The following is a 57,671-nucleotide window of genomic DNA, read 5'->3' as shown; positions in this document are numbered from 1 at the left end:
CATCACCCTTACCTCTTATTGTTATATATTTAGGCTCAAAATCATGCTCAACATCAACGCCCATCTGTGACTTGGGAAGATCTCTTACATGACCATTACTGGCTGCTACATCATAACCAGTGCCCAAAAACTTCTTGATAGCCTTCACCTTGGTAGGTGACTCAACTATAAGAAGTGAGTTTTTCTTGTTGCTAGTTGTCTTTGTTGCCATACTAAACGGAAAGTCCCCTTCATAAATATTTGCTTAAACATCAATTCTTATTAATATACAACTTTAAAGATTAAGTCAAGTGCTCAATTAAGAACACTTGACTTAAGTCTATCTTATAAACAAAATTTTATCGAATATTAGTTATTTTTAGGAAGCCAAGCAGTTTCCTTAGGTGTCTTCTTGACAAATGGTCTTGCAACAGCCTGCTTTAAGCCATTTGGAAGAATGTATTTAAGCTTATCTTCTGCTTTTCTCATCGTTGAGCAGTCTGGGTTGTCCCTTGTAAGCTTGATAGCATCAAATTCACAACGTGTTGTGCAAAGTCCGCATCCTACGCACTTGTTAGGATCAACTATTGATGCACCACATGAAAGACAACGTGATGTTTCCTTCTTGACCTGTTCTTCTGTAAAGACAAGCTTATTGTCGCGGAATGAAAGCTTACCATCAGTATTCTTGACACCAGGCTGCTGACGTCCAACGTGGTCATAATCCTTAACAAAAATATCATCCTTATTAAGTTCGATAAAGAAGTTAGGATCACGGCCAATTGTAAGTGAAGAATGAGGCTGAACAAATCTATGGATGGATTCAGCGCCCTCTCTACCACATGCAATAGCATCAATAGCAAATCTTGGTCCGTAGAACATATCTCCACCTACGAAGATATCTGGAACTGTAGTCTGGAATGTTACGCTGTCTGCAACTGGAGCAGGGCCTCTAAATTCAACCTTCTCATCCTTAAGAAGATCTCCCCATACAGTTGCCTGACCAACTGAAAGGATAACATTAGAACATGCAATCTCCATAGTCTCGTTCTCATCATACTTAGGATCAAAACGGCCCTCTGCATTCTTGACCTGAGTACACTTCTTAAATACGATACCCTTTACCTTGCCGTTCTCTGTAAGGATTTCCTTAGGACCCCATCCGCCTCTAAGCTCGATGCCTTCAGATTCAGCAACTTCGATTTCTTCTGGAAGAGCTGGCATAATATCACGAGTCTCAAGAGAAACCTGTGTTACCTTAGGTGATCCGCAGCGGATTGCTGTACGGCTAACGTCGATAGCAACGTTACCACCACCGATAACAACTGTATCTCCACTTAACTTGTAGCTCTCATCATCAATTACAGCATGAAGGATATCAACGCCCTTGATAACGCCCTCAGCGTCCTCTCCAGGAACATTTACGCCACGTCCGCCCTGACAACCGATTGCAATGTAAAATGCCTTATATCCATCTGCACGAAGCTGAGAAAGAGTAATGTCCTTACCAACCTCAACTCCAAGACGAATATCAACGCCAAGCTCTCTAAGAACATCAACCTCAGCCTCGATAACATCCTTTTCCATTACGAAAGAAGGAATACCATAGGTAACCATTCCGCCTGGCTTTTTGTTCTTATCAAACAATGTAGGCTTATATCCCTTAAGTGCAAGGTAGTAAGCACAGGAAATACCTGCAGGACCTGCACCAATAATAGCTACCTTCTCATCAAAGCCACCGCCAATCTTAGGAATTACCTTTTCTGGGATATAACGTGTAGCGGACTGAAGATCACGCATAGCTACAAATTTCTTAACTTCATCGATAGCAATTGCCTTATCGATAGTACCTCTTGTACATGCATCCTCACAGCGTCTGTTACATACATGTCCGCAGACAGCAGGAAGTGGGTTGTACTTCTTGATAAGAGCAAGAGCTTCTTCATATCTGCCCTGTGCTGCCATCTTGAGGTATCCCTGTACAGGAATATGAGCAGGACAAGCTGTCTTACATGGAGCTGTACCAGTCTTGTGAGTATTGATACGGTTAATATCACGATAGTCCTCAGTCCACATCTCTGGAGACCACTTCTTCTCTGTAGGAAGAGGCATCTTAGGATAAACAACCTCAGAGCCATCCTTCTTGCAGAGCTTCTGACCAAGTGTTGCTGCTCCGGCAGGACAAACCTCAACGCATCGTCCGCAAGCTACGCAGTTCTCTTTGTCAACATGTGCCACATATGCTGAACGTGACATATTAGGAGTATTAAAGAGCTGTGAAGTACGAAGAGCGTAACATACATTTACATTACAGTTACAAATAGCAAATATCTTGTGCTCACCATCAATATTTGTAATCTGGTGAACAAATCCGTTATCCTCTGCCTGTTTGAAAATTTCAAGGGCTTCTTCCTTAGTAATATAGCGGCCATCCTTCTGTGTTTCAACAACATAGTCAGCCATATCACCAACTGCGATACACCAGCCTTCTGGATCATCAGCACAGCCCTGCTCGAAAGTCTTTCTTGATCTTCTGCAGGAACAAGGAGATGCTGCATACTTGCCTTCGTAATAGTCAAGCCAGTAAGAAATCTTTTCAAGGTTGATAGCTTCTCCCTGCATGTTTATAGCCTTTTCAACTGGGATAACATGCATACCTACACCAGCGCCGCCCATTGGCACCATATGTGTAAGTCCTTCAAGAGGAATACGGCTCATTCTCTCAAAGAAAGCACCTGCTTCCGGGTGAGCCTCAAGAACCTGGTGGTTCATGTTTCCAAACTCCGCAGAACCAGGAACATACATAGGAAGCACATACTGCTTCTCATGCTTGTCGTTCTCATAGTTCCACTCTATAACGCCATTAAAAGACATCTCGTCGAGCTGCTTCTGAAGTTCTTCCCTTGTATATTCAGGGCAAAGAGCAGCAATCTCTTCAAATGTCTTAGGTTTACGCTTTTCAAGTTTCAGTGCGATCTCACACTGAGCATCTGTAATAAGGTTATAAAGGCCCCAATATTCAGGGCTTTCCTTGGTAATCTTTTCAATGCCAAGTTTAATATTCTTTCTGTCCGTAACTACCTTGGAAAATCTTGCAAGTGGTTCACGGAAAGGAGCATTCATATCTACAGAGTCAGGAATAACGCCTGCTCTTGGATCCTTCCTGTTACGATTAGGATCCAGGGAATATGGAGTCATCAGATCATTCATATCAAAATTATTCTTATCCATCTCTCTACCATCTTTCTTAAAAAAGTTTACGTTGCCGCTATCTCTTTGATCATAAATTCATTGCCCCTTAAGAGATAGGTATGTTCACTGCCACAATTGGGGCATATCTTGCCATGTGCCACGGTTTCATATTCAGATTTACAATCCTCACAATAAGTCACAGCAGGAAGTGTCTCAATAATAAGTTCAGCTCCATTCATAAGCTCAGTCTTGGCTGCCGCCCATTTCCAAGCATCTGTTAAAAGAGATGGCACAACGCCTGAAACTTCTCCAAGCTGAAGTGTAACTGAATGTATCTTGGATATCTCATTCTCTTTGCCCACCTCTGTGAGGTCATCAATAATTCGGAAAACAACACCTAATTCATGCATATTTATATCTTTTCCTTTAGTAAGAAAACGCCAAGCGATAGCTTTTTTATGTTTATCGCCTGGCATCTTCTAGTCGCCTGTTATTTTATTATTTCATCAATCTGCTGTGAGAGCCAATCTGTCCACTCAGATATTCCCTCCCCAGTTTTAGCACAAATAGGGATTATCTTAGCGTTAGGATTACGCATAAGGATATATTCCTTACATTTCTCCAGATCAAAATCAAAATAAGGCATAACATCAATTTTATTTATAAGTACAACATCGCAAATAGAAAACATTAGCGGGTACTTAAGAGGTTTATCATGTCCCTCAGGAACTGATAAGATCATCGCATTCTTGATGCTACCTGTATCAAACTCTGCAGGACAAACCAGATTACCAACATTTTCAAGGATAGCGAAATCAACATCCTCTACTCCGAGTTCGTGAATTCCCTGTCTTGTCATATCTGCATCCAAGTGGCACATACCACCTGTGTGAAGCTGTATAGCCTTAACCCCTGTAGAAGCAATTGTCTTGGCATCTACATCCGAGTCAATATCAGCTTCCATAACACCTATTCTGTACTTGTCCTTAAGGGCCTCAATCGTACGTGTAAGTGTTGTTGTCTTGCCTGATCCAGGTGAAGACATAAGATTCAAAAGAAATGTCTTGGAATCTCTAAGCTCTTGTCTGAGCTTATCAGCATCCTTGTCATTACTTTCAAATATACTTCTTTTTACTTCGATGATCCTAACATTATCCATTTTTATTCAGCACGCTCCATTGCAAGTTTAAAGTCCTTGGTATCAGCAAATACTTCATTAGCATAAGGATTCTTGCCAAGCTTAACTGATCTCTTGATGATCTCAGCTATGCAGATAACATTGATTGCAATAGCAAGAATTGCAACAAATCCCTGCATTCTAGGATCTGCTGTGATACCCATTGCTGCAATTGCTTCATTAGCAGCTGCAGTCTTACCCTGGCCATTATTATAAAGCTCAATAGCCTTAGCGTAAAGGTCCATTGTTGTGATTCCGTTTGCTGTTGCTCCGCCATAAACTGAAGGAAGAGCTGCTGCAAATTTTGAACTAAGCTGGAATGCAGGAACAACCTGTGCCCACATACACCAGATAGCAAGAGTATTAGCACGGTTCTGGATCCATGCGCCCTTGTTCCAGAAAGCATTAGCAAATGTAGGAGCAAGTAAAAGGGCAACACCGCAATACCATGAATGTGTAGGAAGGTTGAGATATGTGTACTCAAAGTTCCATACATCATAAGCAATGATGAACCAAACAGTCATATCAGGCCAAAGCATATCTGCGTGGTTCTTGTCTTTTGAAGTATAAAGGTGAACACATCCTGTCATACAGAAGATGTTGATCATACCAGCGATAGCATTAACAACATTCCACCATCCACCATAGATGAATACACCCTCGTTAGATGCCCACCAAGCACCTGTAAGGTTACCAGTGATTGAATAAGCTGCAAGAGCTGACTCCATATCAGATACATTAGCAATCATGATATTTGCTGCAACGATGAGCCATGGGAACCAGGCAAACCATTTTTCTTTACCAATACCCCATTTGTACTTGATCATCATGAAGCCAACGCAGCCGATATCAGCAGCGTAGAGTTTGAAGTAGTGGAACCAACCGTCCATATAAGCAACAGTAGGGTTCTGTGCACCACCAAACATACCAAGATGTGCCAGAATGAAATAAACAGTAAGAATACATGGAATAACTACGAATACGAGCATTCCACCAGCCTTTGTTCTACGACCGATCTCGTTCATAAGAATAAGGCCACAGAAAACCAACACCCAGCCAATTAACTGCATAGCAGCATGATCGCTATAAAGTTGGAATAGCATAAAAACCTCCTTGCAATGTTGAAAAATATAGTTTGGTACAACATTGTCATATTTTTGACATTAGTATAGCATATTGCACAATTCTTTACAATATAACACGAAGTAAAGTATGCAATGTGGGGCACTATATAATTAATAAATAGTTTCCTTATTTTTAATCTTTTCTTTAATATTTGGGAATTCTTATGCAATTATCTTGTTTGCAATTAGTTGTTAAATTCATCATATATTTTCGCAATTTTGTACTGAATTATCAACTAATCAAACAAAACTTTTTTCCTTTCTATCATTTCATCAATATTATCCATATAAAGTTTGATATCTTTGACATTATCGCATCTTTCGATTCTGCCGTTGCCATAAACCCTCTTGGTTACTGTGCCTGCGCCAAGAGCTACTATGGATTGGACTTCTTCATTGATTAAAATATTATAAATTCCGGCTTTTGCTGGTCTCGCATAGCCAGTATTTTCGAAATTGCCGCTAATGTTCTTTTGTCTATATAGATAATAAGGCTCAAGTCCAAGATCGCCTGCTCCCTTTTGAGCTATCTTCATCATTTCCTCTGTATTGTTGATGGATTCCATTATCGGGACCTTGAGTTCACCCTTTAGCTCTTTTTCATGGATAACTTCTGCAAGTCTTGAACCTCTCTTTATTGCCAGAGAATGAACTGTAAGGTCATCAGGATCAAGCTTTTTGATTTCATCTATAGTGTATCTGACATCCTCTGCAGTTTCCCCGGGAAGTCCCAGAATGATGTCCATATTGATGTTATCAAAGCCCTCTTCTCTTGCCATATTAAAAGAGTCAATAAGCTGCGCAACAGTATGCCTTCGGCCAATAAGCTTTAATGTCTCATCTCTCATAGTCTGGGGATTGACTGAAATCCTTGTTACTCCCATCTTTTTCATGGCTTTTAGCTTGTCTCTGGTAATAGAATCAGGCCTTCCAGATTCCACGGTAAATTCCTTAACGTGAGAACAATCAAGTTTTTCTCTCACATAACCAATAAGCCTCTCTATCTGATGAGGTTCAAGTGTAGTTGGAGTGCCACCACCAATATAAATTGTATCAAGAGTTTTTTCCTTGAAGTTTTCTGCCACGTAGTCAATCTCTTTTTCCAGACAGGAAATATAGTCGTCCACCACCTTGCTATAAGCTCCAATAGGGTACGAAGTAAATGAACAATATAGACATGTGGTTGGGCAGAAAGGAATTCCAATATAAAGGCTATAGCCATTTTCATAGTCTATTTCCTTCAGAATATCTTTTTCTCTTCTGGCTATGCTGATACTAAGTGCAATCTTCTCATCACTAACAAAATATGTATTTTTCATGTAGTCATAGATTTCACTGTCAGACTTGCCCTTATCTATCAGATTCATGGCAATCCTAGTGGGTCTAATGCCGGTAAGATTGCCCCAGGGAAGTTCTTTTCCGGTAGCCTTTACCAAAGCCTTATAGATTGCCTTCTTTAGAGCATTTTTGCTGGTATCAAAAGTACTACTATCACCACTTGTAGAAATATTTTCGTTCTTGGAAGTGCTAAGATAGTCAATAAATTCAGCACTCTCTACAGCCTTAGGATCAATCAGGATCTTGACCTGTACTAACCCTTTGATGTACTCAGTTGTCTCTTCCTTTATAACAATATTAACTGTGGCATAAGCATCTTCAAAACCGCTCTCTTTTTCAGAAGTCTCAGTTGTCACATTTTCGCTTATTATGACTTTGACGTCTTCATTACCATGAAAAGCTTTAAAAAGCGAATGGATATCATATTGGTACTTATCAACGTTTAAAAAAATCTTTTTCATAAAATGTTCCTCGTAAATATATGATCGAATCAAAAGCAGCAAGTCTCTTACACAATAAAAAGTATAGGGACAATGATACACAATCATTGTCCCCTCACTATATATCAGTCATCTCATAAGCTAAAACTAAAAGCTAACTACCAGCCCAGTACAAATGGGTTGTATTCCTTCTCATGCTCGATTGTTGTGATTTCCCCATGTCCGGGATAAACACAAGTAGCATCTGGGAGAGTAAATAACTTGTCATTTATAGAGCGCAAAAGTTCACTTGTGGAGCTTGTAGGGAAATCTGTTCTGCCAACAGATTCTTCAAAAAGAGTATCTCCCGCAATAACAAAGCCTCCCTCTTCACAATAATAGCAGCAGCCTCCAGAGGTATGGCCCGGTGTGAATAATACTTTAAATGAAAGACCTGCAGCCTCCACAATATCTCCATCTCTATAGGTTATATCAGGATCTATCTTAAGATGCATTCCGTAATCGCCTGAAAGGTTAAGATATGGGTCCTTGCACATGGCAATTTCCTTTTCATGGCAGCCTATCTTGGCTCCTGAAAGCTTTCTGAGTGCCTCTGCTCCGCCAATATGATCAAAATGACCATGAGTAAGAAGAATAAGGTCTATAGCAAAACCTTTTTCTGTAAGAGTGTTAAAAATATAATCACCCTTATCTGCTGGATCAAATAGTACCCCATGCTTCTTGCCGTCATCAAAAGAAGCGCCCTCATCAAAGACAAAGAAGCAATTTGTTGCTACCATGCCCAAAGTCATACAAGCTATCTGAATGTTACGTTTTCCCATTAGTCTATATGTCCTTTTAACCTGTTGTTCTCTCAATGTCGATGACACTATCGATCTGTCTTATCTTATCAACAATCTCACGAAGCTGATCTCTTGAAGATACCTGGAATGATGTTTCCATTGTAGCCAGTCCCTGCTTGCTGGTTCTGGTGTTCATCGAAATGATATCAATATCCTTTTCAGAAAGAGTTCTGGAAATATCGGCAAGAAGTCCACTTCTGTTATTAGCAAAAATCTTGATAGTAGCCGCATATTTGCCACCAGATCCAGGAGTATCTGACTGCCACTTAGCCTCTATAAGTCTTGTTCTGTCTTCTTCCTGCATCTTGATAACGTTGACGCAGTCCTTTCTATGAATAGAGACACCACGACCTCTTGTGACAAATCCGCAAATATCATCACCTGGTACTGGATTACAGCACTTAGAGAATCTTACAGCCACGTCATGTACGCCCTTAACAATGATTGCATTGTCAGAACTTGAGATCTGCGGTGTCACATTGGACTCAGCAACAGCTGCAAGGACTTCCTCATCAGTGATATTTCGCTTATGTTCCTTATCACCAAGTTCCAGCATCTTATTAATGATCTGTCCCTCGCGAAGTCCTCCATGTCCTACAGCAGCTAAAATAGCGCTCCATTCACGGAAGCCGTATTTTCTTGTAATTATATCCTGATACTCAGGCTTGGTTATAGCAAAAAGATCTATTCCCTTACTCTTACAATATTCTATAAGAAGTTCACGGCCTCTAGCTATATTCTCTTCCTTGAGTTCATTTCTAAACCACTGATTGATCTTGTTCTTGGTGGAAGTAGCCTTGGCAATTGCAAGCCAGTCACGGCTAGGTCCCCTCGAATTCTGACTGGTAACAATCTCTATTCTGTCGCCATTTTGGATCTTGTAATCAATAGGAACAAGTTTACCATTGACCTTGGCTCCTATCATCTTATTACCAACAGCAGAATGAACACTATAAGCAAAATCGATAGGTGTTGAACCTGCAGGAAGGTTCTTGACTTCTCCTGTAGGTGTAAAACAGTAAACATCATCAGAAAACAGGTTCAGATCGCTCTTTAAAAGGTTCATGAATTCCTGGTTGTCAGACATGTCTTGCTGCCACTCAAGGATCTGGCGAAGCCATATGAGCTTCTCTTCCTCGCTAGTTTCAGCCTTCTTGCCATCAGATGCTTCTTTGTACTTCCAGTGAGCAGCAATACCGTATTCAGCAGCCTTATGCATGTCATAAGTTCTGATCTGAATCTCAAAAGGCTGCCCGGTCTGACCAATAAGCGTCGTATGCAGAGACTGATACATATTGGGCTTGGGCATTGCTATGTAATCCTTAAATCTTCCTGGGATAGGCTTGTACATTTCATGGATCACGCCAAGAGCAGCATAGCAATCCTTGACAGTTGATACAATTATCCTGATAGCAAAAAGATCATAGATCTGATCCAGAGTCTTATTCTGATTGCGCATCTTCTTGTAAATACTGAAGAAATGCTTGACTCTGCCATTTACTTCGCCATCAATTCCAGCGGCAAAAATAGCCTTACGAACATTCTCGCAAATGTCCTCAACATATTTTTCTCTTTCACTTTTTCTGATGGAAACTTTATCAACCAGATCATAGTAAACATCTGGCTTGAGATACTTCAAAGATAGGTCATCAAGTTCAACCTTGATCCTGCTGATACCAAGTCTACCAGCAATTGGAGAATAAATATCCAGAGTTTCCTGGGCAATCCTCTGTTGTTTCTCAGGAGGCATATGTCCAAGAGTTCTCATATTGTGCAATCTATCGGCCAGCTTGATCAGGATGACCCTGATATCCTTGGCCATAGCCAGAAACATCTTACGCAGGTTCTGAGCCTGCATATCTATCTGTTCCTGTGTCTTATTGGTATTATCTGTAGAAAGCTGCAATGCAGTCAGTTTTGTAACACCATCTACCAAAAGAGCTACATCAGCGCCGAAGTCAGCTTCTATCTCTTCCTTGGTACAGATAGTGTCTTCAACGACATCATGAAGAAGCCCTGCTGCTATGGTCTCTTTATCCATTTCCAGATCAGCAAGAATAATAGCCACGCATAGTGGGTGAATGATGTAAGGCTCACCTGATTTGCGTAGCTGGTCTTTATGGGCCTCAGCAGCCTGATTATAAGCCTTCTCAATAAGGGAAATATCATCAGATGGATGATATTTCCTAACTCTTAAGATCAGGCCCTCATATAGGGAATCAGGTGACTGAAACTCTTCAATGGCTTCAATTTTTCCATCGTCGAAATTCTGGGGCATCTAATTACTTCCCTTCATAGCTGATAGCAGCATCTAGTCTGTAATTCTTAATTCTCTCTCTTCCGTTAAGTCCCTTAAGCTCCATGAGAACTGCAACTCCAGCAACCTCACCGCCAAGCTTCTCAACAAGTTTGATCATAGCTTCAATTGTGCCACCTGTAGCCATAAGGTCATCTACAAGAAGTACCTTCTGTCCTGGCTTGATTGCATCCTTGTGAAGTTCAAGGACAGCCTTGCCGTACTCAAGGTCATACTCAACCTCGATTGTCTCGCAAGGAAGCTTACCCTTCTTACGTACAGGAACGAGTGCCTTTCCTCTGTTATAGGCAATAGGAGCACTGAAGATAAATCCTCTTGATTCAGCTCCTAAAACAACATCAAAGTCAAGGTCCTTGACCATGTTCTCCATTGTTTCAATTGCCAGGTGGAATCCATCTGGGTCCTGAAGAACAGATGTGATGTCTCTGAACATGATGCCTTTCTCTGGGAAATCAGGTATTGTTCTTACGTAATCTTTAAGTTCTTTCATTTTAATAATTCCTCTCTTATATGAAAAAATCATATTTACATTCTAATTATGAAATATAGTGAAATAATGATTCACTCTATAGTATAACACAAAAAGAAAAAGCTGGAAAAGGGACTTGAACCCTCGACCTACTGATTACGAATCAGTTGCGCTACCAACTGCGCCATTCCAGCTTGTGTCAAAACACGAATTTAATTATACATTCGCTGAAAACAATTTACAATGCAAATTTTTAGTGGCCACAAAAAATTATGGCCACTAAATATAGAATTTATAGAATTATTTATCTTTTTTCTTGGTCTGAGCCTTTTTGGTTGCAGCTTTTTTTACAGGAGCCTTGGCTGTAGAACCTTTTTTAGCTGAAGTAGTGCTCTTCTTTGCTGCCTTTTTGCCATTCTCAAGGCCTTTAACAGCTTCATCAGTAACTATACTAAAGATTCTCTCTTCTTCAATTTTTTCATATTTTTCTTCGATAGCCTTTTCCTGCTGAGCAAGTTCTTTTTCATATTTGAGCTTAAGCTCCTCAAGAAGTCTTTGCTCTTCCTGAGACTGTCTTTCTTTTAATGCTGCAAGCGCCTCTTCTCTTTCCTTTTCTTTCTTTAATTCTTCTTCCTCCTTGATAGCGCGGATTTTCTTCTCCTGCTCTGTGTAAGGAGTATAGCTGAATATTGAAAGAGAAACCGGAGCAATCCTGACCTGTATGCAATAGCTTCTACCATCAATATCTTTTCTTCTGGCCTCTATTCTGCCAGAATTAAGTATGCCACTTCCGCCATAGGATACATCATCGCTATTAAAGATTTCACTATATCTTCCATCCTCAGGCACACCTATCTCAAAATCTCTTTCTACGCCTGCCATATTGGCAACTACCAAAAGAGTTTCCTTGTCATTACTGCTCTTTCTTGCAAAAGAAACCATACACTGGTCAGAAGCCATATCATTTATCCACTCAAAACCGCTATCTGAGCTATCAAGCTGATGAAGCGCATCATGACTATAATATAGCTTATTAAGTTTGCTCAATAGATTCTCTACAAATACAGACTGGTCAACAGTCAGAGCATCCGGCTCCATATATAGATGCTTGCGGCCAGGATGAACCATCATATAGGAAAGTGCAAGCCTTAAATTAGCCATCTTTTGTGAGGAATCACCCGGCATCAGATAATACAGGCCTTCCATTCCCTTCTCAACATCTTCATGGGTGATTGCCAGCACAAATCTCTCAGTATAGCTATAGATTATGCTAAAGGTAAGTTCATCATGATGTCCACCTCTAAAGAGTGGATCATTCTCCATATAAGAAAGAAAATCCCTGGTCCAGCCATTGTTCCATTTAAAATCAAAGCCAAGGCCACCTTCGTCCACGTCCTCAGTAAGCTGAGGCCAGCAGGCTGTCTCTTTGGTAATAGTTATAACGCCTGGATTGTTTTTATGAATTATCTGATTGAGCTGCTTTAAAAACTCGAGAGCCTCTAAGTTCTCATTACCTCCATAAATATTCGGGAGCCACTCTCCAGGTTTTCTGTCATAATCAAGATAAAGGATCCTTGAAATATCAGAAGTCCTGATACCATCTACATGGAAATTCTCAATCCAGTAAAGGGCATTTGAAATAAGGAAATTGGTAACTTCTTTTCTTCCATAGTCAAATACAAGGTCCCCAGCCTTTGGAGATACACCAATCCTTGGATCTTCATACTCAAACAAAGCTCTTCCATCAAAATCGCTCAGTCCACAGGAAGACTTAGGGAAGAAGGTTGGAACCCAGTCAAGAACAACTCTGATTCCTGCATTATGACAGGCATTAACAAAGTTCATAAAATCATTAACATTGCCACTGTTATCATCAAGAGCAAAGAAATTCATGACGTGGTAGAAATGTCCCGGAATATGCTTCATTATAGGCATAAGCTCAATTGTATTAAAGCCATGGTTCTGAACATATTCAAGAATATCCGCAGTGACAACCTTCATCGAATTCTTGTCACCATGTCTGCCGACAAAAGCTTCCAGAGATATTTCACAGATTGAAAGAGCATCCTCATCAAGATCAAACTTAGTTCTTTCAGCAAGCCATTTCTCATCTGTCCAGCTGATCTGCTTAAGGTTTCTTATCACAGAAACCATACCATTTTCGCCCTTTGATTCAAAGGCAAATGGATCTGGTCTCTTATAAATTAGTCCGCTTCTAGTCTTGATTTCAAACTGGTAGCCATCGAGCTCTTTGGCTCCTGGAACAAATATCTCAAAAATACCGATAGGATCAAGCCTATGCATCTGGCAAACTCTTCCATCCCAGTTGTTGAAATCGCCAATAACACTAACTCTTGCAGCTGATGGTGCCCAAACTGCGAACTCAGTGCCATCTACGCCCCCTCTGGTCATAGGATGTGCTCCAAGCTTTTCATATATATGATAGTGAATGCCGCTGGCAAACTTGATAAAATCTTCTCTATCCATAAGTGGTCCAAAGGCATAAGGATCAACTTTTTCAGTCTCTATGCCTTCAGAATCCTTTATGATAAAGCGATACTTTATTTTTTCTACGTAAGGAATGATCACTGCAAAGAAGCCTGCTTCATCAGCAAGTTCCATCTCATATTCCTTTTTTGTATTTTCTACCCTGACCTTTATAGAATCAGCATCAGGATAAAAAGCCTGAATCAGGTAGCTGTTCCCCACCTTATGAGCCCCTAGGATTCTGTGAGGATTATCACCATCTGAGTAAATAATCTCCTCTATTTCGGGCCAGTTCATCATTTTATACAGTTTGTTGTTCACTGCATTCCCCTCCAAAATGAAAATTTTTCAAACTTCTCTTATATGATACCACGTATTGTATGAATAAATAACCCACTAAGTAGCTTAGGTTCAAACCAGGTGGACTTAGGTGGCATCAAGAGTCCCTCATCTGCAACAGCAAATAATTCGCTTATAGACGTAGGATAAAGAGAAAAAGCTATCTTCATATCCTCCCTGCATCTGCGTTCAAGTTCTTCTAAGCCTCTTATACCTCCTACAAAATCTATTCTCTTATCTGTTCTTGGATCCCCTATCCCAAGAATTGGTGAAAGAACTTCATTCTGCAGGATAGAAACATCAAGCCCCTGCACAGGATCAGTATTTTTAATACTATCTTTGGCGTTTAATCTGTACCACTTTTCATCAATAAATAGCCCAAATTCGCCCTTCTTTTGCGGTTTGACTTTATTATCAGACTCCTTAATATCAAACTTTTCAGATAATTTTTCCAGGAATTCATCTGAAGAAAGGCCGTTAAGATCCTTGACTACGCGATTATAGTCCATGATCATAAGCTCATCATCAGGGAAAAGAACTGACAAAAAATAATCCGATTGAAGTTTTCCCTTTACCTTGCCCTCCAGTTCCTTTCTTTTCATAAGGCCAACCTTAACAGCTGATGCGCAGCGGTGATGGCCATCTGCAATATAGATAGAATCTATATTCGTAAACACTCTACAGATTGTCTCTGTCTCCTCAAGGTCATCAATGATAAATATTCGATTTCTGACCCCATCCTCAGATACAAAGTCGTATACTGGCTCATCCACCTCTTTTACCTTTTCTACAAGATCTGAAATAAGGCGATTTTTCCTATAGCACAAAAATATTGGGCCTGTCTGTGCCTCGCAGGTATAAACATGGTTTATCCTGTCCTTTTCCTTGTCCTGCCTCGTGTTTTCATGCTTTTTTATTACATTATTCATATAATCATCGATAGAAGCGCAGGCAACAATTCCTGTCTGTGTCCTTCCATTCATGGTTTGTTCGTATATATAGTAGCAAGGCTTCTCATCCTGGATAAAAACCCCTTCCTGAATCTTTTCATCAAGCATCTGCCTTGCCTTGTCATATACTTCCTGAGCATACATATCCTGTTCTATTGGAAATTGTGTCTCCGGTCTATCGATAGCAAGAAAAGAATCTGGTTCTCTCTGCACCTTCTCATATGCTTCGCTCCTACTAAATACATCATAGGGAAGCGACGCCACTATTTTTGCCATTTCCTTACCTGGTCTGTATGCTTTAAAGGGTTTTATATCTGCCATATTTCCTCCAACAATCGACCTAAGGGGAATCGCTTGCAGCGGACTACTTAGGTCTGTTAATTTACGTAATAAACGGGCGGGAAATGTTTCCCACCCGCCTATTATAGCATAAACAGCATGTTTCAGACGTCTTTTCGAACGATTCTGACTCTGATGACGTCATCAATTTTTTCAATCTTACTTACTATTGCATCCTCTATCTCATCCTCAAGGTCAATAAGAGTATATGCATAGTCTCCTCTTGATTTGTTGGACATATCCTTGATGTTATATCCTGCATTTCCAAGGAAAGTAGTAAACTGACTGATCATATTTGCCACGTTTTTGTGGAATATAGCAAGACGAGGTCCCATGCATACTCCCATATCGCAGTTTGGAAGATTGACAGAATTATTGATATTTCCATTTTCAAGATAATCTTTGAGTTCCAATACAGCCTTAACTGCGCAGTTATCCTCAGATTCCTCTGTACTTGCTCCAAGATGTGGAATTACAATACAGCCATCATGCCCTGCAGTAACAGGGTTTGGGAAATCCGTTACATATTTACGGATCTTACCTGAATTGATGCCTGCAAGAATATCAACCTCATTGCACAGAATGTCTCTCGCAAGATTTATGATGATAACGCCCTTTTTCATCTTGGCAATTGCATTTGCATCAACCATTCCTTTGGTGGAATCAAGCGCAGGCACGTGGATTGTGATGATATCACATTTTGAATAGATGTCATCTACATTTGTTACGTGCTTGACATCAGAAGAAAGTCTCCATGCAGCATCGATTGAAAGGTATGGATCATAACCGTAAACTTCCATACCAAGCTGTCTCGCAGCGTTTGCAACTCTAACTCCTATAGCGCCAAGTCCAATGATACCAAGCTTCTTACCAAAAATTTCTGTTCCGGCAAACTTCTTTTTGCTCTTCTCTGTAAGCTTGGCAATATCTGGGTCTCCGGCATTAGCCTTGACCCACTCAGTTCCACCGATGATGTCACGGCTTGCAATGAGCATTGCTGCAAGCACCATCTCTTTTACACCGTTTGCATTTGCTCCAGGAGTGTTAAAAACTACAATTCCTCTCTTGGCGCAGACGTCCAGCGGAATATTGTTAACTCCAGCTCCTGCCCTTGCTATTGCAAGAAGTTTATTAGAAAAGTCCATCTCAAGCATATTTGCGCTTCTAACAAGGATTCCTTCAGCATCATCAACGTTGTCAACTGCTTCATACTGATCAGTGAAATTATTAAGACCAATCTTGGCGATTGGGTTCATGCATTTATATTTGTACATTTCCTTAGCCCCCTTATTTCTTGTCTAATTGTCAATTTAGTATCAGTTCTCTCTTTCAAACTTATCCATGAACTGAACAAGCTTCTCTACACCTTCCTGTGGCATTGCATTGTAGATACTTGCTCTCATTCCGCCAACAGTTCTGTGGCCCTTAAGGCTTACAAAACCTGCCTTTGTAGCCTCTGCAATAAACTTAGCATTTAGTTCTTCAGAATCTGTAATGAATGGAACATTCATAAGTGATCTGTCCTCTTTTCTTACAGTTCCCTTGAACATCTTGCTCTGATCAAGGTAATCATAGAGAATTTTGGCCTTAGCTTCATTTCTCTTCTTCATCTCCGACAGGCCGCCTTGCTGTTTAAGCCACTTAAATACAAGTCCGCACATGTAAATACTCCAGCAGTTAGGAGTGTTGTACAAAGATCCGTTGTCAGCCTGAGTCTTCCACTTCAGCATTGTTGGTGTATAAGATGGAACATCATCTGTAATAAGGTCTTCTCTGATAATACTGATAACAAGGCCCGCAGGTCCAACGTTTTTCTGAACCCCGCCATAGATAACGCCATACTTAGTTACATCTACCGGTTCAGACAAAAAACATGATGATACATCCGAAACAAGGATATGTCCCTTTGTGTTAGGAAGGGTCTTGAATTTAGTTCCGTAAATTGTGTTATTCTCGCAGATATAGACATAATCTGCATCTTCTGGGATATCCAAATCAGAACAATCTGGAATATATGAAAAGGTCTTGTCTGCACTGGAAGCAACCTCAATTGCCTCGCCGTACTTCTGAGCCTCCTGATATGCCTTCTTGGCCCACTGACCAGTGATTATATAAGCTGCCTTTTTATTCTTCATAAGATTCAGAGGAATAGCTGCAAACTGCTGACTTGCACCGCCTTGTAAAAAGAGAACCTTGTAATTATCAGGGATATTCATAAGCTCTCTAATGTCAGCTTCTGCTGTCTGAATTACGTTATCAAAAGTCTTGGATCTATGGCTCATCTCATTAATAGACATGCCGCATCCGTTGTAATCAAGCATTTCTGCCGCGGCCTGTTTCAATACTTCTTCTGGTAAAACTGCTGGTCCTGCTGAAAAATTGTAAACTCTAGACATTTCTAACTCCTCCTGTTATTACGTTTTATCGAATAAATACTTTTCTCGTTTAAATCGATAAATTTTCCTTTGAAACTACTTTAAAGTGTGAAAGTAAAAATGTCAAGAATGTTATTCAATAATTAATGTTATTAAATTTTTTTATTTCAAAAAAATACCGAAATGGAAAGATTCTAAATCTTAACATTTCGGTATTTTTAAGCCTCTAAAAATTAGTAATGAAGCACAACTGGAGTTCCTACTTCACAGACTTCCCACAGCTTTTCAACGCTTTCTAGCGGGCAATTTATACATCCGTGAGATCCATCTTTTTTGTATATTTCTTCTCCAAATTTTTTGCGCCAGGTTGCATCATGAATGCCAACTCCTTTATTAACTCCCAGCCAATAATTTACATAGGAAACATAATCTACCCCAACAAGATTTGTATGATAGCGTTTATTATAAACTTCAAAAAATCCTGTCGGTGTTCCTCTTCCCCTGTTAATATTTCCTGTAACAACAGGCATATCCATGGAAAGTTCTCCATTTACGTAATAATACAGATGCTGTTGTCCCATGTCTACTTCAATAAAGGTCTTTCCAAGCTTATCAGAAGCAAAGTCCCACTTAAGATTCTCTACTTTTGATAAATCTTTGTGGCTTTCCTTATCGTACGAAGAGTCTGTAAATAGAGCTTTTAAATTCTCAAACTCTGCTTCAGCATCAATTAAAACGCCACCGCTTTTCTTGTTTTCGTTATATAAGATAACATCAGAGCCGCCATTTAGATAATTTTGTATTAAGAAAGACGTATCATATTTATCCGAAAGGCCCTCAGCATAGGCTAATAGCCTGTCAACAACAATGATAGGGTTTCCGTTATCATCTACCATAAAACCATTATATTCAAAGATTCTTCCAGCAAGATAATATCTGCCACATAGCTCTCCATTAACAATATATATATCATCCTCAAGAGCCTTAGCTGTTGGTAAGCCTTTATCATCCGTTACATCATCAAATTCCTCTGCATCAAACTCTGCTGCTGTTAAAATAAAGCTACTGATATCCTTTTTTGATAGTTCAACCTTACTACCCTGAAAATCACGAGTATAAGACTTATCCTGAAGTTCTTTGATTTTTTCAAAAAACTGACCAGTCTGCTTCTCTTGTTCTGTTTCCGTGTATTTTACATAACAGCCTCCACCTACATAAGTCTTGGCTGTAGATAAATCTACCACCTTTGAAAGATTTAAAAGGCCATTGTAGGTAACGCCTTTTATTTCATCCATATTGGGCTTAATACAGCCCTTGGGTTCAAATTCATAACCATTTTCCCCAAGTGTAATCTTAGCACCACCACCATCATCTGTATCTTTTAATACATCCCAGTCATCAATGGCCTTATCTACTTTTGTCTCATCATACTTGCAAAAAGAAAGCTCTTTTACATGGGTTGGTCTAAATAGGAATTTCCCCCAATAGATTCCTCCCCTAGTTTTCTGAAGCCTCACTAAATTCTGTAAATACGAGTGCTCATAATCAATGTCTTCAGCCCTGATATATAGGCTTTCTCCAGATATATCCATCAGGATAATACCAGAATATTCATCCTGAGCTATGAGAATGTCATTGACTTCTTCCGGAGTTTTGCCTGTACAATAGACTCCATTTACCCATAAAAATGCAGGAAACACATCTTTATAGGCATAAGCCAGAAAAATGTACACCGCACAGGCAATTCCAATTATGAAAGGAACTATCAGCGCCCCAATCAATCTTCTTTTTTTCATATCTCCCTTTTCCCCACTAAATAACTGCAGCATATTCTGGATAACGAATAATTCTGCTGCAGTTATTAGTATACTTCTTATAATTACTTTTTGCCAGTAAGGTCTTTTTCATCAAAAGCTTCGCTGATAGATGCTCCTGCTGGAACCATAGGAAATACCTTGTCATCCTCTTCAATGATGCAGTCAATAAGAACTGGCACTTTTGATTTTAACGCCTTTTTAAGTGCAGGCACAACCTCAGACTTCTTGGTCACACGGATTGCCAAACATCCAAGGCCTTCTGCCACTTTACAGTAGTCAACCTTATCTTTAAACACTGTCTGAGAATAATGCTGCTCGTAAAAGAGTGTCTGCCACTGTCTTACCATACCAAGAACACTGTTGTTGATCACAATCTCTATGATAGGAAGGTTATATCTTGAGGCTGTAGCAAGCTCGTTCATATTCATTCTAAAGCAGCCATCTCCGGCAATATTGATAACCTGTTTGTCCGGGTTACCAACCTTGGCTCCAATACAAGCACCAAGTCCGTATCCCATTGTACCAAGGCCGCCAGAAGTAAGAAATGTTCTAGGGTTCCTAAATTTGTAGTACTGTGCAGCCCACATCTGATGCTGTCCTACATCTGTAGTGATTATCGCATCATCTTCAGTCAGCTTATCAAGTTCCTCAACGATATATGGGCATGTAAGCTTACTATCGTCGTAGGAAAGAGGGAATTTCTTTTTATAATCTGAAATCTTTTTAAGCCACTCCTTGTGCTCCTGCTGCTCAAGTTTGGAGTTTATGGCACTAAGTACCAGTTTAAGATCTCCAACGATTGCATAATTAACACGAATATTTTTATTGATTTCAGCCGCATCAACATCGATCTGAAGGATCTTGGCCTTAGAAGCAAAGGTCTTGGCATTTCCTGTTACTCTGTCTGAGAATCTTGCTCCAAGGGTTATAAGAAGGTCGCACTCGCTAACGCCAAAATTTGATGCCTTAGTTCCGTGCATTCCGATCATGCCTGTATAAAGCTTATTTGTGCCGTCAAACGCACCCTTTCCCATAAGTGTGTCACATACGGGTGCTTCTACAAGGTCAGCGAATTTCCTAAGCTCATCTGAAGCTCCGGATATAACTGCGCCTCCACCTACATAGATAAATGGTTTCTTAGAGGCTTTGATCATCTTTATAGCAGTATTTATGTCATCGCTCTTAAAAGTCTTAGTAGGCTCTTCCTCTGCAATCACAACCGGTCTGAAGTCGCAGGTTTTTGCAGTGACATCCTTGGTAATGTCAACAATAACAGGGCCTGGTCTTCCGGATTTAGCAATCTTAAAAGCCTTGCGGATAGTATCTGCCAGTTCCTTGATATCTTTTACAATATAACCATGTTTGGTTATAGGCATTGTAATTCCGGCAATATCTACCTCCTGGAATGAATCTTTGCCAAGAAGTGGCAGATTAACATTGCAGGTAATAGCCACAATAGGAACAGAATCCATATAGGCTGTAGCAATACCAGTAACAAGGTTAGTTGAGCCTGGGCCGCTTGTAGCAAAACAAACTCCAACCTTTCCTGTAGATCTGGCGTAGCCATCAGCTGCATGGGCTGCTCCCTGTTCATGACTCGTCAGAATATGGAGAAAATCATCTCCCTGCTTATAAAGCTCATCATAAATATTTAAAATAGTTCCTCCAGGGTAACCAAAAATTGTATCTACACCCTGTTCTTTCAAACATTCAAGAACTATCTGAGATCCTGTTAACTGCATTTTCATACACTCCTCTTATAAAAAATTCACATCTAGCTTGCCGGTTTATTACTTCCTTCCAGGTATTTCAAGAATAGCTCCGCGGTTACCACTTGTAACAAGTTCGCGGTATCTTGCAAGATAACCATCCTTAACCTTAGGCTCACGTGGCTGCCATTTTTCTTTCCTCTTTAAAAGTTCTTCATCAGAAACCTTAACGTTAAGAGAATTGTTAGGAATATCAATGCTTATGATATCTCCTTCTTCAATAAGAGCAATTGGTCCGCCAACAGCAGCTTCTGGAGATACATGTCCTATAGAAGCGCCTCTGCTTGCTCCCGAGAAACGGCCATCTGTAATAAGGGCAACAGTTGAACCAAGTCCCATACCTGCTATAGCAGATGTAGGATTGAGCATTTCTCTCATTCCAGGGCCACCCTTAGGTCCCTCATATCTGATAACTACAACATCCCCAGCATTTATCTTGCCGCCAAGGATAGCTGCAATAGCATCCTCTTCGCAATCGAATACTCTTGCAGGTCCTTCATGAGTCATCATTTCAGGTGCAACGGCACTCTTTTTAACTATTCCTGTATCTGGAGCAATATTTCCCTTGAGCACGGCAATTCCGCCTGTCTGCATATATGGGTTTTCAATAGGTCTGATAACCTCAGGATTAAGGTTATGTACACCTTCAAGATTTTCCTTGATAGTCTTACCTGTTACAGTTAAAAGATCTGTATTGAGCAGGTTCTTTTTAACAAGCTCAGACATAACAGCCAGTACGCCACCAGCCTCGTTGAGGTCTTCCATGTAGGTTGGGCCTGCAGGAGCAAGGTGACAAAGGTTCGGAGTCTTAGCAGATACTTCGTTAGCTATTTCCATATTAAGCTCAACGCCTGCCTCATGTGCAATAGCGGGAAGATGAAGCATAGTATTTGTTGAGCATCCAAGAGCCATATCCATTGCAAGAGCATTCATAAATGCCTCTTTAGTCATGATATCTCTTGGCCTTATGTTCTTTTCTACAAGATTCATTACGGCATAACCTGCCTTCTTGGCAAGTCTGATACGGGCTGAATATACAGCAGGGATAGTTCCGTTTCCAGGAAGTCCCATGCCTATTGTCTCTGTAAGGCAGTTCATGGAATTTGCTGTATACATACCTGAACATGATCCGCAGGTAGGGCAAGCCTTTTCCTCATATTCACAGAGTTTCTCAGATGTAATCTTGCCTGCAGTTGCACTTCCAACAGCCTCAAATACAGATGAAAGAGATGTTTTATGCCCGTCAACTCTTCCAGCCATCATAGGACCGCCAGATACAAAAACTGTAGGGATGTTAACTCTGGCAGCTGCCATCAAAAGTCCAGGAACGTTCTTATCACAGTTTGGAATGCAGACCATTCCATCAAAAGCATGCGCCTTGGCAAGACATTCAGTACTATCCGCAATAAGATCTCTGGTAACAAGGGAATACTTCATTCCAACGTGTCCCATAGCAATTCCGTCGCATACTGCTATGGCAGGAACAACCACAGGCATTCCGCCAGCTTCCGCTACTGCAAGCTTAACAGCATCTGTGATCTTATCAAGATTCATATGTCCTGGAATAATCTCATTATATGAACTCACAATACCAATAAGTGGTTTTCTTCTCTCTTCTTCAGTAAATCCAAGAGCGTTAAATAAGCTCCTGTGAGGTGCCTGTTGAATGCCTTCAAAAACTCTTTCACTGTTCCTTCCCATAACTCAAATCTCCTTTTTACTTAGTATATAAAATAATAGAATCATTTTCATATTGAATGTGCATAGTACTAAGATATTCCCAGTCTATAGTCTCATAAGTCTGATAAAATCTTGAAAGGTACTGGCCGCTATAGCCCTCTTCCATCATATTCCTGTCAAGAATCACAACATCAGCCCCTGTCACATCTCTTTTATCACATTCCAGATCAAAGCCAAATTTAAGAAGATACTCCTGGTCTTCGTCAAGAACGCAAGGCGCCTTTTTAGCTGAAATGTTTGCAATATACATAGTGTTAAAAATATCATTTTCCCTAATGCCAACTTGAGAATTAAAGGTGCTTCCAAAAAGTCTCGCAATAAAAAGCAGCATTATGACGACAACAGGAGTATATACTCCAAGTCCGTCGTACCACTTGCCTGTCCTAGTGACATTTTCTGTCTCATTGTGTTTCTCAGAGTGTTTGACAAATAGGCCTTTTCCACTTATAGCTCTGTTATAAAATCTTATTGTGACATTAATCATTTTCTCAAAGCAGGATATAACACATAGAGTCATAAAAAATGAGCCATAGCCAAAGCCACGAAGTGATGGCAAATTGTGAGTCGCTATCAGCACAAGGACCACGAAAAAGATATTGATAATGGCCATAAGATTAACTACAGTCCTGCTATATTCAAAGTGCCTTATACACTCTGCGATCATTATAGCCACACCACTTACCAAAAATATCAATAAGACTGCCCAAAATCCAGGCAACATATAGTTTAAAAGATCAACTATCCAAGATAGAAACTGTTCTTTAAAAAGATCTACCCTGCCGTAGTCCTGTTGTCTTTGCATATACATAAAACTCATACCAGTTCCGAGCGCCTTAATGGGATTTCTAAGAAGCACCAGACCATCTGATGTTTCATAAAAAGCTGACCTGCTGTCCCCTACAAGCCTCTTAGCGCCAACCATAAACCATATGATCGTATATAGGATAAGCGTTCCAAAAAAGCTTACACCAATAGCTGTAATAACACTGTTTAACTTTTTAAAATAAATGTTCTCAGCATCACTTTCAAAGAACTTCCTGCTTCTGAAACCATTAATAAAAAGAAATACTACAGTAGTCAGACAAACAGGAACCGCCCAATAAATGCTGCTTGGGGTCGTGTAAACTCCGTATATGATGCAAATGATAAAAGTAATATACCTGTAATTTCTAGCCTCAACAGCTCTGCACATATCAGTTGCTGCATACACAGCAAGCAAAAAGCAAAACGTAGCAAGGGTATATCCTCTCCCCTGAATGCTATATTCATTGACTACCTGCATAGAGGCATAAAGAACAACTGCCGCAAAGGGAAGCGCATGGGCAAAGAATTTCTTGCATATCCTGTACACCAGAATAAGATTGCTGACAGCGCATATATAGGATATTCCTCTAAGTCCTATGTAGTTGTTACCAAAATAATTCATGACAGAGGCAAGAACCGAATAGCCAATATGATTATTGGGTGATGGCCAGTTCAGGGCAGAATATAAAGGCCCATTACTAATGAAATGATAAAAAGTCACAAGTTCTTCATGCTGAGGTGTTATGACAAACATCCTCCACATGTAGTAGGCAGCCATACCAATAACAAATAGTGTTGTGGCCATTGTCTCTGGTTCATGAGGCAAAACATCATATATTTTCTTTTCAGTTTTAGCAATTAGTAATTCTCTCTGCAATTAAATCTCCCATCTCAGTACAGGAAGTTTTTGTAAATCTATCTTCCTGCCCCTTAGGCATGATGTCAACTGTTCTGAAACCATCCTCTAAAACTTTTTTAACAGCATTTTCAATAGAATCTGCTTCTTTATCAAGATTAAATGTATACCGAAGCATCATAGCTGCAGAAAGGATTGTAGCTATCGGATTAGCTATATTCATTCCTGCAATATCAGGAGCGCTTCCATGGCTTGGCTCATAAAGGCCAAAACTCGTGTCGTTCAAAGAAGCACTGGACAACATACCAATTGACCCTGTTATCATACTAGCTTCATCTGATAAAATATCACCAAACATATTTTCAGTAAGAACCACATCAAACTGGGAAGGATCCTTAACAAGCTGCATAGCGCAGTTATCAACCAGCATATGTTCAAGTTTTACATCAGGATAATCCTGCGCAACTTCCTCTACAACTTTTCTCCAAAGTCTTGAAGAATCAAGAACATTAGCTTTATCAACACTAATAACGCTCTTTCTGCGCTTTCTGGCAACATCAAAGGCTCTTATAGCAATACGTCTTATCTCAGATTCCCTGTAAACGAGAGTATCAGTCGCAACTAGCTCTCCATCTACTTCTTTTGTATTTCTCTCACCAAAATATAGACCACCAGTAAGCTCTCTCATGATCAGCATGTCAAAGCCCTTTTCACCTGTAGCCTCTTTTAATGGGCAGGCATCCTTGAGCTCTGGATAAAGATAAGCTGGTCTGAGATTAGCAAAAAGATTAAGGGATTTACGAAGCTTTAAAAGTCCTGCCTCTGGTCTAAGCGAGGGATCAAGCTTATACCAGGGAGAAGTAGATGTATTTCCTCCAATAGAGCCCATAAGTACAGCATCTGCTGCTCTGCAGATCTCAATCGTCTCATCTGTAAGTGGAACGCCCACAGCATCTATGGAACATCCCCCCATAAGTACATCAGTGAATTCTATTTCATGTCCAAAAACCATTGAAACCTTTTTAAGAACCTTCTTGGCCTCTGTAACGATTTCAGGTCCGATTCCATCCCCCGGAATACAAGTCACTTTCATTTTCATGTCTTACTCCTCCTGATATTTTTACACGTCATTATTTTAACGCGCGACAGTGCTATGTTAAATAAAAACCTGATTGGCCGTAGCGCGTGCCAATCAGGCTAAAAATAAGCATAACAATTATTTCTTCTTGGATTCCTTCTTAGAATCCTTGTCAGAAGACTCTGTTGCTATAGCATCCTCAGGCTTCTCAACCTCAACAATGGCTTCCTTGTACATAGGAATACGGCAGTTCTTGTTGTTACCAAACTCAACAATTACCATGTCATCAGTGATATCAAGAATAACACCAACGAAACCACCAGTTGTTCTAACGCTATCACCTACTGCAAGTGAAGCAAGAGTCTGTGCCTTCTGTTTCTGTTCCTTCCTCTGTGGACGGATCATAACAAAATATAAAAATCCGAATAAAACAGCATAAATTGCAACGATTACAAGCATGTTACCCTGTGCAGCAGAATCTGCAGTCAATAATAATCCCATAAAAATCCTCCAAAAAACTTTATAAAATAAAATACTAGTCAATATTACTAAAATCTAATTGGAAATTCAAGTATAAGCTTTAACCCTTTCTCCAGTTCTTGTCAATATTGGCATATTCCTTGTTCTGCAAGCTGTCAAACTCCTGCATTCCGGCAAGCTTATTTCTCTTGTACTCCTGGAATCTGCCATTATCTATAGCATCACGGATTTCTTCCATCATGTGATTATAGAAATAGAGATTATGAAGTACGCATAGGCGAAGCCCCAGCATTTCTCCTGATTTAAGAAGATGACGGATATAGGCCTTACTATAGCGCCTGCAAGCAGGACACTGGCATCCCTCTTCTATAGGTGTTTCATCAAGCTCGTACCTAGCATTCAAAAGATTGATGTGCCCTCTGTTAGTATAAAGATGGCCATGTCTTCCGTTTCTACTAGGATACACGCAATCAAAGAAATCAACACCTCTTTCAACAGCCTCCAAAATGTTTGCCGGAGTTCCTACACCCATAAGATATGTGGGTTTCTCAATAGGCAGGTAAGGAACTACTGTCTCAAGGACATGATACATTTCTTCGTGAGTCTCACCTACAGCAAGACCACCAACAGCATAGCCATCAAGATCCATATCACTGATTCTCTTGGCATGTTCTATTCTGATATCATCAAATATAGCCCCCTGATTGATTCCAAAAAGAAGCTGATTTCTGTTAACTGTATATTCCAGGCCATTAAGCCTATCCATTTCTCTCTTACATCTCTCAAGCCATCTTGTTGTTCTGTCTACTGACATCTGAACATACTCATGCTCTGCCTTGGCAGATGGGCACTCATCAAATGCCATTGCAATTGTCGAGCCAAGGTGTGACTGAATACGCATACTCTCTTCAGGTCCCATAAACAGCTTGTGACCATCGATATGTGAATGGAAATAAACGCCTTCCTCTTTTATTCGTCTGGTCTTGGCAAGAGAAAAGACCTGGAATCCGCCGGAATCTGTAAGAATAGGCTTATTGCATGACATGAACTTGTGCAGTCCACCCATTCGATAGACAACGTCGTCTCCTGGTCTTAAATGCAAATGATAAGTATTAGAAAGAACAACCTGAGTTCCAATGCCCTCAAGATCTTCTGTAGAAACACCACCCTTAATTGCTGCAACAGTTGCCACGTTCATAAAAACAGGTGTCTGAATTGTTCCATGAACTGTCTGAAACTCAGCTCTTTTGGCACTGCCATCTCTTTTTAAAACTTTGTACATAAATATATATAACCTCTGGTCAAAAGAATTGCCCCAAAAGACCTCTCATACTCATTTCAAATGGTCAAAAAGATCACTCCACATAAGTGTTCCAGAACTCCTCAAGGCACATATCATTTTGAGCCATAATCGTCGCTGCGTCAACACCCACATATCTAAAGTGCCATGGTTCAAACTCAATGCTGGTGATTTCCTCTTTTCCAGCTGGATATCTTAAAATAAAGCCATATTTGTAGCTGTTTTCTTTGAGCCATTTTCCAGCTGCTGTATTTCCAAAGCCCTCATCAAGGCTGGAATATCCATCTGTGATAATATCAATTGCAAGCCCTACCTGATGTTCAGAAGAACCTGGAACTGTTACTGCCTGAGAAGCAAGATTATAAGCATCCATATAAGACATACCGGCTTCCATATACCTATCAATCTTATTATTAAAGAGCATAGTCTGCCTGTCTCTGTCACGATAAGGTGAGCAGATTATGAGTGAAACACCATCCTGCCTTGCAGCCTTCATCATATCAAGAAGAGGCTGGATGATTCTCTCATCGCATCTCATGCTGCCGCTTATTGTGCCCAACGGAAAACTGTAGTCTTCAGGAAATGGATGCTGTTTATTTACAAGCATTATCTTCCAGTCATCTCTTGAAAAGGTGACCTTAGCTTCATCTGCAAGTGGTACATTACTGTTTTCTATCTCCAGAGTTTCTTCATTTTCAGTTGTGTTTTCGTTCTCGGCAACAGCTTCAAGCATATCATCCAGTGATACCTGATTATCAGTGTTTAGATGATCTGCTTCTGAAACATCAGGATTAATAGCATCTAATGCTTCATCCAAAACCTGGGTGTCCAGATTGCGCTGCTGTGCAAGTTCAGCGTCAGACTCAGCAATTTCTTCCTGAGAAATCACACTACTATCGTAAGAACTATCTTCCTCAAGAGAAATGTCAGATTCAAAACTGATGTTAAGTGACATGGCCGGATATGAAAAACTACTACTGGAAACAAAGAACAATAGGATGCAAGCTAGACAAGTAAATCTTTTGATATTCCTGTAGAAATAAAATAAGAAGTTGTAAATAAAAATTGCAGCAAAAGCGTAAGTCAAACCAAGAAGCGAAAGATGTTTGTGCTTTCTATTAAACTTCCCTACCCGAGAAATTATTTTTTCCTTATAACTATATTTCTTCTGTAAATGACTGGCATTCATATCAGAAATCCCCTCTATTTCAGATATTTTGCACATTTATGGAACTACAATATAGATTATATAACTATTTCACAGAAAATTCACTATTTTTTTCAATGAAACAACTGCCTCTATTCTAAAAATTGGATAAAAACACAACGTATCCAATTAAGTAACATGTATGCTACAATGTTCACATGATATAGTAAAGGTCAGATACATCTGTCTATTACTGTTAATACAGTTTACGATAATAATACATTTCACAAAAGAAGGTGCTTCAAATGTCAGGTTCTATCATAGGAAAAAACATACAGCTCTCAACCTGGGGCGAATCTCATGGAAAGGCTCTGGGCGTAGTTGTTGATGGCTTCCCAGCAGGAATGGAGCTTAATGAAGAAGATATCCAAAAGTTCCTGGACCGGAGAAAGCCTGGAACTTCATCAGCAACCACTTCCCGCAAGGAAGACGATCTTGTTGAGATTCTATCCGGTGTCTTTATGGGAAAAACAACAGGTACTCCTATTTCTCTTATGGTCAGAAATACCTCCCAAAGGTCATCAGATTATAGCGAGATTGCACAATACTACAGGCCAGGTCATGCCGATTACGGTTTCGATCAAAAATATGGATTCAGGGACTATACAGGTGGTGGAAGGTCCTCCGGCCGTGAAACTATAGGACGTGTTGCTGCCGGTGCCATATGCTCCAAACTTCTGTCTCAGATGGGTATTGAAGTCTGTGCCTACACAAAGTCAATTGGAAGCGTCACAGCAGACATGGATAAGTTCGATAAATCAGCCATTTTAATTACTCCAACGGCCATGCCAGATATAGACGCTGATAAAAGAGCTATGGAGCTCATTACAGAAGCTAGAAACCAGCAGGATTCTCTTGGCGGAATAATTGAATGTCAGATAACAGGACTTCCTGCCGGAATTGGAGAACCTGTTTTTGATAAGCTTGATGCACTCCTTGCAAGAGCTGTCATGAGTATAGGTGCAGTAAAAGCCATCGAGATTGGAGATGGCACTAAGGTTTCAACCTACATGGGTTCAAAAAATAATGATGCTTTTGCTGTTTCTGAAGAAGGAAAAGTTGTCAAAAAGACAAATCATTCAGGTGGGATTTTAGGCGGGATATCTGATGGAAGTACTATCATTATCAGAGCTTATGTAAAGCCCACTCCAAGCATAGCCCGCACTCAGCAGACAATAAATAAGCAAGGAGAGAATATAGAAATTAACATAAAGGGCCGTCATGACCCGGTTGTTGTTCCAAGAGCCGTAGTTGTCGTAGAGACCATGTGCGCTCATACAGTCCTTGATCTTATGATTTCAAACATATCATCAAGAGCCGACAACCTGATAAACTTTTACAAGAAATAGAAAGAAAAAGACCTGCTTCAGCATTTGAAGCAGGTCTTTTTAGACTCTTTATGTATTTTCTTACTGATCAAGTTTATGGAATACAATGCAGTTAGGTCTTGAGATAGCCATCTCAGGTCCGTTCATTACAAGTGTGCCCTTATCCATATCAACTGTAAAGAATGTCATAGTGTCTGACTCATGGTTAAGAGATACCAGATGCTTGTTATCTGGGAAAAGAGCTGCATCCTTGGGATATTCACCAGCTATAGGAAGACATATCTTCTCAGTCAAAAGACCTGTCTCTTTATCAACCTTGTAAACAAGAACATTGTTCTCTCCAGCTGTTGAACTTACAAGGTAGCTGTAATCCTCAGAAAATGTAAGTGCTGAGCTTGCAACGCCAATTGAATCGGATTCCTCAGAATTACTTACTGACTGGATCTTGTTAAACTCAGGTGAGCCATCAGTATCTACATACTCATAAACCTCTATACCGCACTTCTGTTCAAGACATACATAGAGGAATTTACCATCCTTTGAAAACTGCATATGTCTTGGTGATGATTCCTGATCGCAGTGAATAACGTCAGCATCCTTGATCTTGCCAGTCTCATAATCAAGAGAATATACATTAACTCTGTCCATTCCAAGATCAGCAGCAAGAAGATACTTATTGTCCTTGGAAACCTTGATGCACTGTACATGAGGCACGTGATTACGGCCAGCAGCAGTTCCAAGTCCCTTGTGATATCTCTCATCTGTGATTTCACCGATGCTGCCATCTTCATTAAGTCTAAGGATAGTAATCTTACCATCATGGTATCCTGCTGTCACAAGGAATCTGTCTTCCTGATCCATATTGACATAGCAGCCTCTCATACCATTTATAGAAGCTTCATTCAAAAACTCCAGGCTTCCGTCTGGCAGAATGTGATAAGACTCCACGCCCGCATCAGTTATAGAATATAAAGTCTTATTATCATGGGAAATGTTTATATAAGAAGAATTGGTGATCTCAACCTTCTGCTTCTCAGAAAGTCTCCCGTTCTTAAGATCTACATCATAGATTCTGATTCCATATTTAGTTCCAAGTCCTGATGTATAGCTTGAAACATAAGCAACATATTTATCTTTAGCAGCCATTGTAGCCTTCCTCCTAGAAGTAACCTATATCACTCACATTTTATCACACCATGTGCAAACTTTAAATATATTAAATTAACACAATGCGAATATTTGCTGTAAAATAGATATTGTAAGACTGTATATCGTCTGTTTTTACACGCTATAAAAATAATCGCAAAATTGTATAAAAATTCATTGACAGTGTATAATTTCCAATTAAAATTAAATAGATTGTTATAAATATAAATTTTCAAGTAGGGAGTATCGCAGAATGAGCAAAGACCTGATAACGCTAGAGCATATTTCTAAATCTTATGACGGACAGATGATCTTAGATGACCTTAGCCTGTCTATATATGAAAATTCATTTGTTACCCTTTTAGGCCCAAGTGGATGTGGCAAGACCACAACGCTTAGGATCATTGGCGGTTTTGAAAAGCCTGATCAGGGACGTGTTATTTTTGATGGAAAAGATATAACTGATCTTTCCCCAAATAAGAGGCAGCTCAATACTGTTTTTCAGAAGTATGCTCTTTTTACACATATGACGATTGCCGACAATATCGCCTTTGGTCTTAAGATAAAGAATAAATCTGACAGCTACATAAAAGATAAGATCAAATACGCCTTAAAGCTTGTAAACCTCGAAGGCTTTGAGAATCGTATGCCTGAATCATTGTCAGGTGGCCAGCAGCAGAGAATTGCCATTGCAAGAGCTATAGTTAATGAGCCAAAAGTTCTTTTGCTAGATGAGCCTCTTGGGGCTCTTGACCTTAAAATGCGCCAGGACATGCAGTACGAGCTTAAAAGGCTCAAGGAAGAACTTGGCATTACCTTTATATATGTAACTCACGATCAGGAAGAAGCTCTTACAATGTCTGATCATATTGTTGTCATGAATCAGGGTTATATCCAGCAGGAAGGTTCTCCTGAAAAGATCTATAACGAACCTGAAAACGCCTTTGTTGCTGACTTTATCGGAGACAGCAATATAATCAGGGCTACAATGGTCAGAGACGAGCTAGTAGACATACTTGGGGCTAAATTTGCCTGCGTGGATACAGGCTTTGGTGAGAATAAGCCTGTTGACGTAGTAATAAGGCCTGAGGACGTTGAGCTCGTATCTCCTGAAGAAGGAACTATTTCAGGTGTAGTTACAGACCTTACATTTAAGGGTGTTCACTACGAAATGGATGTACAGGCAGGCGGCTACGAATGGCTAGTCCACTCAACAAAAATGTCAGAAGTTGGCAAAGAAGTCGGAATCAAGGTTGATCCTTACAACATTCAGATAATGAACGTTCCAGCTTCTGAAGACGAGGAGGCAATCAGTGAAACTATTTAAAGATAATAGGAATGCTCATGTTATGGCCTCTCCCTATATGGCCTGGGCATTTATCTTCATAGTAGTTCCCCTGTGCATGGTCATCTACTATGGACTTACAAATGCCGATGGAGCATTTACCTTCGATAATATTACTACAATACTAAAGCCTGGATATTTAAAGGCTTTAAAAAGATCTGTAATACTTGCAATCATCAGTACATTGGTATGCTTTTTACTGGCATACCCTCTTGGCATGATTCTAGCTTCCATGAAGCTTAGAAAAAATGCCTACATTATTACTCTTTTCATTCTTCCAATGTGGATGAACTTCCTCTTAAGGACTCTTACCTGGATGACACTTTTAGAGGGAAAAGGTGTTATAAATACTATTTTAGATTTTTTGCACCTTCCAACGCTGAATATCATAAATACCCCCGGCGCAATTGTACTTGGTATGGTCTATAACTTCCTGCCATTTATGATCCTGCCTATTTATAATGCCCTTAATAGGATTGACGAAAATGTTATAAACGCCGCAAGAGACCTTGGAGCAGATTCTTTCCAGACCTTCTGCCGTATAACACTGCCTCTCTCAATGCCTGGTATCTTAAGCGGCATTACCATGGTCTTTATTCCAGCACTTACTACCTTTGCTATTTCAACAATGCTGGGTGGATCCAAAATACTGCTTATTGGTAACATTATCGAGCAGGAATTTACACAGCTCTATGACTGGCACCTTGGAAGCGGCCTTTCAATAGTTCTTATGGTATTTATCCTGCTCAACATGATAATTGAGAATTTATCAGATAATGGAGGTAACTCATGAAAAAAGCAATAGAAAAAATCTACCTTACCATTATCCTTATATTCATGTACGCTCCTATCCTTACTCTTATCGTACTTAGCTTTAATTCCAGTAAATCAAGAGCAAAATGGGGTGGCTTCACCTTGGAATGGTATATAAATCTTCTTTCCGACGAGGCCGTAGCAAGTGCACTTTTTAATACCCTTACGATTGCTATACTTGCTACTATTTTTTCAACCATAATTGGAACAATTACTTGTGTAGCAATGATTGGCCTTCCTGGAAAGCTTCGTTCCGTTATTATGGGAATCACCAATATACCTATGATAAACGCAGATATCGTAACAGGTATCTCACTTATGCTATTGTTTAGGTTTCTACATATTGGCGCAGGCTTTACCACTATACTTCTGGCTCATATTACCTTTAATATTCCATTTGTGATGCTAAGCGTTATGCCAAGAGTCAAGAACATCAATTTCTATGTGTACGAAGCAGCTCTGGATTTGGGAGCATCCAGAACCTATGCATTTTTTAAGACCATCCTTCCTGATATTGTTCCAGGAATCATATCAGGAGCACTTATGGCCTTTACTATGTCCCTTGATGACTTTATCATTACTTATTTCACCAAGGGCTCTGGCTTCGAAACCCTCTCTACTCTCATCTACAACGAAGTAAAAAGAGGAATTCAGCCAGAAATCTACGCTCTGTCAGCCCTTATATTTATCGTGGTACTAACACTCCTTCTTATCGTCTACAGAGCGCCACAGTCTAAAACCAAGGAGAATTAACAAAATGAAAAAGCGTTTTGTTTCTATACTACTTACCTGCGCCCTCTTTTCATCTCTTCTAAGTGGTTGTGGTGAAAATGATTTATCAAAATATCCCAACGGAAAGCTCTATGTCTACAACTGGGGAGAATACATTGATGAAGATGTGATAAGTGCATTTGAGGAAGAATACGGTATCAACGTTATCTACGATATGTTTGAAACCAATGAGATCATGTTTGCCAAGCTCGCTCAGGATAACTCAGCCTACGATGTTGTATGTCCTTCAGACTACATGATACAAAAGCTCATAGAAAATGACATGTTAAAAGAGCTGGATTTTTCTAATATACCAAATGCCAAGAATATAGGCGATCAGTACTTTGAGCAGTCAAGAGATTTTGATCCTGAAAATAAATACTCAGTGCCATACTGCTGGGGAACAGTTGGGATTCTCTATAATAAAACTATGGTTGATGATCCTGTAGATAGCTGGGACATATTGTGGAATGACAAATATAATGGTCAGATCCTCATGCAGGATTCTGTGCGAGATGCCATGATGGTTGCACTTCTTAAAAACGGTTACTCCCTAAACACCACAAATCCTGATGAAATAGCTGTTGCAACTGCTGATCTTGTAGCGCAAAAGCCTCTTGTACAGGCCTACGTAGTTGACCAGGTAAGAGACAAGATGATCGGCGGCGAGGCTGCTCTTGGCGTTATCTACTCAGGAGAAGCCATATACACAGCAAGAGAAAACCCAGATCTTGTATATGTAGTCCCTAAGGAAGGTACCAATGTATGGATTGATTCCTGGGTTATCACCAAGGATTCAAAAAACTCAGAAAATGCCGAAAAATGGATTGATTTCATGTGCCGTGGTGACATAGCTCTTAAGAACTTTGAGTACATCACCTACTCTACACCTAATGTAGTGGCTCAGGAAAATATAGAGGATGATGCGATCAAGAATTCCGAAGTTGCCTTTCCTGACCTTAATAAGATCAGCACCGAGTCCTATAAATACCTTGGCTACGATGCTGACCGCCTCTACAACGACGCCTGGATGGAAGTAAAATCCGCAGACTACTAAAGGGATTCGGGCTTAAGCGTATGCTCCCCCGAACCAAGCTTAAAGAAAGCGTACTTATCTTCACCAAAAACAGGAAGGTACACATCTGCTTCTGTGCCTTTTGGTATCTTCAATTTCATGTGATAGCTGTCCGCAGACTTGTATATTTCTACATATATAAGACCTTTTGCGGACGGAACTACACATTTTACATTTGTCAGATCACCAAGATATGGTTTTATCTCAAAACGCTTATACCCTGTTTCCAAAGGTCTGACTCCTGCTATAAATTTGGACATAGTAATAAGTGGGCCGCCTGACCAGGCATGATTAAGTGTCCCATCTTGATTCCAGTACTCCCATAATGTGGAGTAATCATAATCCACCATCTCTTTATATCTTTTCTTCATTCTGATGATGGCCTTGTCTATATAACCTGCAATGCAAAGAGCATCAAGTACATACTTTTCCATGTATGGACTTGAATTTGTGGTTTTTTCCAGAACTTTTACTATATCAGCATACTTCTTTGGCCCTGCGAGTCCTGAGATTACTGCAAGAGCATTAGCTCTGTCATCTGGCTTTTTATTATCAGTTTTGTTGTAATAAAAAGATTCTTTCCAAAAGTGCTTGTCATAGCTATTTTCAATATCTTTTTTCCTTTTGATAAAAAAGCCTGATTCATCTTGCTTTCCAAGAAGTTCGGCCATGTTTATCAGAGAATCTAGTGCCATATAGTACCAGGCATTTTCCATAGGAGCTGTATCAGCATTTTCGCCCCAATCCGGCCAGTCCCAGCTGCCAGTTCTGTGAACTACAAGTCCATTATTCATTTTAAAAAGTTTAAGGTAATCTTTTGATGCTTCATATGCCTGAGGCATAAAAGACGCATCACCTGTATACATGTAGTAATACCAGAATCCCCAGATGCCTGCCAGGTTTTGCATTGGAAGCTCAAACTGATCTTTACCAGAAGGAACTACAGTCAACATATAACCACTATCTTTTGTCCAGCCAGACATCATTTCTACACCTTTTTTATATAGGAGTAGCGCTTTCTCGTCGAGACAGTATAGCATTTGCTGCATTTCAAGATTAACATCTCCCCACCACTGGGCCCTCTCCCTGTCAGGACAATCCATGAAATTATCCCTCATAGTGATGTAAAGTGTTCTAAGTGATTTCTGCCACAATTTATTAAGGAATGTATCATCACACTCAAAGCTGCCTACAAATTCGGTATTATAACCAGTTTCATGATATCCTAGCTCTTCGATGGTAACGTCTTCATCTATTTCATAAAAAATATATTCCCCATTCATCCATCCAAGCGATTCATATTCCTGATATCCATCCTTGGTATAATATACAGCCATTACACTTTTGGTATCATATAGTGAATCGACGTAATTGTCTGCTTTTATCGATATCCTTTTTCCCTCTGGAGCTGTGACCTTCAGCATAGGAGTTATCTGGGCATTATAGGGAAGTTTCATTTTTATTTGTTCTTTTTTCTTTGTTTTATGCCCCTTTAGCTCATTACTATTTACGTATTTTTTATAGCCAAAGTCCTTTAGTTGAGGAACTTTTCTTTTGTTAAAAGAGCCCCAGCATGAAAGCGCATCTTCTATAACTTCTGCATTATCCCAATCTGAGGTATCATGATCAGGCATAAACCAATCAGAAATGTCTTTAGCAGCATCAAAATACAAATTTGACTCAGATAGCCTGAAATTGGATTTTTCATCATTTTCATCTGCAGAGACATATGCCGGATGCCTTTTTATCTTCCATGATTCATCTGAGCAAATGATAGTCCCATTTATATCCATTTCAAACACCAGGCCGCCTCTTTTGCTATCCAAGTGAGAAAATCCTTGCTTGCCAAAATAGCAAACAAGGATAGCAATTGTATTTGTCCCTTGATTTAGGAATTCACCAAGGTCAATTTCATCATAATATATGGAGTGTCTATCAGGTCCGCGTTTTATACCGCCTTCAAATATCACGGGTTTGCCGTTGACATAGAGCCAATATTTTGAATCAACGGCTATTTTGGTCAATGCTTTATCTGCGGCACTATTTAAATCAAAATTTTTGACAAAACACATCCAGGTGTTTTCACTATTTTCACCTTTTTTCCAAATGCATTTTCTATTTTCCATAAAAGATAACGCCTCCAGCTAATCTCCAACCTCACTTGATCACGTTCATGTCTACGTTGCCGGCAATTCCTGGGACTGAGCCCTTGGAGGTGTATTGCCACATGTCGTAGCGTGTTGCTGTGTAGGTAGGAATGTCCACGTACTGGGCAAGCCAAATTTTGTAATCTGTGAAGGATGCAGTATTCATGCGTCCTTCCTCGAACCATTTCTTGTTGGAGTAAATTCCCGCGGTATAGCCTGCGTTCCTGATAGTAGTAAGGAAAGCATGGCACACTGCAGTTCTTTGTTCACCACTTATCTGATCTCCTCTGCCGTGGCTTGCCTCAACATCAAGGTATACCGGCATTTGGAGATTGTAACCACTTATAAGTTCAAGAACCATGGAGGCTTCTTCTACAGCTTCAGCTTCGTTGACGGCCTGTGAAAAGAAATAAACGCCAACATTTATGCCGTTACTCTGCGCTCCTGCAATGTTCTGATAATATAGAGGATCTATTACAAGTGCACCTGAACTAGAACCTCTGTAGCCACATCTGATAATAGCAAAGTTGATTCCTGAGTTCCCTACTGCTCCCCAGTCTATGTTTCCATTATGCTTGGAAACATCAATCCCCTTAACTCCTGAATGAGCTGCCACATAATTAGGATCCGATGCAATAGTTGGTGCAGCAATTGTCCCAGAGCTTGCCCCCTGGTAAGCTGCCTTGGAAGCCTGATTGGCCGCATCTTCAGCCTCTATCTGAGCCAAAATATCCTCTGCATCCTCAGAAATATCATCATCGTAGGATTCCTGGCTTTCGCCCTCAGCTACCCCCTCTGACGCTGCTGAAATATCTGTAGTAAGATCCTCTTCCTGAACCTTGGTATCCTCTGCCGCAACATTTATCTGAGACTCATCTTTAATCTCATCCTTTATATCTACCTTGGCATATTCAATGTGATCAGATACAGTGATTGTCTGAGATTTATCTGAATGATAATTGGCAGTCTCTGTGGAAATATCAGAAAGAAAAACAGTATAGTCTCCAGGATCAACAAAAGGAATATAGATAATGCCATCCTTGTCAGTATCGTTATAGGTCATGGTCTTATCTTTTCCCTTTACAGTTACAGTAAAGTCAACACCAGAAATAAGAGTCTCAGTGCCACTTTTTGAAAGCTTGATCTTAAGATCATCCTGAATGGAACGAAGGGAAATACTAACTGTCACATTTTCTTTTACAGCAGAGTTAAAAGCACCACTTTCAGAGGTCTCTATACCATTCTGTTCCCTAAGGTCATCACCGTCCACAAGGCCCAGATCAAGCGCCTCCAGTTCAGAAACCGACTCAAAAAGTGAGCTATTATCCTCATCCGCCTGTGCGCTCTTATTTTCCTTTGCGATATTACTAATTAAAAGCCCTACAGGGATAATAACCAGTAGGGCACAAATTATACCTATTAAAAAAAGTTGTGTCTTTTTTAACATCCAATTTACCTTTTAGAATCTGCAAGCTTGGAATATGACTTCCTATAGTGCCTGTTCATCTTGATGCATTCCCAAAGAGAAAGATAATGTCCTTCTCCATTTCGAAGAACTGATATGTAAGCAATGCATCCCTTATCAAGAACTATAGCCACTGCCATAGCATCATCAAGAGTACTTCCAACGCAATAAGCACCATCATTAAGAGCAAATACAGCGTTGACGTTTTTCTTGATGTTGTGGTAGTTGTTGCCATCCTTGCCATGTTCATTACTTGGGATCTTAACCCCAACACCAATGAGCTGTGCAAAATCATCCAAAAGAGGTTTCATATGGCTGGCTCTTCTGGATACAGTCATTACCGCCTCAGATTTGTTATGTACAATGTATCTTACATCTGGTCTTCTCTTATAGATTTCCTCGTGGATCCTCTTAACTCTCTCAGGAGTGTCTGGAAGATCATAAACAATCTTTTCTCCATCAAGATGGCTGTTAAAGCCAGCTTCCACACCATGATTCATATCTGTCTTGCAGACATCAGACAGGAAATTGTGACATGCAACTTCCATTTTCTCTGCTTCAAAAACAGCTTCCTTGGAATCCCTGCCAAGGCAGAGTGTGCCATGGTTTGCCATTATAAATCCCTTGTTGTCAGGATATTTCTTAACTGTAGCTGCCACGTTGGACGCCAATTTATCTGTTCCTGGAAGTGCGTATGAAGCAACAGGAATCACCATGTCTGCATCATCAAAATAGGTAAGAACCTTCTTAAAGCCCAGGGTTCCTGCGCAGGAAGCATAGACCTGATGAGTGTGGACGATAAACTCCACATCCGGCCTTTCCTTGTAACATACAGCGTGAACCGCCTTCTCACTTGAGGGCAAAACATCTCCTTCATAAGAAAGATCGTCAATATTAACCTTCACGATCATCTCAGGCTTTAAATCCTCATATTTAATTCCACTTGGTGTGATCAAAAAAGAAGTCTCATCAATTCTCTGAGAAATATTCCCCCATGTACGTACCAAAAGACCTACCTCATGAAGCTCTTTGGATACCTCAATAATGTGCTTCTTGGCTTCAAGAAGCTCTTCACTAGTAGTTAATGCCATAACCCTTATAAATCCCCAATCAAAAAATAATAATTCTTAATTATATTAGCACATTTTCATCCTCTTATCTGACCTGTGCCAATTATCTCGTACTTATAGGATGTAAGTTCCTTAAGCCCCATAGGCCCTCTGGCATGAAGCTTCTGAGTACTGATACCAATCTCTGCCCCAAATCCAAACTCAAAGCCATCTGTAAATCTGGTAGATGCATTGACATAAACGCAAGCAGCATCAACTTCATTTAGAAACTTGCGCGCAGTTTCTTCATTCTCTGTAATAATAGATTCAGAATGGCCAGTGTTATATTTATTTATGTGATCGATTGCTTCCGAAACATCACTAACAGTCTTGACTGAGATAATGTAATCAAGATACTCTTTTCCAAAATCCTCATCTGTAGCCAAGGCAGAGTCAGTAAGAATTTCTCTGGATGCCTTATCAGCCCTAATTTCTACATTATACTCCTTCATGGCTTTATCAAAAAGGGGTAAAAACTCATCTTTTACAGATTCATGGACAACCAAAGACTCTACGGCATTGCAGACGCCTATTCTCTGAGTCTTTGCATTTATAATGATAGGAATTGCCTTTTTAAGGTCAGCATCCTTGTCCACATAGATATGACAATTTCCTGTACCAGTCTCTATGACAGGAATTGTAGAATTCTCAACGACAGCTCTGATGAGCCTTTCACTTCCTCTTGGAATCAGGACATCAACGTATTCCTTCATCTGCATGAATTTCTGTGTCACGCTTCTGTCCGTATCTTCAATTAACTGAACAGCATCTGGATTTATGCCCTCAGAACTAAGAGCATCACGAATAACCCTGGTGATGGCGATATTACTATTAATAGCATCGCTTCCACCCTTTAAAATAACAGCATTACCGGATTTAAAAGTAAGACTAAAGGCATCTGCTGTGACGTTTGGACGAGACTCATAAATTATTCCAATAACTCCAAAAGGTACCCTTACCTTGGAGATTTTAAGGCCATTTGGCCTCTCAAAGTTCTCTATAACTGTTCCGATAGGGTCTTCTAAGCCAGCTACCTGCCTGACGCCCTCTGCCATAGCTTCAATTCGCTTTTCGTCAAGCTTTAACCTGTCAAGCATCCCCTGGTGCATGCCATTTTTAAGGCCATTTTCATAGTCTTTACTATTGGCATCAAGAATATATTTAGCCTCAGACTCAAGGCACTCTGCTACTTTAAAAAGAGCCCTGTTCTTATCTTCTGTACCTAATTTCTGTACTTCGTACTTAACGCTTTTTGCCCTCTGACAAATCTCAAGAAGTTCCATGCCGCTCCTCCATTTACCCCAAAACAAAACACAAGTCACAAATTTTCTTAATATTATACTTGTTTACGGCTTTCCCTTCAATTGAACTTTTTTATCCTTTACTGCTAAGGATTGTAATTATCTCTCTTGCCCAGCCCTCATCATCCGGATCAAGCTCGAAATCTTTAAATTCTTCGCCCTTTCCATGGGTTATAAGAAGAGAATCATTGGCTATATGAACAGTTTCTTTATATTTGTTAGTGATAAGCTCCTTCATGTTTTTGGCAGCTTCAGTGTTATATACTTCTTTCTTGGCAGTGGCAGTGATTATGCCATCTACATGTACTGTATACTTTCTGAAAAATTTCCTTATATCGTCAATAGAATAATAGTTTGCAGAAAATACCCAGATGTCATATCCATTCTTCTTAAGGAAGCGGAAAAGAGCTGGAATTCCAAGTCTCATGCGCCTTGAAGCCTGACTTCCCAGTGCCAGGGCTGGCTTTTTCTCTATCAGTACGTCACTATTACTTCTAAAGACAACTTCATCAAGATCAAGGGTAACTCTCTTTTCATGAGTAGAATGCTTGAGGATATCCTTGATTTCCTCTTCCAGCATCATGTTAACTACTTTTATAGGAACTTTTTTTACACCCGCCATCATGGCTGCGCCCCATCTATGATGGCCATTTATGAGCATAAAGCCAGATGGATGCGTCCTGATAACAACAAGTGGTTCTATTGCAGGCCTAAAACCTTTTGACATGGAATCAAGATATGATCTTTGATAATCTGACAGAATCCTATCGCTTGGTCCTACCTCAGGAAAAGAGAACTCGTCATCCGGATTTGGATGGAGGTTTGTACAAGCTGTTTCCAGGTAAAAGAGCCTCTGCAGTCTTGAAGTATTAACTGGAACATACATTCCAACTTCCTTTTTAAGTTCGTTTTTCAAATATTCCTTAAACTCAAAATTAGTCATTGCCATAGAATTAAACCTCTGGAAAAGAAATGACCCTTAAGTTTCTTTTCTCATACTCCTCGGTGAAACCCCATAAAACTTTTTAAATACATTTGAAAAGTAGCTTACGTCATTATAGCCAACCGATTCTGCAATCGCTGTAAGCTTCTGATCTGTTGTTGTCAAAAGAGCTTTTGCTTTCTGCATTCTGACGCCTGTAATATACTCAGTAAGCGTCATATCCATCTCGCTCTTAAACATTTTTCGCAGATAAGTCTGGTTAAGGCATAGTTCACCAGAAATATCAGAAATAGAAAGTGCGCTATCAGAATAGTTATTATCTATGTACTCCTTGGCTGCAGTGGCAACATCGTGAGTTTTGGTGTCCTTTTTGCCTTTTTCAAATTCTATTCGTTTTTTGTATAAATAGATAACTCTATCCTTCATCTGACTAGGGGTTGCAGCATCAGACATATATTTTTCAGGTGAAAACCCTTCTCCATAAATCTTATCTATAGAAAAGCCCTTGGAAATAATGTTTGTCATAAGGATGCTTATGGCACTGGTCAAAAGATTCATGTCATAAATTTTTATATCTCCTTCTGAGCCATTATTATCTCTAAGCTTGTCCCATAAAAGATTCAGTGCATTTTCTGCATCCTCTGCCTGCAACGTTTCAAGATCCTTATTAAGTCTTATTATGGCATCCAGAGAAGAATAGGCTGCGTCATCACCACTGTTTCTTAGGTCATAAAACTTTCCAAAGCCCTTCCTTGAAAGATGCCCAAGTGCTTTTTCATAGGCCTTTTTAACGTCCATAAGCTGCATTGCCTTTGTAAGGGCTATGGAAGTGCTTATTTCAAGCTGGTTTTTGACAATCTGAATAATATCCGAGAACTCATATCCCTTATACGTATTAATATCGGATAATGAATCGAATTTCATAAGTACAACAATATTATTCTCAAAATCATGGAAAGTTTTAAACTGCCCCTGTATCTCAAGCTTATCAGAAAGCATCTTGGCAATAAGTTTCTCCCAATTCATAAGCTGCTCTCTGTCTTCATACTCTTTATACGAAGAAGCATCGAATCGTAGCAACGCTAAAAGATATCCTGACTCTTTTTCGCTCCATGTTCCAAATATCTTTTCTTCAAGCTTTTTAGCTGCCTCGTCATCAGAAACACCAGCATATATCAGAGCTCGAAGTTCTTCATAGTGCTCATCACTTTTTATTTCAGTGTTCTCAACTGCCTTACTTATGTTATCCTGAAGTTTTAAAAGACTAAGTATCAGTTCCTCTTTTTCAAAGGGCTTTACAATATAATCACAGACTCCAAGCTTGACTGCCTTTCTTGCATACTCAAACTCATTATTACCAGTGATCAGGATCACGGAAATATCAGGGTAATCTCTAGTTACCTTTTCAGCAAGCTCAAGACCATTAACATATGGCATAGTTATGTCGGTAAGAACCACATCAGGATAGAACTCTTCTATCTTTTCAAGAGCCTCTCTTCCATCAGAGGCTTCACAACATATCTCAAACCCATATGAATTCCAGTCGATGCACCCTCTTAGGTATTCCAGAAAAATAGGCATATCGTCAACAATCATTATTCTAATCATTATTTTGTCATCCCTGCTCTAGTTTCAGCTCTTATTACTTACATCAGAATATGGTACATATACCCTGACAGTAGTTCCTTTATCTTTTATACTCTCAATCTCAGCCCCATATTCATTGCCAAAATAAAGACGTATTCGCTTAGCCACACTATATAAACCAAAGTGACTTCCTCCCTTTATTTTGTCGTGTTCTGTAATTCTTGCCTCTTCTTTTTTCTTATCCTCTTCGCTGTCAAAAACACTTTCATCAGAAAGAAGACTATTTAGCCTTAAAAGCTCATCCTCACCAATTCCAACACCATCGTCAATAACAAGTAGTTCCACTCTTCTATCAGAAGTAGAATCCTGATCATTACAACCAACTACATGTCCCTTAACCAAAATTTTCCCTGAAGAAGCCTTATTTTTGACTCCATGGTAGATTGCATTTTCTACAAGAGGCTGAAGTGTCATCTTTGGAATAAGCGACATGAAAACATTTTCGTCAACATCAATTTCATAGCTGAATTTGTCACCATATCTCATAGTCTGAAGATCAAGATAGTCAGTTATTATCTGAATTTCTCTTTCTATGGTAACTATTTCTTCACTTCCGGATAAAGAGTTTTTATAATAATTTGCCAACTTGTGTGTGACTCTAGAAGCCTCTTTCGCCCGGTTCATCTCAATCAGCATTATTATGATATCAAGCGTATTATACAGAAAATGCGGTTTTACCTGTTCCTGGATCAGTGCCAGCTCATACTCTCTCTTTTTTCTGGCTTCATCATCTACCTGCTGCAATAGCTCTAAATTGCGCTGCGTCATATAGTTAAAGATTCTTCCAAGACGTCCAATCTCGTCCTTGGTCCTGAATCTGAACCTCACGCTCATATCCCCTTCAGCAATTTCCTGTGCTCCATCATGAAGTATCTTAAGGGGTTTGGTTACAAAATTAGCAGAAAACCAGACAGAAATTATTAAAAGTACTGCAGTAAAGGAGCTGGTGGTCAAAATAATGAATCTAAGATCCCTGCCTGTTACATTAAACTTATTAAGATTTGTAATTCCAACAAGGGTCCACTTATAATCTGTGATCACCTGCCTTGATAAAAGATAGGACTCATTCTTGTACTTTATGAGCTTATCATTTGTATCAAAAAGGCTTTCTATAAGTGATTCATCCTCATAAATTGGGTCAATTACGCCATTTTGTTTTATGAGTCTTGCGTCAGTATCATACAAAAAATAGTAACTTATCTCGCTTTGGGAGGATTCTATAAGGTAGTCCTTGTCCATATTTATAAATAGATATCCCAGGTGAGTGCCACTTACAATATTGATAACATGTTTGCCCATGGTGATAACTTCTTTATCATCACGGCTAAAAGGATTAGATTCAAGTGGCATCATAACAGTCTTGCCGCCCTGGTCAGAAAGCCCCAAAACATAATCTGAATATCTTATGTTTATGCTGTCTCCAAGATAATAAGGGTCTGATGAATAAAACCTTCCATCTTTGTCTATAAATACTATAGATGATATGCCATTATAGATTAGAAGCGACTGCGAAAGCTGGCTTGTTATCTTACTATCTCTTGTAACCTGCCTCATGGATTTATCATTATAGTAATTGCCAAATTCTATAGTCAGGTTGTTAGAACACAGTTCACCATTTTGAAGGACAGATGAAAGCCTGTCAGACATGATACGTATATTTTCCTCTATCTGCTTGTCAGCCCTTTGCATAATGGCCCTGTTATAAAATGCAAGCATCAAAACAGTGAGTACCACCATAGGAATTAGTGCTACCAGCATAGTAATAAAAGCTATTTTATATTTAATGGACATGTTTCTGGCCCTGTTTTTGCCAGTACTTAATTTCTCCATGTCCTCAATTGTCATATTTTTTATATCCATCTTTTTCATACCAATAATATTATCATGGTATAGGTGGTAAAAGTCAAAAAGCGCAAAGGGCCATCATGTGACTCTTCGCGCTTTTATATTTTTATCCTTTTACAGCTCCGCCTATTGTCATAGCACTCTCAACCTGCTCTGAGAAAATAGAATATACTATAATTGCGGGGAAGGATGCAATTACCATAGTAGCGCCCATTCCGCCCCAATCTGTTGTAAACTCGCCCTGGAAGAATAATACTCCAAGAGGAAGAGTCTTTAGCTTTGGTATACTACCTACAACTACATTTGCCAATATAAACTCATTCCAGGCATTAAGGAAAATATAGATTACCAGTGTAACTGTAGCTGGTCTGACTAAAGGCTCAATGATCATAAAGAAGGTCTGGTAGATATTGGCTCCATCCATGCAGGCTGCTTCTTCAAGTTCCATAGGAATCCCTTTGAAAAATCCGTAATAAACCATGCAGGCAAATGCCAGGTTTATTGCAATATAAGGAAAGATCAAAGACCATCTTGTTCCCATCAGGCCAAATTTCTGTACGATCTTAACAACAGGAATCATTATTGCCTGAACAGGTATAAACATTCCAAGTCCCAAGAACAGTCTTGTAAAGGTCTTTAGCTTCCAGACCATCCTGCTGGTTGCATATGAAAAGAGCAACGCGCAGAAAATAGTTATGATCACAGTACCTATTGATACTATCAGACTGTTTATAAAATATAGCGGTACATCATACTTGGTCCAGGCAGTAATATAGTTTTCATAGTGAAGTGGCCATGGTGGACCAAAAGGATTAGTTACAAAAATCTCGTTATTTGTCTTAAATGAATAAAATAGCATCCAGATCAGCGGATATAGGGAAAAAGCTGCATAAATCCAGCAAAATGCTATAAATACATAATGAAGAGCTTTATTTGATCTATCTTTACGCACAACGCTTCCTCCTTGCTTTTTCTTCTTCTTTCTTTTGATCTCTATCCCTAAAGATAAAATTGATAACAAGCATTACAAGCATACATTCAATGACCATCACTGAAGCTGCAGCAAGACCATATCCATAATCCGACTTCTTAAAAGCTGCATTGTACATCATGTATGTAAGTGTATAGGTTGACTTGTTAGGGCCGCCTCCTGTCAGAATATTCATCTCAGTGAAGGCTTTGATACCTCCGGTTAGTGAAATAATAAGACAGAATTTGTAGGTTTCAGCAAGAAGCGGGATTGTGATCTTAAGGTGGGCAAGGACATTGGAACAGCCATCAATTCTTGCAGCTTCATAATAGTCTGAAGGAATTGACTTGATACCAGCTACAATAAGTGCAAACTGATATCCCATCCACTGCCATGCATTAACAAAGGCGATAACATATATTGCTTTATATCTATCTCCAAGCCAGTTCTGTTTAAAATCAAAGTTTCCAGCTTCAAAGAGCTTATTTAATAGTCCATCTCCTGCAAGAACGGCACTCCACAGCTGACAAACTACAGTTACAGATAAGATAACAGGAATAAAATATGCTACTCTGAGGAATTTCCTGCCCTTCATCTTCTTATCCGAAATAGTGATGGCAAATACAGTAGCAAAAAGCATCTGATAAATGGTTATAACAACTGCAAAGATCAGCTGGTTTCTATTGGATGTTGCAAATACTCTATCAGTGAACAGGTCAAGATAGTTCTTTATACCTGTAAAATTCGGAATTGTAAGACCATTCCAGTCTGTAAAACTATAGGCAAAAACCTGGATGATCGGAATAAAATCAAATGTAATAAATATAGCAAGTGCCGGTAATACAAAAAGCAGGATTGCCAGCTTATTTCCCATGTATTTTTTCATGGTTCATCTCCCAATAATTCAAATATTTAATGCGGAGCCGGCAGATATAACCCCTTATTCTGCCTATGCCCCGCACTAATCAGTAACCCTTCTCTAAAAAGAATTATTCCATTGTATCAGCGATATCCTGAACAAATTCATCTGCTGTAAACTGTCCGGAAACAAGTCCCTGTGACTCAGACTGAATTGCATCGTTAAAGGTTGAGTTTGTAAGTCCCCATGTAAACTTTGTTGTTGCAGTGATTGAAGGAAGTGTATCTGAAAGCTTCTTCATCATTGCAGGATACTCAGAATCTGGCTCTTTTCCAGTGTCAATAGCTACAAGTGGGTTGTGTCTGTACATAACCTTAGCTTCGCAGTATTTCTCTGTAATAAACTCTGCTACCTCTGCAGCAAGCTCAGCATTCTCTGAATCAGGATTTACAGCAAATCCTGAAGCTGATCCGCCGCCTGAGAATACAGCCTTACCAGCTTCATAAGAAGCAGCATCAGCAGCTGGGTAGAACATCCAGTCTACATTATCGCCAAGTGCCTTTGTAGCATCCTCGATGTACCACTGACCGTTGATAAACATAGCAGCTTCGCCAGAAAGGAATTTTTCTGAAGCCTGGTCATAATTGGTTGTTGTAGCATCTTCCTGATAAAGACCTGCTGCAACAAGCTCTTCCATCTTCTTGGCAGCATTTACATAGCCTTCATCTGTGATAGAAGCCTTTCCTTCGTCAAGAGCCTTGATACCGCCTTCTGCATATCTTGTTGCAATAACATCATATGCAGCTGCTGTATTCCAACCTTCCTGTCCAAAGAGTGCAAGTGGTGTGATTCCCTTGCCCTTGAATACTTCGATGCAGTTTAAAAGGTCATCATATGTTTCTGGAATCTCAAGTCCGTTCTCCTCAAAAAGAGCCTTATTGTAGTACCAAAGTACATATTCCTGTCCAGAAAATGGGAATGCATAGATATTGCCATCCTCTGCATAAGCAAGATCCTTGTTGGCATCATAGAGCTTATCAAGGAATCCTGTAGACTGAGCAACCTCGTTTAATACCATGATCTGATTGGACTCACGGAATGTATTAATGATATCTGTTGATGCCTGATAAATATCAGGAAGCTGTCCTGTAGCAGCCAGTGTCTTAAGTGTCTGTCCATCATCCTGAGCCTGAACAATAAGGTTAAGCTCAACATTTGGATAAGCCTCCTTGAGCTGCTCTACAGCATAATCGTAAGGAACCTTTGTGTCATCATCAGCATACTGTGTGTAAATTGAAAGTGTAACCTTATCCCCTGAAACTTCCGTTGTTTCAGTTGCATTTTCTTCAGCTTTTTCCTCAGTTTTAGCTTCTGTTGTAGTTTCAGCAGCTGGTGTATCTTTTCCAGCTTCTTCTACTGGTGCCTTACTGCCGCAACCGATTATTGATGTTGCTGCAACAGTCAGACAAACGAGAGTACTAAGAATTCTCTTTTTCATAATAAAATGTCCTTCCCTTCTCTAAATGAGTTAAGTTAATGACGAGTTGTAACCCTTTGGAAACTCGCCACCCTCTTTACAGTACTCATTATAAAAAAGGTAAGGACATTTAAAAATGCAATATTCAAAATTGTTTTTGTAATTTTTAAAAAAAGTACAACTTTTGGGATTCAGTAATTATTTTGTCGGGCTTTATATCATGCTCATCTATGATTTCGTCTGGAAAACTACCGTCATATATCTGGCAGTCAAAGGCCAGGGCAATTGTACTTATTCCGGCATTCTGGCTCAAAAAGGTATCATAGAAGCCTCCGCCATAGCCAAGGCGATTTCTATCTCTGTCAAAAGAGACTCCAGGCATGATGACAAGGCCAGGCGTAAATTCATCGGCTACAGGAGCACTTGCACTTGACTTATTATCCATGGGAAACAATATTGATGCTTTTGATATCTCTGGCTCTCTGATTCCCATATAGCCGCTCTTTAGGTCTGATAGACCAGTAATCTTAACAAATACCATCTCACGCTTAGCTCTATCTGTAACCTTAGGGCAAAAGACATTTTTACCACTTTCCAGGGCATTTTTAATTATTCCATCTGTTATGACTTCGCTTCCCATTGATGCATAGATCAGTATATTTAAAGCCTTTTTGTATTCATCAGATGAAAATAGTCTTTCCTGGATCAGATTTGTTTTTTCAGATAGTTCCTGAGTAGATAATCCGTCTCTATCTTTGATCATCTTTTTTCTTATGGATTTTTTATCATAACAGATACGCGTCATCTGGTGTTATCCTCTTCTCTCTTGTAAGCACCATCCAGTCAGTAATGTCCTTCAGGTCAAAGCTTCTTGTGTCCCCCTTCTTGATTCCGGACACGTAATATGGTTCCTGAGAAAGCCTTGCTACAACCTTGTCATCCTTAAAGTCTACAACATCAAACCAGATATGCTCTTTGTTAGATTCAGGGTCTTCATCGCGCCAATACTTTTTATCTTCCACAAGCCCAATCTTCACAACAGCCTTATTTTCCTTATTTGAAAAACCTTTTTTAAGATAATCCACACGCTCGAGAGCAAGATCGCTCATTCTCTTAGTTTCTGTTCCAGATATGTAGAACATAGGATTTTCCCTTAAAAGCTCGTCAAAGTACTGAACTTTAGTAAATACTTTATTATCCATATCATCAGGATTAAGATAGCACATTACAGGGCATGTGTCCTTACTGTGATATTCATCTCTATCTTCCGTAGTGCCAAGTTCAATTCCATCATAGTATTTAAGAGCATCTTCCCAGTTAATTGCAGTTGTGACCATAAAGCCCTGTCCTACTCTTCCAAGGAAAATAGGGTCTTCAACGCTATAAGGCTCATCCGCCTCTATCATCCTATATGCCATGTTTTCCAAGGTTTTCCATGAGAGCATGCGGATTGGCTACAATTTCCTCATCCTCCGCAATAACTATCATGTAAGATTCTTCTTTCATACTCTTTTCTCCTTTTTAATATCCCATACTAGAGAGCTCTTTTACCACATTGCAGTAAAAGTCAGGAATATTTGAGACTCCCTCTCCCTTTTTTCTGGTAAAGGGCAATCGTCTCATATCCACTTCGTCGCAGTGCGAGATTCCTCTTCTGGAATTACTTAATATCTCTCCCCTAAAATTCCCCCATTTTACTGAATCCGGTGTAAGAAGACCGTCGTTAGGGCCATCCAATATCCAGACAACAAGTGATGGAAACCACATGAACATATCCCCAAATGGTGATTTCATCCTAAATGCAAAGCTTTGATAATAGGTATCAGGTGAATCCTTGTATTTCTCATTAAATTCCCTGGCACCTTTGGTTGAAAGCAGTTTAAAAATGCTGTAAGAATCTGGCTTTTTGTCTCCCAAAAACCGGAACACAATATCAGTAAGTGATCCAGCAATGCGAACAACAAAGTCAGGAAATTTAAGAAGCTTATCTACAGCAAGCGACCCATTATGGGGCGTATTTATTGTGGTCACAGATGCTACCTTGGCTCCCAGATCATATTTGGCTATAGCGCATCTAATATCAAGACCGCCCTTAGAATGGGCAATGACATTTACTCTAGCTGCCCCTGTCTCTGACAAAACCTCATTAATTCGCATAGCCAGATGGTAAGCATTTGTCTCTACTGAAGCGTTACTATCCTGATTTCCGTAAAAGATTTTACATCCAATCCGCTGGAGAGCACTAGGAATTCTTCCCCAGTAATTAAGATACTTTCTATCCCTAAAGCCCATTCCATGCACCATAAGGATTGGGTATTTTAACTCTATTGTCTGCTTGCTATCCATAGAATTCATTCCTCCAATAAAACTTCTTCACACAGCAACTCTAATTATTATACATGTAAACCATTTCCGATGATGCAAAATGGCTATCTGGAATTTTTCCAGATAGCCAAAATAATCAGGTGAAAAAATGATATTTGCCACTTTTTATCATTTATTAGCAGCAATAAACTCTGCTATCTTAATGCCGTCCATGGCAGCAGACATGATTCCTCCAGCGTAGCCAGCGCCCTCTCCGCATGGATAGAGGCCTCTTACATTAACTGACTGACAGGCTTCATCTCTGTTAATCCTGACTGGTGAGGAAGTTCTTGACTCAACACCAGAAACCAGGGCTCCGTCACTGTTGTAGCCCTTAATAGTTCTTCCAAACTTTTCCATTCCTTCTACAAAGGCTTGATTTAAGTCATTTGGAAGGATTGTATGCACATCAGCAAAAACGTAATCGCCGCACATGTTTGGGGTGTTTTTCTTTTGATCTACAGCGCTGATAATACCAGTATTTTTCTGCATTTCTGCAGATATATCATCAGATGAAACAGCTTCACTTAAATCATTGACCAGAGCCTTTTTAAAGTCCCCATAATACTCGACAGGGATTTTGCCCTGTCCAAGTTCAAAGGCCTTTCTCTCAAGCTTTCTCTGGAACTCAACTCCTGACAGAACATCATCAGAGCCAAAATCCTTGGGATCAACAGTAATGATAATGGCAGAATTGGCGTTCTTGCCATCTCTTTTGCTGTAGCTCATGCCATTAACTGCAAGCATGCCTTCCTCAGAGGATGCGTTAACAACAAATCCGCCAGGGCACATACAAAAAGAGTAAACTCCGCGGCCAGAGTCTGTTGTAGCCGTTAGCTTGTAAGGAGCTGGTGGAAGACCTGCAGGTCTTTCTGCCCCGTACTGTGATAGATTTATAAGTTCCTGAGGATGTTCTACTCTAAAGCCAACAGCAAAGGGCTTGGGAGACATGTCAATCTTTTTATCCCTAAGCATATAGAAGGTATCTCTTGCACTGTGACCTATAGCCAGAACTACATTGTCGCAGTCAATTCTGTGTTCAAACGCCCTATCTGAGCCAGACTCATTTGTAGCCATATTAGCTGCGTCATTATATAAAACAGCTCTAACCTGGCCATTCTCAGTAATAATATCTGTAACCTGGCAGTTGAACTTAACATCACCGCCCCAGGCAATTATCTGCTGTCTCATATTCCTTACTACATTTCTTAGAATATCAGTACCAATATGGGGCTTTGCTTCATACAGGATGTCTTCATTGGCGCCATTTTCAACGAAAATGTTAAGAGCTGCCCTTCCGCGGCCATCCTTGTCTTTTACCATGGTATTGAGTTTACCATCTGAAAAAGTACCAGCTCCGCCTTCTCCAAACTGAACGTTGGTCCTGGTATCAAGCCTTCCGCTTTTCCAAAAATCTTCTACGATCCTTGTTCTCTCATCAACATCAGCACCACGCTCAAGGATAATAGGCTTATAGCCATTCTGCGCCAGCATATAGCCGCAAAACAGCCCCGCTGGGCCTGCGCCAACAATCACAATCCGGCTGTCTTTCTTATCATCTTCTATGCCCTTATCCAGGGCCTTTCTTCTGGCATTAACCTGCTCATCAAAGCTATATTTATGAGCGTCCACCACAGAAACATTCTTGTCCCTGCACTTTTTGACTACCTTGCCCTCATCTAGACCTTTTAGAGCCACATCCACCATGTAGATATGGAATATCTCAGGCTTCTTGCGGGCATCTATAGAGTGTCTTATTATTTCAAATTCGCTTATGTTACTTACATCAACATGAAGGATCTTGCATACCTTCTTTTGAAGATTAGTCTTAATCTCCTGACTGGTATGCTCTTTCCCATCATGTTGAAACTTAATCTGATTAATTCTTATCATTTAAATCACCAAAATATTATCAACGTGACAGATTTATAATGAAGCCACAGTTCCGGCAATAGAGCCTGATGTGAATGCCCACTGCAGGTTATAGCCTCCGCACCTTCCATCAACATCTGCAAGCTCACCTATTACGAAGACACCGCTATGACCATTTACAGTCATATCATCCTTGATATCTCCAAGACTCACACCGCCAGAAGTAACCTGAGCAGCCTGATATCCAAAGCTATCTGAAATCTTTATCTTCAGGCTCCTGTAGCTATCAAATATGCTCCTTACCATGCTCTCAGAAATATTCTTCATCTTCATGGAATAGCCCATCTTCATGCGTCTTATGATCATATCATTGATATTGCTGTTACAAAGCCCATTTAAAAACTCCTTAAGAGTCCTTTCATCCCTAAGGCGAAGCATCTCATCCTCAAGGCTCTTAAAATCCTCATCGTCGTAATCCGGGAAAAAATTAATGCAGGCATATATAGGCTTTTTCTCATCTACAAACTTGATGATCTTACTGCTAGCCTGCATTACAGGGATTCCTGATATTCCGTCCCTGGTAAACTGCACTTCTCCATACTCTGAGCAAAGCACCTCACCGCCAAGGGTAAAAGAAACTTCGGCTGTACAGCGCACACCAGCTTCTGGCATTATCTCGTTTTCATCAACTTTAAAGCCAACAAGAGCTGGATGTGTTTCCTTAATGCTCATTCCAAGCTGCTTGCAGATATAATAACCATCTCCGGTAGACATAGTACTCTTTGCCCCAGAAAGAGCACCAGTAGCCAAAATTACCCTGTCTCCATCATAACTATTTAAGTTAGTTACAACTGTATAACTGTCTTCGTTACCATTAACAGTAACAGACTTGACCTGTTCTCCGAAAACAACTCTTACGCCAAGCCTTTTTAGTTCATTTTCAAAGGCTGTGACCACAGTGCTGGCCTGGCCTGAAATAGGATAAAGATATCCATCTTCACTTTTTACAACGATTCCAAGGGATTTAAAAAAATTTATGACATCTAAAACGCCATAAACAGACAACCACTCCTTCATGCGCTTTTCAGCAGAGAGGTTATACATTTTCTCATTCATTTCAAGATTGGAAAGATTGCATCTTCCATTACCTGTCATAGACAGTTTTTTTCCAAGAAATGAATTTTTCTCTATTAAGGTAACATCAGCGCCGTTTCTTGCGGCATAGATGGCGGCACACATTCCAGCAGGGCCGCCTCCTGCAATAACAATTTTTCTAGCCAAGATCATTCCTCATAATACTTATCGTGCTGAATTCTGGAAGAAAAACCCATAAGGAACTTACCCATAGGAATTTTCTCAAGTTCAGAGGTTCTTATGCCCCTTAGCACGATCAGCAAAATCATATATACAATTACATAGATAACAAGCCCCAATATAAGAGTAAGTACCTCACCTATATAGGCTGCAAGGAGCTTATTCTCAGCAAGGAGCACAAGTCCTGAAAGCGCTGCCGCAGCCAATGGGATTCCAACATTTCCAAGAGGATTGCTACGAAGTTTCAGCATTTTAAGGACCATGAAAATACAAATTATATCATAAACTACAAAACCTGCAATTTCAGCCATTACAACTCCCTTAAGTTCCCATTTAAGTGCAAGGACCAAAAGAAGTATAAGACCAATATGAACAGCCCAGGCTATGGAAATATTAACTACCAGAAGCAGGCTCTTTCCCATGTGATTTAAAAGCCAGGAAATAAATATCCCAAGGGATAAGAAAAACAGCATTATCGCTCCAAGCTGGAACAGTCCGCTTACCTGCTCATTACTCTTTCCAAAAATAGTTATCTGGATCATATCCGATGAAACAAATAAAGCTGTTGCAACTGGTGCAAGAACCATATATGTAAAGTGAAGAAGCCTCTTAAGCCTGTCTCTTGCTCCCTCAAGTTCATCTCTTTCTATTCTGGCCATTACCTTGTTCCACATTTTTATAAATGGCAGGCAGCACAGAAATGCAAGCAATATGACAAAAGAAACAACTCTGCCATTGTAGGCTCCATAAATAGCTATCATATCCCTGGAATTGCCGTTCTTCATCTGGATAAGGTTATATATTATATTATCTACAAGGCACATCAGAACCGGTGAAGCATACAAATAAAGAATTGGTCTAATTCCCTTGTAAACATCATTCTTATTATCAAGATACCTTGGAGCACCATTTTTTACAATTTCAGCTATCTCTTTTTTGCGAAGCTCATAGCTTACAAAAATCTGAACAAAGCCAACCAAAGAGCCGACTAAAAGCCCTATCATCATACCTGAGGCACCATAGATTGCGCTGTACTCATCCCCGTGGAACAGCTCATTGACCTTTTTGCCATAGCTATACATAATTCCAGAGATAATGCCACCAGATATAAAAGAAGACACACTGATCAAAAGATCCGCTATAACTATAGGCCTGGTATAGCCCAGCCCCTGAAGATATCCCCTTATGACGCCCTGAGAGCACATAAAGAAAAGGCTGATTGCTACAATGATGAGCTGAAAATATACCTTGCCAGCTCCTAAAAGGCTCCTTGCTATATAATAGCTGCCAAAACCAATACCAAGCGATAAAACCAGGCCAATTGCACAAAAAAGCCTAAGAGATTTGACCATATTGGCCTGAGCGTTTAAAAACTGGCTTCTTCTTGCTCTTAATCTGACCATGATATAGACAGATTTCTGAACTGCCAGAATAAATGAAATATACAGTAAAAAATACAAAGCTGAAGGCCCGGAACAAAAGCCTGCCCCCATATCCCCAAATATCCTTACTGAAATCATGTTATAAAACATCATTATTATGATAGACCAAAAAACTGCAGAAGTCAGAATATCTGGCCTGATGCGCTTTTCCTCAGCATAACTTTTCATACAGTTTCTCTCTATACTTTCTTATATATTTTGCACAAAAGAACCAGTATTTAAGCCTTCTGTGCAATTGATTAGTAAGTTACAAACAATGATAAGCATTAAATTATGGGCGAAAACTATGTCATTTCAGGTACAATGCATATGTGTTTCCAGTCAGAAGGGTGCACGAAAGATAACGTCATCCTTTTTTATGAAGGCGAATCTGTGTCCCATTCTTCCCTATGGCTGCTAACCTCTCATGTCTAACAGGATCTTACTCCCTTAGGAGTGTCCTAAATTCCTTCGTCCAGCCTACCCATAGTGGGGTGCCGCTTTTGCTCCCAACCAGGGTCATGCCCTATAATGAATGTCTTAGCGGCTTCGCTCTGCTTTGTCATTGATAGAGAGCACTCCTGTAATCCAGCACCAATTGAATTCTTGGCGGACGTTGTCTGGTACAGTATGTGCTGTTTAATTAGGCTACTTCTGGTCTGATGATGTCCTTTCGAAACTTTTCTTCATCAAAGTCACAACCTGTCTGTAGTATTACGTAGAACACTCTGATAGCTTTACATGCAACTGCTATCTTAGCCTGCATTCCTCCAAGCGGATTTCGTGTTCTGTTCCTGTAATAAAGGAACACGTCTTGAAACGCAGGATTCCAGTTCATCAGTGCACGCGCTGATTCATACATTGTTCTTCGTAACTTTCTTCTGCCCCTCTTACTGATTCTTGGCTGTCCTTTTTTCTTTCCAGAGCTCTTTTTGACTATCTCTAGCCCTGCAAGCTTCTGTATCTGTTTTGGGTCAGTGAAACGTCCGATATCACCAACCTCAGCTATAAAGCCAATCACAGTACTTATCCCTACTCCTTTAATGGCGAGCAGTTTCTCCACATTTGGAACCTCTTTTATTTTTTCTTCCAGGTATTCATCAAGTCTTTTGAGCTGTTCTGCCTTAAGCATGTAGTCATTCACAAGAACCCAAATCTCAAGTCTTGCAGCCTCACCGGCTTCTAAACCTACACTTTCCTGTGCAGCTTCTACCAGGGTCTGAGCCCTCTTTAATCCTGCCGCACGCACTTTTGCATCACGCCATATCTGATTGATTCCCCCTGCCCCAATTTTTAGGATATCCTGTGGAAGTGGTGCACTCTTTAAAAGCATAAGACCACTTGTTGAATCCCAATCGGAATAGCAATCCAGATACTCAGGAAAGAATTTTTGTAACCATCCTTGTATCTGATTAGACAGACGTACATGCTGCTTCATGATCTGGTCTCTGCATACAGAAGCTTCTCTGATTTCTGCATATACACCCTCTGGCAGATAAGAAGTTGAATATCTTCCTTCTTTAACCAGCATAGCAATTGTTTTAGGATCCTTTAGGTCACTCTTTTCCGGGCTGTTATCATCCAGTTCTTTGCTTCTGTTTACAGTAAATGGATTTACTGTTACAAGCTTTACATCATGATCCTGTAAGAACTTCTGAAACGTAAGCCAGTAGCAACCAGTAGGCTCGCAGCCAACAATGACCTTCTTCATTTCGGTCTTATTCATGATTTCCTCAGTCCATCGAAGGAATGTAAGGAATCCCATTCGGTCGTTACTAAACTTAAATACTCTTCTGGAAAGCTCAAATCCTCTCCAGTCAAACGCTCTACAGAAATGTGTCTGTGATCCAACATCAACCCCAACAATCAATGTATCTGCCGTAACTTGCTTAAGTCTGTCATTCTGTGTAAAATTCATTTTGAGAAACCTCCGGTTAGTATAAGATGTTTTTTCATCCGCCAAGATGAACACCTTTATCTTACTTAGAGGTTTCTTTTTATTCAATTGGCGTTATTTCTGAATTACAGGAATGCTCCCAA

At 39.9% G+C, this 57,671-nt stretch carries 44 protein-coding genes and 1 tRNA gene (1 of these 45 running past the window's edge); 5 read left to right on the top strand and 40 right to left on the bottom strand.

Annotated features, from left to right (window positions below; translation table 11 throughout):
* From topA to G631_RS19760, 22 genes are all read right to left on the bottom strand, one after another.
* Positions 1 to 211: the 5' end (the start) of a type I DNA topoisomerase gene (gene topA, locus G631_RS0100235; protein WP_051196659.1), read on the bottom strand. It extends 1,898 nt beyond the left edge of the window; 211 of the gene's 2,109 nt are visible here — the first part of the coding sequence; the start codon lies at positions 209 to 211; its stop codon lies beyond the left edge, outside the window.
* A gap of 137 nt (positions 212 to 348) precedes the next feature.
* Positions 349 to 3,102, bottom strand: coding sequence for an FAD-dependent oxidoreductase (locus G631_RS0100230; RefSeq protein WP_051196747.1), 2,754 nt, complete (start codon positions 3,100 to 3,102; stop codon positions 349 to 351).
* A 134-nt stretch (positions 3,103 to 3,236) separates the two neighbouring features.
* Positions 3,237 to 3,581, bottom strand: a complete 345-nt coding sequence (locus tag G631_RS0100225; protein ID WP_026487705.1) for a hydrogenase maturation nickel metallochaperone HypA — start codon at positions 3,579 to 3,581, stop codon at positions 3,237 to 3,239.
* An 80-nt stretch (positions 3,582 to 3,661) separates the two neighbouring features.
* Positions 3,662 to 4,330: a hydrogenase nickel incorporation protein HypB gene (gene hypB / locus G631_RS0100220; protein WP_026487704.1), complete on the bottom strand. Its 669-nt coding sequence runs from the start codon at positions 4,328 to 4,330 to the stop codon at positions 3,662 to 3,664.
* Positions 4,331 to 4,332: 2 nt separating this feature from the next.
* Positions 4,333 to 5,451, bottom strand: a complete 1,119-nt coding sequence (locus G631_RS0100215; RefSeq protein WP_026487703.1) for a DUF5692 family protein — start codon at positions 5,449 to 5,451, stop codon at positions 4,333 to 4,335.
* 257 nt (positions 5,452 to 5,708) lie between these two features.
* Positions 5,709 to 7,271, bottom strand: coding sequence for a coproporphyrinogen dehydrogenase HemZ (hemZ, locus tag G631_RS0100210; protein WP_026487702.1), 1,563 nt, complete (start codon positions 7,269 to 7,271; stop codon positions 5,709 to 5,711).
* 137 nt (positions 7,272 to 7,408) lie between these two features.
* Positions 7,409 to 8,071 carry an MBL fold metallo-hydrolase gene (locus G631_RS0100205; RefSeq protein WP_026487701.1) on the bottom strand — a complete coding sequence of 221 codons (663 nt, stop codon included), beginning with the start codon at positions 8,069 to 8,071 and terminating at the stop codon, positions 7,409 to 7,411.
* 16 nt (positions 8,072 to 8,087) lie between these two features.
* The gene (locus G631_RS0100200; RefSeq protein ID WP_026487700.1) at positions 8,088 to 10,370 is read right to left on the bottom strand and encodes a RelA/SpoT family protein; all 2,283 of its coding nucleotides are present in this window, start codon (positions 10,368 to 10,370) and stop codon (positions 8,088 to 8,090) included.
* A 4-nt stretch (positions 10,371 to 10,374) separates the two neighbouring features.
* Entirely contained in the window at positions 10,375 to 10,899 is a 525-nt protein-coding gene (locus tag G631_RS0100195; RefSeq protein ID WP_026487699.1) for an adenine phosphoribosyltransferase, read from the bottom strand.
* A gap of 100 nt (positions 10,900 to 10,999) precedes the next feature.
* A tRNA-Thr gene (locus G631_RS0100190) sits at positions 11,000 to 11,072 on the bottom strand.
* Positions 11,073 to 11,178: 106 nt separating this feature from the next.
* Positions 11,179 to 13,686: a 1,4-alpha-glucan branching protein GlgB gene (gene glgB, locus G631_RS17490; RefSeq protein WP_051196657.1), complete on the bottom strand. Its 2,508-nt coding sequence runs from the start codon at positions 13,684 to 13,686 to the stop codon at positions 11,179 to 11,181.
* 38 nt (positions 13,687 to 13,724) lie between these two features.
* Positions 13,725 to 14,975, bottom strand: coding sequence for a DUF1015 domain-containing protein (locus G631_RS0100180; RefSeq protein WP_026487698.1), 1,251 nt, complete (start codon positions 14,973 to 14,975; stop codon positions 13,725 to 13,727).
* 122 nt (positions 14,976 to 15,097) lie between these two features.
* The gene (locus G631_RS0100175; RefSeq protein WP_026487697.1) at positions 15,098 to 16,267 is read right to left on the bottom strand and encodes a phosphoglycerate dehydrogenase; all 1,170 of its coding nucleotides are present in this window, start codon (positions 16,265 to 16,267) and stop codon (positions 15,098 to 15,100) included.
* Between the two features lie 42 nt (positions 16,268 to 16,309).
* Positions 16,310 to 17,389: a 3-phosphoserine/phosphohydroxythreonine transaminase gene (serC, locus tag G631_RS0100170; RefSeq protein WP_026487696.1), complete on the bottom strand. Its 1,080-nt coding sequence runs from the start codon at positions 17,387 to 17,389 to the stop codon at positions 16,310 to 16,312.
* 212 nt (positions 17,390 to 17,601) lie between these two features.
* Positions 17,602 to 19,164, bottom strand: a complete 1,563-nt coding sequence (locus tag G631_RS0100165; protein WP_026487695.1) for a L,D-transpeptidase — start codon at positions 19,162 to 19,164, stop codon at positions 17,602 to 17,604.
* A gap of 83 nt (positions 19,165 to 19,247) precedes the next feature.
* Positions 19,248 to 20,927, bottom strand: a complete 1,680-nt coding sequence (ilvB, locus tag G631_RS0100160) for a biosynthetic-type acetolactate synthase large subunit (RefSeq protein WP_026487694.1) — start codon at positions 20,925 to 20,927, stop codon at positions 19,248 to 19,250.
* 48 nt (positions 20,928 to 20,975) lie between these two features.
* A complete protein-coding gene (gene ilvD, locus G631_RS0100155) occupies positions 20,976 to 22,655 on the bottom strand; it encodes a dihydroxy-acid dehydratase (RefSeq protein ID WP_026487693.1) in 1,680 nt (559 codons plus the stop codon).
* A 16-nt stretch (positions 22,656 to 22,671) separates the two neighbouring features.
* Positions 22,672 to 24,375, bottom strand: a complete 1,704-nt coding sequence (locus G631_RS0100150; RefSeq protein WP_026487692.1) for a glycosyltransferase family 39 protein — start codon at positions 24,373 to 24,375, stop codon at positions 22,672 to 22,674.
* On the bottom strand, positions 24,350 to 25,453 hold the full coding sequence (leuB, locus tag G631_RS0100145) for a 3-isopropylmalate dehydrogenase (protein WP_026487691.1): 1,104 nt from the start codon (positions 25,451 to 25,453) through the stop codon (positions 24,350 to 24,352). Before leuB ends, G631_RS0100150 begins: the two co-directional genes overlap by 26 nt.
* A 117-nt stretch (positions 25,454 to 25,570) precedes the next feature.
* Positions 25,571 to 25,891: a preprotein translocase subunit YajC gene (gene yajC / locus G631_RS0100140; RefSeq protein WP_442855797.1), complete on the bottom strand. Its 321-nt coding sequence runs from the start codon at positions 25,889 to 25,891 to the stop codon at positions 25,571 to 25,573.
* A 121-nt stretch (positions 25,892 to 26,012) separates the two neighbouring features.
* Positions 26,013 to 27,194, bottom strand: coding sequence for a tRNA guanosine(34) transglycosylase Tgt (gene tgt, locus G631_RS0100135; RefSeq protein WP_026487689.1), 1,182 nt, complete (start codon positions 27,192 to 27,194; stop codon positions 26,013 to 26,015).
* Between the two features lie 73 nt (positions 27,195 to 27,267).
* Positions 27,268 to 28,167: a M15 family metallopeptidase gene (locus G631_RS19760; protein WP_196803793.1), complete on the bottom strand. Its 900-nt coding sequence runs from the start codon at positions 28,165 to 28,167 to the stop codon at positions 27,268 to 27,270.
* 497 nt (positions 28,168 to 28,664) lie between these two features.
* Here G631_RS19760 and aroC point away from each other — a divergent pair, with 497 nt between their 5' ends.
* On the top strand, positions 28,665 to 29,768 hold the full coding sequence (gene aroC / locus G631_RS0100125; protein ID WP_026487688.1) for a chorismate synthase: 1,104 nt from the start codon (positions 28,665 to 28,667) through the stop codon (positions 29,766 to 29,768).
* A gap of 60 nt (positions 29,769 to 29,828) precedes the next feature.
* On the opposite strand, the gene G631_RS0100120 is transcribed toward aroC, so the two are convergent.
* Positions 29,829 to 30,893: a lactonase family protein gene (locus G631_RS0100120; RefSeq protein ID WP_026487687.1), complete on the bottom strand. Its 1,065-nt coding sequence runs from the start codon at positions 30,891 to 30,893 to the stop codon at positions 29,829 to 29,831.
* A gap of 253 nt (positions 30,894 to 31,146) precedes the next feature.
* Here G631_RS0100120 and G631_RS0100115 point away from each other — a divergent pair, with 253 nt between their 5' ends.
* Genes G631_RS0100115 through G631_RS0100100 form a run of 4 tightly spaced genes read left to right on the top strand, consistent with a single transcriptional unit; the run spans position 31,147 to position 34,879 of the window.
* On the top strand, positions 31,147 to 32,220 hold the full coding sequence (locus G631_RS0100115; protein ID WP_026487686.1) for an ABC transporter ATP-binding protein: 1,074 nt from the start codon (positions 31,147 to 31,149) through the stop codon (positions 32,218 to 32,220).
* Positions 32,221 to 32,242: 22 nt separating this feature from the next.
* Positions 32,243 to 33,031, top strand: coding sequence for an ABC transporter permease (locus G631_RS0100110; RefSeq protein ID WP_035789139.1), 789 nt, complete (start codon positions 32,243 to 32,245; stop codon positions 33,029 to 33,031).
* Complete coding sequence (locus G631_RS0100105) at positions 33,028 to 33,804, top strand: ABC transporter permease (protein WP_026487684.1); 777 nt, start codon at positions 33,028 to 33,030, stop codon at positions 33,802 to 33,804. The genes G631_RS0100110 and G631_RS0100105 overlap by 4 nt, the downstream gene beginning before the upstream one ends.
* A 4-nt stretch (positions 33,805 to 33,808) precedes the next feature.
* The gene (locus G631_RS0100100; RefSeq protein WP_026487683.1) at positions 33,809 to 34,879 is read left to right on the top strand and encodes an ABC transporter substrate-binding protein; all 1,071 of its coding nucleotides are present in this window, start codon (positions 33,809 to 33,811) and stop codon (positions 34,877 to 34,879) included.
* Here G631_RS0100100 and G631_RS17480 read toward each other — a convergent pair.
* The 17 genes from G631_RS17480 to G631_RS0100005 all read right to left on the bottom strand — a co-directional run bounded on the left by G631_RS17480 (position 34,876) and on the right by G631_RS0100005 (position 57,549).
* On the bottom strand, positions 34,876 to 37,023 hold the full coding sequence (locus G631_RS17480) for an alpha-L-rhamnosidase-related protein (RefSeq protein WP_051196653.1): 2,148 nt from the start codon (positions 37,021 to 37,023) through the stop codon (positions 34,876 to 34,878). The genes G631_RS0100100 and G631_RS17480 overlap by 4 nt on opposite strands.
* A 31-nt stretch (positions 37,024 to 37,054) precedes the next feature.
* Positions 37,055 to 38,491, bottom strand: a complete 1,437-nt coding sequence (locus G631_RS19755; RefSeq protein WP_051196651.1) for a glycoside hydrolase family 25 protein — start codon at positions 38,489 to 38,491, stop codon at positions 37,055 to 37,057.
* A gap of 5 nt (positions 38,492 to 38,496) precedes the next feature.
* Positions 38,497 to 39,600, bottom strand: coding sequence for a class II aldolase/adducin family protein (locus G631_RS19750; RefSeq protein ID WP_051196648.1), 1,104 nt, complete (start codon positions 39,598 to 39,600; stop codon positions 38,497 to 38,499).
* Between the two features lie 56 nt (positions 39,601 to 39,656).
* A complete protein-coding gene (locus tag G631_RS0100080) occupies positions 39,657 to 40,901 on the bottom strand; it encodes a glutamate-5-semialdehyde dehydrogenase (protein ID WP_026487682.1) in 1,245 nt (414 codons plus the stop codon).
* 91 nt (positions 40,902 to 40,992) lie between these two features.
* Positions 40,993 to 41,868, bottom strand: a complete 876-nt coding sequence (locus G631_RS17465) for a ParB/RepB/Spo0J family partition protein (protein ID WP_051196646.1) — start codon at positions 41,866 to 41,868, stop codon at positions 40,993 to 40,995.
* 30 nt (positions 41,869 to 41,898) lie between these two features.
* Positions 41,899 to 43,470, bottom strand: a complete 1,572-nt coding sequence (locus G631_RS0100070) for a response regulator transcription factor (RefSeq protein WP_026487681.1) — start codon at positions 43,468 to 43,470, stop codon at positions 41,899 to 41,901.
* 24 nt (positions 43,471 to 43,494) lie between these two features.
* The gene (locus G631_RS0100065; protein WP_207637872.1) at positions 43,495 to 45,354 is read right to left on the bottom strand and encodes a cache domain-containing sensor histidine kinase; all 1,860 of its coding nucleotides are present in this window, start codon (positions 45,352 to 45,354) and stop codon (positions 43,495 to 43,497) included.
* A 106-nt stretch (positions 45,355 to 45,460) separates the two neighbouring features.
* Positions 45,461 to 46,306 carry a carbohydrate ABC transporter permease gene (locus G631_RS0100060; protein ID WP_026487679.1) on the bottom strand — a complete coding sequence of 282 codons (846 nt, stop codon included), beginning with the start codon at positions 46,304 to 46,306 and terminating at the stop codon, positions 45,461 to 45,463.
* Positions 46,299 to 47,210, bottom strand: a complete 912-nt coding sequence (locus tag G631_RS0100055; RefSeq protein WP_026487678.1) for a carbohydrate ABC transporter permease — start codon at positions 47,208 to 47,210, stop codon at positions 46,299 to 46,301. The genes G631_RS0100060 and G631_RS0100055 overlap by 8 nt, the downstream gene beginning before the upstream one ends.
* Positions 47,211 to 47,313: 103 nt before the next feature.
* Positions 47,314 to 48,681 carry an ABC transporter substrate-binding protein gene (locus tag G631_RS0100050; protein ID WP_026487677.1) on the bottom strand — a complete coding sequence of 456 codons (1,368 nt, stop codon included), beginning with the start codon at positions 48,679 to 48,681 and terminating at the stop codon, positions 47,314 to 47,316.
* A 145-nt stretch (positions 48,682 to 48,826) separates the two neighbouring features.
* On the bottom strand, positions 48,827 to 49,465 hold the full coding sequence (locus tag G631_RS0100045) for a 5-formyltetrahydrofolate cyclo-ligase (protein WP_026487676.1): 639 nt from the start codon (positions 49,463 to 49,465) through the stop codon (positions 48,827 to 48,829).
* A complete protein-coding gene (locus tag G631_RS0100040) occupies positions 49,446 to 50,078 on the bottom strand; it encodes a DUF4026 domain-containing protein (protein WP_026487675.1) in 633 nt (210 codons plus the stop codon). The genes G631_RS0100045 and G631_RS0100040 overlap by 20 nt, the downstream gene beginning before the upstream one ends.
* Before the next feature lie 103 nt (positions 50,079 to 50,181).
* The gene (locus tag G631_RS17460; RefSeq protein WP_035789067.1) at positions 50,182 to 51,006 is read right to left on the bottom strand and encodes a lipase family alpha/beta hydrolase; all 825 of its coding nucleotides are present in this window, start codon (positions 51,004 to 51,006) and stop codon (positions 50,182 to 50,184) included.
* A gap of 147 nt (positions 51,007 to 51,153) precedes the next feature.
* Positions 51,154 to 52,917, bottom strand: coding sequence for an NAD(P)/FAD-dependent oxidoreductase (locus G631_RS0100025; protein WP_026487674.1), 1,764 nt, complete (start codon positions 52,915 to 52,917; stop codon positions 51,154 to 51,156).
* A gap of 33 nt (positions 52,918 to 52,950) precedes the next feature.
* Positions 52,951 to 54,177, bottom strand: coding sequence for an aminoacetone oxidase family FAD-binding enzyme (locus G631_RS0100020; RefSeq protein WP_035789065.1), 1,227 nt, complete (start codon positions 54,175 to 54,177; stop codon positions 52,951 to 52,953).
* Positions 54,178 to 54,179: 2 nt separating this feature from the next.
* Positions 54,180 to 55,820 (bottom strand): polysaccharide biosynthesis C-terminal domain-containing protein, encoded by a 1,641-nt coding sequence (locus tag G631_RS0100015; protein ID WP_026487672.1) that lies wholly within the window; start codon positions 55,818 to 55,820, stop codon positions 54,180 to 54,182.
* A gap of 454 nt (positions 55,821 to 56,274) precedes the next feature.
* On the bottom strand, positions 56,275 to 57,549 hold the full coding sequence (locus tag G631_RS0100005) for an IS110 family transposase (protein ID WP_026487671.1): 1,275 nt from the start codon (positions 57,547 to 57,549) through the stop codon (positions 56,275 to 56,277).
* Positions 57,550 to 57,671 lie beyond the last annotated feature (122 nt).

It is taken from the genome of Butyrivibrio sp. XBB1001, assembly GCF_000424505.1.
Lineage (GTDB): Bacteria > Bacillota > Clostridia > Lachnospirales > Lachnospiraceae > Butyrivibrio.
The sequence above is the reverse complement of the archived record's forward strand: the minus strand, read 5'-3'. Positions and strand labels throughout refer to the sequence as shown.

What these genes read in the sequence shown, in the direction of transcription:
- G631_RS0100230 (WP_051196747.1), bottom strand. Translation starts at nt 3,102, where the DNA reads ATGAATGCTCCTTTCCGTGAACCACTTGCAAGATTTTCCAAGGTAGTT.
- G631_RS0100225 (WP_026487705.1), bottom strand. Translation starts at nt 3,581, where the DNA reads ATGCATGAATTAGGTGTTGTTTTCCGAATTATTGATGACCTCACAGAG.
- hypB (WP_026487704.1), bottom strand. Translation starts at nt 4,330, where the DNA reads ATGGATAATGTTAGGATCATCGAAGTAAAAAGAAGTATATTTGAAAGT.
- G631_RS0100215 (WP_026487703.1), bottom strand. Translation starts at nt 5,451, where the DNA reads ATGCTATTCCAACTTTATAGCGATCATGCTGCTATGCAGTTAATTGGC.
- hemZ (WP_026487702.1), bottom strand. Translation starts at nt 7,271, where the DNA reads ATGAAAAAGATTTTTTTAAACGTTGATAAGTACCAATATGATATCCAT.
- G631_RS0100205 (WP_026487701.1), bottom strand. Translation starts at nt 8,071, where the DNA reads ATGGGAAAACGTAACATTCAGATAGCTTGTATGACTTTGGGCATGGTA.
- G631_RS0100200 (WP_026487700.1), bottom strand. Translation starts at nt 10,370, where the DNA reads ATGCCCCAGAATTTCGACGATGGAAAAATTGAAGCCATTGAAGAGTTT.
- G631_RS0100195 (WP_026487699.1), bottom strand. Translation starts at nt 10,899, where the DNA reads ATGAAAGAACTTAAAGATTACGTAAGAACAATACCTGATTTCCCAGAG.
- G631_RS0100180 (WP_026487698.1), bottom strand. Translation starts at nt 14,975, where the DNA reads ATGGCAGATATAAAACCCTTTAAAGCATACAGACCAGGTAAGGAAATG.
- G631_RS0100175 (WP_026487697.1), bottom strand. Translation starts at nt 16,267, where the DNA reads ATGTACAAATATAAATGCATGAACCCAATCGCCAAGATTGGTCTTAAT.
- serC (WP_026487696.1), bottom strand. Translation starts at nt 17,389, where the DNA reads ATGTCTAGAGTTTACAATTTTTCAGCAGGACCAGCAGTTTTACCAGAA.
- G631_RS0100165 (WP_026487695.1), bottom strand. Translation starts at nt 19,164, where the DNA reads ATGAAAAAAAGAAGATTGATTGGGGCGCTGATAGTTCCTTTCATAATT.
- ilvB (WP_026487694.1), bottom strand. Translation starts at nt 20,927, where the DNA reads ATGCAGTTAACAGGATCTCAGATAGTTCTTGAATGTTTGAAAGAACAG.
- ilvD (WP_026487693.1), bottom strand. Translation starts at nt 22,655, where the DNA reads ATGGGAAGGAACAGTGAAAGAGTTTTTGAAGGCATTCAACAGGCACCT.
- leuB (WP_026487691.1), bottom strand. Translation starts at nt 25,453, where the DNA reads ATGAAAATGAAAGTGACTTGTATTCCGGGGGATGGAATCGGACCTGAA.
- yajC (WP_442855797.1), bottom strand. Translation starts at nt 25,891, where the DNA reads ATGCTTGTAATCGTTGCAATTTATGCTGTTTTATTCGGATTTTTATAT.
- tgt (WP_026487689.1), bottom strand. Translation starts at nt 27,194, where the DNA reads ATGTACAAAGTTTTAAAAAGAGATGGCAGTGCCAAAAGAGCTGAGTTT.
- G631_RS19760 (WP_196803793.1), bottom strand. Translation starts at nt 28,167, where the DNA reads ATGTCACTTAACATCAGTTTTGAATCTGACATTTCTCTTGAGGAAGAT.
- aroC (WP_026487688.1), top strand. Translation starts at nt 28,665, where the DNA reads ATGTCAGGTTCTATCATAGGAAAAAACATACAGCTCTCAACCTGGGGC.
- G631_RS0100120 (WP_026487687.1), bottom strand. Translation starts at nt 30,893, where the DNA reads ATGGCTGCTAAAGATAAATATGTTGCTTATGTTTCAAGCTATACATCA.
- G631_RS0100115 (WP_026487686.1), top strand. Translation starts at nt 31,147, where the DNA reads ATGAGCAAAGACCTGATAACGCTAGAGCATATTTCTAAATCTTATGAC.
- G631_RS0100110 (WP_035789139.1), top strand. Translation starts at nt 32,243, where the DNA reads ATGGCCTCTCCCTATATGGCCTGGGCATTTATCTTCATAGTAGTTCCC.
- G631_RS0100105 (WP_026487684.1), top strand. Translation starts at nt 33,028, where the DNA reads ATGAAAAAAGCAATAGAAAAAATCTACCTTACCATTATCCTTATATTC.
- G631_RS0100100 (WP_026487683.1), top strand. Translation starts at nt 33,809, where the DNA reads ATGAAAAAGCGTTTTGTTTCTATACTACTTACCTGCGCCCTCTTTTCA.
- G631_RS17480 (WP_051196653.1), bottom strand. Translation starts at nt 37,023, where the DNA reads ATGGAAAATAGAAAATGCATTTGGAAAAAAGGTGAAAATAGTGAAAAC.
- G631_RS19755 (WP_051196651.1), bottom strand. Translation starts at nt 38,491, where the DNA reads ATGTTAAAAAAGACACAACTTTTTTTAATAGGTATAATTTGTGCCCTA.
- G631_RS19750 (WP_051196648.1), bottom strand. Translation starts at nt 39,600, where the DNA reads ATGGCATTAACTACTAGTGAAGAGCTTCTTGAAGCCAAGAAGCACATT.
- G631_RS0100080 (WP_026487682.1), bottom strand. Translation starts at nt 40,901, where the DNA reads ATGGAACTTCTTGAGATTTGTCAGAGGGCAAAAAGCGTTAAGTACGAA.
- G631_RS17465 (WP_051196646.1), bottom strand. Translation starts at nt 41,868, where the DNA reads ATGGCAATGACTAATTTTGAGTTTAAGGAATATTTGAAAAACGAACTT.
- G631_RS0100070 (WP_026487681.1), bottom strand. Translation starts at nt 43,470, where the DNA reads ATGATTAGAATAATGATTGTTGACGATATGCCTATTTTTCTGGAATAC.
- G631_RS0100065 (WP_207637872.1), bottom strand. Translation starts at nt 45,354, where the DNA reads ATGACAATTGAGGACATGGAGAAATTAAGTACTGGCAAAAACAGGGCC.
- G631_RS0100055 (WP_026487678.1), bottom strand. Translation starts at nt 47,210, where the DNA reads ATGAAAAAATACATGGGAAATAAGCTGGCAATCCTGCTTTTTGTATTA.
- G631_RS0100050 (WP_026487677.1), bottom strand. Translation starts at nt 48,681, where the DNA reads ATGAAAAAGAGAATTCTTAGTACTCTCGTTTGTCTGACTGTTGCAGCA.
- G631_RS0100045 (WP_026487676.1), bottom strand. Translation starts at nt 49,465, where the DNA reads ATGACGCGTATCTGTTATGATAAAAAATCCATAAGAAAAAAGATGATC.
- G631_RS0100040 (WP_026487675.1), bottom strand. Translation starts at nt 50,078, where the DNA reads ATGGCATATAGGATGATAGAGGCGGATGAGCCTTATAGCGTTGAAGAC.
- G631_RS17460 (WP_035789067.1), bottom strand. Translation starts at nt 51,006, where the DNA reads ATGGATAGCAAGCAGACAATAGAGTTAAAATACCCAATCCTTATGGTG.
- G631_RS0100025 (WP_026487674.1), bottom strand. Translation starts at nt 52,917, where the DNA reads ATGATAAGAATTAATCAGATTAAGTTTCAACATGATGGGAAAGAGCAT.
- G631_RS0100015 (WP_026487672.1), bottom strand. Translation starts at nt 55,820, where the DNA reads ATGAAAAGTTATGCTGAGGAAAAGCGCATCAGGCCAGATATTCTGACT.
- G631_RS0100005 (WP_026487671.1), bottom strand. Translation starts at nt 57,549, where the DNA reads ATGAATTTTACACAGAATGACAGACTTAAGCAAGTTACGGCAGATACA.